Raw genomic sequence first — 54,302 nt, 5'->3', positions numbered from 1 at the left:
CCTGGCAGATGGTCCTGCTCTGGGGCCTCGTCGTCGGATCCGGCTCCGGCATGGTGGCCAACGTGCTCGGCGCCACCGTGGCCGGGCGCTGGTTCGCCAAGCGCCGGGGTCTCGTGCTCGGCCTGCTGACCGCGAGCAGCGCCACGGGCCAGCTCGTCTTCCTGCCGATGCTGGCCTCGATCGCGGTGGGGCAGGGCTGGCGCTCCGTCTCCCTGGTGGTCGCCGCTGCGACCCTGGCGCTGATCCCGCTGGCGGCCCTGCTCCTGCGCGACCGGCCTGCGGATCTCGGCCTGCCCCGCTACGGTGAGGACGCGGTGACGCCGACGCCGGTGCTGACCGAGAACCCGGCCGTGCGGGCGCTCCGCGGCCTGCGCATCGGCCTGCGCTCCCGGGATTTCTGGCTGCTCGCCGGCACGTTCTTCATCTGCGGCGCCTCGACCAACGGCCTGATCGGCACCCACCTGATCCCGGCCTGCATCGATCACGGCATCGCCGAGGTCACGGCCGCCAGCCTGCTGGCGCTGATGGGGATCTGCGACCTGATTGGCACTACGGCGTCGGGTTGGCTCACCGACCGGTTCGACTCGCGCAAGCTCCTGGCCTGGTACTACGGGCTGCGCGGACTCTCGCTGATCTTCCTGCCCTATTCCTTCGACTACAGCTTCTACGGCCTGTCGCTGTTCGCGGTCTTCTACGGCCTCGACTGGATCGCCACCGTGCCGCCCACCGTTCAGCTCGCGGGCAAATCCTTTGGGGAGGAGAACGCCGCGCTGATGTTCGGCTGGATCGCGGCCGCGCACCAGATCGGCGCGGCGTCCGCGGCGTGGCTCGCCGGCATGGTCCGGACCGAGAGCGGCACCTATCTCGGCGCCTTCGTGGCGGCCGGCCTGCTCTGCCTCGTCGCCGCCCTGATGGCCGCCTTCGTGGGCCGCAAGCCCGAGGCGCCGGCCCTGCGCCCGCTGCCGGCCTGAACTGCGCGGCGCGGGCAGGGTTGTCACAACTGTGCCGTGAAGGACGAGCCCTGATCGGCCCGTTCCCGCGCACCCCGAGAGCCCGCCGTGACCATCGCGATTCGGCCCGTGCCGCCGGTCCAGGACGTCCGCGCCCCGCGGCCCTGGTCGGGGCCGGGCTTCGCCGAGTTCGTCGCCATCATCGCCCTGATGATGGCGGTGACGGCGATCTCCATCGACAACCTGCTGCCCGCCTTCCCGGCCATCGAGGCGCGGTTCGCGGTGGCCGACCCCAACCGGCTGCAGCTCCTCGTCTACGTCTACATGATCGGCTTCGGCTTTGCGCAGATCGTCTACGGGCCGGTCTCCGACGCCCTCGGGCGACGGCCGGTGCTGCTGGCGAGCCTCGCCGTCTACGTGATCGGCTGCTTCCTCGCCATGGTGGCGCCGAGCTTCGGCTGGTTGCTCGCCGCCCGGATCATCCAGGGCATCGGCGCCGCCGGCGGGCGGGTGCTGTCGGTGGCGATCGTGCGCGACCGGTTCGCGGGCCGCGAGATGGCGAGCGTCATGTCGCTCACCATGATGGTGTTCCTGATCGTCCCGATGATCGCACCGGCGATCGGCGGCATGATGCTGGCGCTGGGCTCCTGGGTCTACGTCTTCGTCTCGATGCTGGTCCTCGCCTTCTGGCTGACGATCTGGTTCTCGCTGCGGATGCCCGAGACGCTGCACCCGGAATACCGCCGGCCGCTCTCGCCGGCCGCGACCTGGGAGGCGATCCGCCTGACGCTGAAGACCCGCGTCGCCGTCGGTTACGCCACCGCGCTCGGACTGATGACCGGCTGCATCATGGGCTACGTCGGCTCGGCCCAGCAGGTTTTCGATACCGGCCTGTACCACCTCGGCCCGCTCTTCCCGCTGGCCTTCGGGCTCGTGGCGGGCGCCATGGGCGCGGCGACCCTGATCAACGCCCGCGTGGTCCGGCGGCTCGGGATGCGGGCGATGTCGCACGGCGGCGTCATCGCCTTCACGCTCGTCGGCCTCGCGCAGGTCGGCGTCGGGCTGGCCTATCACGGCCACCCGCCGCTGGCCCTGTTCCTGTCGGTCCTCGCGGTGAACCAGTTCCTGATCAGCTTCGCGATGCCGAACTTCAACGCCCTCGCTCTGGAGCCCCTTGGCGCCATCGCCGGCACGGCCTCGTCGTTCCTGGGCTTCTACACCACGATCCTGGGCGCGTTCTGCGGCTTCCTGATCGGCCAGTCCTTCGACGGCACGGTGCTCCCCGTGGCGATCGGCTACGCGAGTCTCGGCGCCCTGTCGCTCCTCGTGGTCGCCTGGACCGAGCGCGGCCGGCTGTTCCGCGGCGGCGTCGGCGGTTGAGGCGTCGGTTGAGGCGGCGTCCTTAACGGGGTCTTCAGCGGAAAGTTGCAAAACTGCCGTCCTGATCCACCCGACCGGACACGCCGATGCTCGCCCGCGCCCAGGACGGAACCCTCCTCGTCGCGCGCCTGCTGCTGGCCGCCGCGCTCCTGCCGACCGGGATCGCCCGGACGCTCAACGTGTCGGGGTTCGCGCTGGCGCTCGCGGGGGCCGGGATGCCGTTTCCCAACGGCGTCGCCACCGCCGCCGTGGTGGTGCAGGTGTTCGGACCGCTCGCCCTGATCCTCGGCGTCCTGCCGGGGCTCACCGGGCTGGCGCTCGCGCTCTTCGCCGTCGTGACGGCCTGCGTGCTCCACCCGTTCTGGTACTATGTGGGACCCGCCGCGGTCGCCGAGCGCACGCTGATGCTGGCCGATCTCGGCCTCGCGGGCGGGTTCCTCATGTACGCCCTGAACGGTCCGGGCGCGCTCAGCTGGCAGGGCTGGCGCGCGGGAACCCGCGCCGCGGCGCCGAGCGCGAAGGCCGCCCCCGCGAAGGGTTCCGGCAAGGGTAGCGTGCCGCGGAACGCCGGCAAACGCGCTGCCGGCCGGCCGCCGGCCGGCGCCGCGGCCTGATCAGCCGTGCCGCGGCCTCATCTCGGTCGTCGGGGCGGGCGGCGCGGCAGCCATCTTCCGCCCGGAGATCTCCGCGCCGGCATCCGGCGACAGGTTGCGGAAGGCCAGTGCCGAGGCCGCCGAGATCACGGCGACGGCGAAGAAGGCCGGCCCGAAATCCGAGGCCTGGATCTCCGTTCGGCCGTGAAACCCGGCATTCCCCTCGAGCGCCAGCGCGCCCAGCGTGACGCCGAGGCTGAGCGACAGCTGCTGGAAGACGCTGGCGAAGCTCGTGGCCGCGCTCATCTCCTTCGATTCGAGGTCGGCGTACGCGATGGCGTTGACGCAGGTGAACTGGATAGAGCGCGAGCAGCCGCCGACGAACAGCAGGATCACCATGATCCAGTGGGGCGTCTGCGCGGTGTAGAACCCGTTGACCGCCAGGAAGGCCGAGGCCAGGAGGGCGTTCCAGACCATCAGGGCGCGGAAGCCGGTGCGGCGCAGGATCCGCGGCCCCAGGGTCTTCACGAACATCGCCCCGGCCGCCGCCGCGAAGGTGATCAGGCCCGACTGCAGGGCGTCGAGCCCGAAGCCGACCTGCAGCATCAGCGGCAGCAGGAACGGGATCGCCCCGGTGCCGATCCGGAACAGGCTGCCGCCGAGCACCGCGACCCGGAAGGTCGGCCGCCGCATCAGGTCGAGGCGGACGATCGGGTAGGGCACCCGCCGGGCATGTGCCCAGTAGAGCGGCAGGAGCACCGCGCCCGCGGCGAGGCAGCCCCAGGAGATTTCCGCCGGCAGCAGGTGGCGGCCGAGGGAGGCGAGGCCGAGCATCAGGGCGGCGAGGCCGGTCCCGAGCAGCGCGAAGCCGAGCAGGTCGAGGGGCGGCCGCTCCGGCTCCCGCACGTCCTCGAAGTACAGGCTCGCCAGCACGATCCCGGCGCAGCCGATCGGCAGGTTGATGAAGAAGATCCAGCGCCAGTCGAACCACGTGGTGATCAGGCCGCCGACCGGCGGACCGAGCACCGGGCCGACCAGCGCCGGGAAGGTCAGGTAGGCGAGGGCCGTCACGAGCTGCGATTTCGGCACGCTGCGCAGCACCACGAGGCGCCCGACCGGCACCATCATGGCGCCCCCCATGCCCTGGAGGAACCGCGCGGCGACGAACCACGCGAGGCCGTTCGCGGCCGCGCAGGCGAGCGAGCCGGCCATGAACACCACGAGGGCCGCGCGGAACACCGTCCGCGACCCGTACCGGTCCGCCATCCAGCCGCTCACCGGGATGAAGATCGCGAGGCTGACCAAGTAAGAGGTCAGCGCGAGCTTGAGGGCGATCGGGTCCTCGTGGAGGCTCGCGGCGATGCTGGGGAGCGCCGTGGCGATCACCGTGGAATCGGTGTTCTCCATGAACAGCGCGGTGGCGACCGTCAGGGGGACGATCCAGAGCGGTCTTTGGGTGGTTGCGGGCATCATACAGCAGACGCATGTCGCGCCGCCGCGGTTGCACGGCAGCGCGGCCACCTCGCACCTTCGTGTTTCGCGAATGTATCCATCGTGCAACAGAGGTTGAGCCGCGGCGCGGAGCCACCTTTTTTGCGGGTGCGCCAATGGCTAAGTTTCCATCACGCGTCCGTGAGGCCGCTCCAGCCGGCCCGGGGCCGGCGCGCGAGGATTTCGATGCAGCCCAGCCCCAGCAAGGTCCGCTCCGTGGCGCGGATCGCCGCCGGCGTCGCCCTTCTCTCGATGGTCGCCGCCTGCGGCACTGTCCTGCTCAACGATCGCGGCTCGCTGACGCGCTACGACCGGCTCAAGTCCAGCGATCAGGTCGCCTCGGCCTCGCGGATCTACGTCGACCGGCCGGCCCTAGCGAGGGCCCGCACCGTCCGCATCATCCCGACGGCGTTCCACGCCGACGTGTCCGGCGCCGCCCCGCTGACGGCCGCCGAGCGGCGGCTCATCGCCAACGCCGCCGACCGGGCGCTGTGCTACGACCTGTCGCTGAAGTACGACATCGTCACCAGCCGCGACGCCGACCTGACCGTGCGGGCGCAGGTCACCCGCGTCGATCCGACGGACCTTCTCGGTGCCGGCGCGACCATCGCGGGCTCGGCGGGCGTGACGGTCGCCTCGCAGCTCGGCCTGAGCTTCGCCGAGGGTGTCGGGCGCGTGCCGATCCCGCGCGTGCCGATCGGGCTCGGGAGCCTGACGGTCGAGGCCGAGGCTCTGGACCGGCGCCGCGAGCAGCGGGCCGCCATGGTCTGGGGCGGAGCGGCCAACTCCTTCACCAGCCAGCCGCGCTTCTCCCGCGCCAGCGACGCCTACGACCTCGCAGGCGAGTTCGGCCAGGATTTCGGCTACCTGCTGGCGACCGGCGACGACCCGTTCACCGCGCCTAACACGATCCCGACCTGGGACCGGATCCGCATCACCACCCTGGGCGAGGCGCCCCTCGACCCGGACTGCGAGGCCTTCGGCCGCGCGCCGGGCATCGACGGCATGCTCGGCGACTATATCGGCCTGCCGCCCGAATACACCGACAAGGGCCCGGCCACGCCGGCGATGCGCTGAGGCGCCCGCGCCGACTCCGCGTCTGACCGCGGACGTCCGTTCATGGCACTGACGCGCCCGTCGAGCGGGCGTGGATAAGCCTCGAGCCATGCGCGTTTTCGCGCTGCGACGCATCAACCGCGCATTGGCGCCTTCGCGGAGCCCGTGATACTGGCACTTGCCAACCCGATCCCGCAGCGCGGCCTCCACGCGCGCTGCCGTCCGAGGAAAGTTGGCACATGGCCCGAGTAGAAACCGCATCGATCATCGAGGGACTCACCTTCGACGACGTGCTCCTGCGGCCCGCCGCCTCCTCGGTGATGCCGACCGAGGTCAGCGTCGCCTCGCGGCTGACCCGCACGATTCCGCTGAACCTGCCGATCCTCGCCTCGGCGATGGACACGGTCACCGAGGCGCCGATGGCCATCGCCATGGCGGCCAACGGCGGCATGGGCGTCATCCACCGCAACCTCGAGCCGCCGGAGCAGGCCGAGCAGGTCCGCCTCGTCAAGAAGTACGAGTCCGGCATGGTGATGAACCCCATCACCATCCACCCCGACGAGACGCTCGCCGACGCCTTCGAGGTGATGAAGCTCAACCGGATCTCCGGCATCCCGGTGGTCGAGCGCGGCCCCAACGGCTCGCGGGGCAAGCTAGTCGGCATCCTGACCAACCGCGACGTCCGCTTCGCGACGAACTCCAACCAGCCGGTCGCCGAGCTGATGACCCGCGACCGCCTGATCACGGTCCGCGAGGGCGTGACCCAGGACGAGGCCAAGCGACTGCTCCACCAGTTCCGGATCGAGAAGCTGCTGGTCGTCGACGACCATTACCGCTGCATCGGCCTGATCACCGTCAAGGACATCGAGAAGCGCGTCGCCTACCCGAACGCCGTCAAGGACGAGCAGGGCCGCCTGCGCGTCGCCGCCGCCACGACGACGGGCGACAGCGGCTTCGAGCGGGCCGAGCGCCTGATCGACGCCGGCTGCGACGTGATCGTGGTCGACACCGCCCACGGCCACTCGATCAAGGTGCTCGATGCCGTGGCCCGCGTGAAGCAGCTCTCGAACGCCGTTCAGGTCATCGCCGGCAACGTCGCGACGCGGGACGGCGCCAAGGCGCTGATCGATGCCGGCGCCGACGCCATCAAGGTCGGCATCGGCCCGGGCTCGATCTGCACGACCCGCATCGTGGCGGGCGTGGGCGTGCCGCAGCTCACCGCGCTGATGGAGGCGGTCGAGGCGGCCGGCGAGGCCGACGTCCCGGTCATCGCCGACGGCGGCATCAAGTATTCGGGCGACCTCGCCAAGGCGATCGCGGCCGGCGCCTCCGTGGCGATGCTCGGCTCGCTGCTCGCCGGCACCGACGAGGCGCCCGGCGAGGTGTTCCTCTACCAGGGCCGCTCCTACAAGTCGTACCGCGGCATGGGCTCGGTGGGCGCCATGGCCCGCGGCTCGGCCGACCGCTACTTCCAGGCCGAGGTGAACGACACGCACAAGCTCGTGCCGGAGGGCATCGAGGGGCAGGTCCCCTACAAGGGCCCGGTCGGCAACGTCCTGCACCAGCTCGCCGGCGGCCTGCGCGCCGCCATGGGCTACGTCGGCGGCGCCACGATCCCCGAGTTCCAGGAGCGGGCGCAGTTCATCCGCATCACCAATGCCGGCCTGCGCGAGAGCCACGTCCACGACGTGACGATCACCCGCGAGAGCCCGAACTACCCGTCGCGGACCTGAGGCATCGATGCGCACGCTGATCGTCGGGGCCGGCGCGACCGGCGGCTATTACGGGGCGCGCCTCGCCGAGGCGGGCGCCGACGTCACCTTCCTGGTCCGGCCGGCCCGGGCGGCGAAGCTGGCGGCGGACGGCCTGAACGTCCGCTCGCCGCTCGGCGACCTGCACCTGCCCGCTCCGCCCACCGTCACGGCCGATAGGCTGGCCGGGGCCGGGCGGTTCGACCTGATCCTGCTGTCGTGCAAGGCCTATGACCTCGACAGCGCCGTCGCTGACCTCGCGCCGGCCGTGGGCCCCGACACCGCGATCCTGCCCGTGCTCAACGGCGTGTCGCATCTCGACGTGCTCGACGCCCGGTTCGGTACGGACCGCGTTCTCGGCGGTTCGTGCGCGATCGCCGCGACGCTCGCGCCGGACGGCGCGATCCGCCACATGAGCGAGCTGTGCAGCATCACCTACGGCGAGCGGGACGGGTCGCGCTCGGCGCGGATCGAGGCGGTCGACGCGCTGATGCGCGGCCTCAAGTTCCAGCCGCGCCTGAGCGACGTGATCCTGCAGGAGATGTGGGAGAAGTGGGTGTTCCTGGCGACGCTCGCCGGGGCGACCACGCTGATGCGCGCCGCGGTCGGCGACATCGTGGCGGCACCCGAGGGCGCCGCGCTGATCGCGGCGCTGCACGCGGAGTGCACGACCGTTGCCGCGGCCAGCGGCTTCGAGCCGCGGGCCGTGGTGGCGGAGCGGGCGCGGGCGCAGCTGACGGCGGCCGGGTCCACCTTCACGGCCTCGATGCTGCGCGACATCGAGAACCGGGGTCGCATCGAGGCGGACCACGTGATCGGCGACCTGATCGCCCGCGGCCAGCGGCTGGCGCCGGAGGTGCCGTTCCCGCTCCTGGCCGCGGTCTATACCGGCCTCAAGGCCTACGAGGCCCGCCGGGCGCGGGAGGCGGCCTGAGCCGCGCCCCGCGCGGACGCTTCAGTAGCGGCCGGGCGGCGGCGGGGGCGGGTTGCCGTATTCGAGCTGCGTCTTGGCATCGACCCGCGGACGCGGCACCGGCGTCAGCTCCGGCTGGGCGGCGGGCGCGCTCGCGCAGGCGGCGAGTGAGGCGGTGACCAGGGCCGCGAGGGCGACGCGAACGGTGGACGTCATGGGCTGGGGTACTCCCGGGATGCGCCCGGCGACGGACCGGTCTGGTCCGGGGCGGGCGGATGCCATACGACACGCGGCGGCCCGCACGGCGGACCGACCGCAGCACGGTCTGCGCCGCGAAGGTGCAGGAAGCTCGGCCGTAACGTGGCGGCATCGTGGGCCAAGCGTGGCCGTTTCACGTCGTCATTGACGCACTCCTAAGGATCCGAACTCTGACCCCCGCCGCTCGCTGCTCCGCCGCCATCGAAGTCCTCACCGATATCGCCGAGCGGCGTCGGCCGGCCGCCGACGCCCTGAAGGACTGGGGTCTCGCCCATCGCTTCGCCGGCTCGGGCGACCGCGCGGGCATCGCCAGCCTCGTCTACGACGCCCTGCGGCGGCGGGCGTCGGCGGCCTGGATCATGGGCGCGGACACGCCGCGCGCCGTCCTCATCGGCACACTGCGCCTGCAGCAGGGGCTCGCGGCGGCTTCGGTCGCGGCCCTGTTCACCGGCGAGCGCTTCGCGCCGGCCCCGCTCAGCGACGACGAGCGCGCGCGCCTCGACGGCGGGACGCTGCAGGATGCGCCGCCGGAGGTGGCGGGCGACGCGCCGGCCTTCGTGCTCCCGGACCTCGCGGCCACGCTCGGCGACGACCTCGTTCCGGAGCTGAAGGCGCTGGCGCGGCGCGCGCCCCTCGATATCCGCGTGAACGCCCTGCGCGGCGACCGCGACGCGATCCTGCCGGCGCTCGCGGCCTACGACGCCGCGCCGACACCGCACGCGCCGGCGGGCCTGCGCGTCCCGATCGGCGCCGACGGGCGCGGTCCGGCGCTCCACGTCGAGGCCGAGTTCCTGGAGGGCTGGTACGAGATCCAGGACGAGGGCTCGCAGCTCGCCGCGCTCCTCGCCGCGCCGCGCGCCGGCGAGACCATCGTCGACCTCTGTGCGGGCGGCGGCGGCAAGACCCTGGCCCTCGCGGCGGAGACCGGCAACGGCGCCCGCCTGATCGCCACCGACGGCGATCCGCGCCGGCTCGCGCCGATCCACGAGCGCCTGCGCCGGTCCGGTGCGCTGGCCGAGGTGCGAACCCCGCGCAGCGGCAAGGCGCGCGCCGACGTCCTGGAGGATCTCGACGGCAAGGTCGACCGGGTGGTGGTCGACGCGCCCTGCACCGGGTCCGGCACGTGGCGCCGGAATCCGGATGCCAAATGGCGGCTGCGGCCCGGAAGCCTCGCGCTGCGGACCGCCGAGCAGGCCCAGGTGCTCGATCGGGCGGCGCGGCTCGTCAGGCCCGGCGGCCGGATCGTCTACATCACCTGCTCGCTGCTCTCGGCGGAGAACGACGCCGCCGTCTCCGGCCTCCTGTCGGGCTGGCGCGGCCGCTTCGACGTCGTCCCCGCGGACGAGGTGCTGGCAATAGGGCCGGATTCGCTCCGGTCAGCCGTGCGGAAGACGGCCCACGGGATCCAGATGAGCCCGCTGCGGACCGTGACCGACGGCTTCTACGTCGCCGTCATCGCGCGAAAGAGCTGAGGCGCGCCGCCGCGACGGAACCCGTCTCGCGTCCTTGGGCGTTGCCCCCGCGCTCCCGCGGGAGCCGGGCTCGCCGGGGGGCGGTCCCGCGCGCGGCCTCACCCGGGAGATGCCTTTGCGCCTCGACCGCCGTCTCCTGCTCGCCGGTCTCGGAAGCGTCCTCGGGCTGCGCAACGCCCGGGCGGAAGGGCCGGCGGAGACGGCACCGCAGCCCGCGCCGCACGAGTCGATCCGGGCTCTGCCGCGCTTGCTGCCCGGCGCGGATCTGCAGGTGATCGAGCTGTGGCCCGGCGCGCCGCCGGGCGGCGGTGACGGGCCGAACCCGGACGGCTACCGCTACGTCGAGGGGACCTTCGGCGACATCACCCGGGTCGCGCGGCCCTGTCTGCTGGTCATGCGTCCGGCCAACCCGAACGGCGCCGCGATGATCGTCGCGGCGGGCGGCGGCTACGAGTTCATCGCCCTCGGCAACGAGGGCGTCCCGGTCGGCCGCGTCCTGAACGCCGCCGGCATCACGGTCTTCCTCCTCGTCTACCGCCTGCCCGCGGAGGGTTGGGGCTCGGGGCCGGACGCGCCGCGGCAGGACGCGCAGCGCGCCCTCCGGCTGGTCCGGGCGCGCGGCGCTGAGTTCGGCATCGATCCCGCGCGGGTCGGCGTCCTCGGCTTCTCGGCGGGCGGCCACCTGATGGGCGAGACCGCCGTCGGGAGCGCCCGGGACCTGTACGCGGGCGTCGACACCGCCGACGCCCAGCCGACCCGGCCGGTGCTGGCCGGTCTGATCTACCCCGTCATCACCATGCGCAAGCCGTTCGACCGGACCGCGACCCGCCGCATCCTGGTCGGCGACGAGGTCACCCCCGACGAGATGAAGACCTACTCGGTGGATCTGCAGGTCGGGCCGGAGACGCCGCCGACCTTCCTGGTCCAGGCGATCGACGACCCCGTCGCCGTGGCCGATCATCCGCTGCTGATGTTCTCGGCGCTGCGCAAGGCGCGGGTGCCGGCCGAGCTGCACCTGTTCGAGCGCGGCGGCCACGGCTTCGGGCTCGGCGCGCCCGGGACACCCGTGGCGGCCTGGCCGGGCCTGTTTCTGGCCTGGATCCGCCTGCACGGTTTCCTGCGCGCCTGACCGCTCACTCGCGCCGCGTCTGCATGCGATGCAGCTTGGCGACCTTCGGCCGGCTGGTCCGGAACTGGCCGCGCTCCACCGCGACGAAGACCACGATCGCGATGGCGACCGTCGTGAGCCACCAGACGGCAGTCAGCCCGACGCTCAGGCAGGCCACCGTGAAGGCGGCGGCGAAGCAGCCCATCGCGCCGGGAACGAGGGCCGGGCCGTCCCGGCCGGCCCGCCGGATCGAGGCGTAGAGGGCGAAGGCGGCTGCCAGCGCGCCGACGATGCCGAGCTCGTACCAGAACTCGAAGAGCGCCGTGGTCGGTGCGTTGGCCGGCAGGAGGCCGACCAGGCGTCCGCGCAGGGCCGTCTCGAAGCCGTGCCCGGTGATCAGCCGCACCGGATCGGAGGTGACGACCTTCTGCCAGCTCTTCAGTGACAGCACCGCGGGGGCGACCGGGCCCAGGAGCGCAGCTCCGACCGGCCGCGCCAGGAAGGGCAGCAGCGGTGCCGCCGCCAGCAGGGCGGCCGAGAGGAGAGCGGTGAGCGTCACCCCGAGCCGCGGCCGGTAGCTCGTCACCGCGAAGGCGACGGCGCCGACCGACAGGGCGGCGATCTGTGTCCCGTCAGGCTGGACCGTGAGCGCCAGGGCGACGAGCAGCGCGAGGCCCAGCGCCTCCCGGTCGCGGCGGCGGGATCGCAGCCACGCCAGCGCCGGCCAGAGCAGCAGGATGAGCAGGACGAGACCGCGATCGAGGGCCCCGTCATCCTCGACGCCGGGCGGCGCGATGTGGGCGCCGAACAGCCCGAGCATGATCGCCACGATCGCGCCCGCCACGACGCCGAGCGGCAGGAGGTAGAGGTTCGCCGAGCGCATCCTGTCGGGGAGGGCGAGGTAACCCAGGAGGGCGAGTCCGATGGTCGCGCCGAGATTGGCCAGCCGCTCCAGCGCCGGCCCGAGGAAGGGGGTCCAGGTCAGCGACAGGGCCGACCACAGCACGACCAGCATGCCGGCCAGGAAGGCCGGAGCCGTTAGGAGGCGGTAGGTCGCCGGGCGGACCGGACGCTGGCGCCGGTCGATGACGCTGGCGATGATCAGGAGGATCACGGCGATCGGCGCGAGGATCACCGAGGCGCGGCGGGCGACCTGCGCGAGGACGGGGAGAACCACGAAGAGGCCGAAGAAGCCGATACGCCGCAGCAGCGCGGCGGCGTCGAGCGCCGGATCGATGGTGGTGGAGTTCGACGCGCGCGGCATCTTGCGCCTTCTCCCGGACCGGGACGGCCGGATCCCTGCTCGATACGCAAGGCTCGCGCAAGCTGCTGTAGACGTTGCGCCACAGTCTGGCCCGCGCGAACGGCGCTCAGGCGACGGTCGCGGTCTCCCGCGGGCGCCGGCGTGCGGCCCGCCGGCCGACATCCGACGCGACGCGCCAGCCGCCCCACGCGACGAAGAATCCGATCAGACCCGCGGCCAAGCCGTCGGCGTTCGTGGGCACAGCCGGCCTGAAGTCGTGATAGGCGGCCTCGGCCACCGGCACGTCGGGATCGCGGAGCATCGCCACCACGCGCCCGAGTGGGCTCGTCGCCGCACTCAGGGCCTGCTGCTGGGCGCTGAGGCGGGCGAGACGGGCGATGTCGGCCCGCGCGGCCTCGCCGCGGCGGGCGACGAGCTGGTCCGGGTTGGCGCGCAGCCGGTCGACGGCGCCCTCGCGCGTCGTCCCGGACGCCTGCGCGTCGGATTCGAGGACCGCCACCTGCCGACGCAGCTCGTCCGCGGCCCCCCCAAGGCGCTGCGCGTATTGCTGCGCGAATTCCGGGGCCTGCGCGGCGACCACGCCTCCGAGCAGGCCGAGGGCGAGGCCGAAGGTGCGGAACACGCGAAACATGCCTGGCCTCCGACGGGGGAATCGACCCCCGACAAAGAGCATGCGCGGGGCGGTGGTTCCAGCCGCGGGTGCGACGACCCCTGACCCGGCGTCTCAGCCCGGCAGCGTGAGGAGGCCGGCCTTGCCGTCGGCGCAGCCGAACAGCAGGCGGCCGCCGCGCGCGTCCCAGCCGAGCGCCGTGACGCCGCTCCCCTGGACGGCCGGTCGCACCAGCAACTCGGCCGCGTCGGTGAAGCGGACGAGCAGGATGCAGCCGTCCTCGTAGCCCATGGCCAGGACCGGCGCCTTCGGGTGGAACGCCACGCGGGAGACACGGGCCGGGCGGACGCCGCATTCCCGCGGGGCCTTGCCGGTCGGACCTTCCTTGGAATCGAAGGGCCACACGATCGCCGCCTCGGCCCCGCTGGTGGCGAGCCAGTTCCCGTCGAACGACCACGACATCGAGCGGACCTTGCCGGGATAGCCCGACATCCGCATGTGCCCGCGATCCGGCTGGAGGCGCCAGCCGTGCAGGCTGTTCTCCTGCATGGTCGACACCACGAAGCGCCCGTCCGGCGACCACGTAACGTCGATATGCGAGCCCTTCCAGGTGATCACCTCGGCCGGCGTCTCCAGATTGGGATACCAGAGGCTCACGCCGTTGTAGTGGGCGACGCCGAGCCGGTAGCCCTTGGGCGCGAAGACGAGGCCGCGGGCGGAGGACGGCGCCTCGAAGGTCTTCTCGCGGCCCTTCGCGTCGCGGGCCACGACGGTCCGGCCGGCCGACCACGCCACCGCGCCGTCGGGATGGGCGGCGAGCGCGTCGGTCCAGGCGCCGCCCTTGGCGAGGCCGAGCTGCTCCATCGCGCCGTCGGCGCGGATCGCCACCACGCGGCCGTCGTCGCCCCCGGTGAGCAGCCGGTCGACTCCGCCGGCCGCGACGAGGATCCCGCTGTCGGGATGGGCGGTGACGCGGGTGATCCCGTCCTCCCGCACCAGCGCGACCGTGCCGTCGCTGAGCGCCAGGGCCGGCACGTCCTTCAGGAAATGCGCGGCGAGCACGTGCTCGCCGGGCTCCAGCGCGGCGACGTGACTGGTGAGGGACGGGTTGCTGACGGGGCTGCTCATGTCGGGGGGACATTTGCGGCCGGCGGCGCGGTGCGCAAGACCAGGATCGCGGTAATCAACGCCAGGCCACCCGAGATCGCCGCCGGGGCGATCAGCGCGTAGAGACCGAATTGCTCGTAGGCCCGCGCGCCCAGGTAGGCGCCGAACAGCAGCGAGATCCAGACGGAGGCGTCGCCGAGCCAGCCGAGCGGATCTCCGGTGCGGGTCAGGGCCTGCGCGATCTTCTGGCCCAGGCTGAACAGCGCGCCGGTGACGAAGGTGGTGCCGGCCCGGAAGCCCTTCACCTGCGCCAGGACCGCGTTCTGGGATCCCATCGCCAAGGCGACGAAGAAGGCCGCGACGCCGAGTTCGGGCGACTGGAGTCCGAGCCCCAGACCGGCGAGGATCAGGAGCGACTCGTAGGCGAGGACCGCCGGCGTCGCCCAGCGCGGCGGCACCAGGATCGCCAGCCCGCTCCCGAGGACCGATCCCGTCAGGAACGCCAGGATCAGGATCGCCGGGAGTATCATGTGGTGCAGCTCGACCTGGGCGCCGAGAACGGCGAGCTGCGTGGTGTTGCCGCTCATGAAGGATGTGTAGAGGCCGCCGAGCCGTACGAAGCCGAGGGCGTCGACGTAGCCGGCCATACCGGTAAGGAGCAGGCCGACACCCAACTGAGCCGGGCGGTTCACGGTTCGGCCCCGCGGTCGCAGATCGGTAACGCTCTGTTAACCATTCGGACGCCTTCGTTCAGGGGTGACGGGCCGCGGTTAACGCGCCGCTCACCAAACCCGAGCAATTCGATGCAAACACGGTGAACGCCGCGTCGGAAGGGGTCGTTGCCCCAGCGATCCGGCTCGGGAACACCGTGCCCCCGCCGGGTGAGTGGGAGTTGCGTCATGGTTCCGTTCGCCGCCGCGTTCGTCTGCCCGACCCTGCCCGTTCCGGACCGGGGCGCCGCCACGATCCTGGTCGTCGAGGATGAGCCGACCGTGTGCGAGCTGGCCGCCGAGGCGCTCCTCGAAGAGGGCTACCGGGTGCTCACCGCCGCGGATGCCTGGGAAGCCGAGGCGATCCTGGCCCGGGAGAGCGTCGACCTGCTCTTCACCGATATCGATCTGGCCCGCAACACGGACGGCCTTTCGCTGGCCCGTTGCGCCCGCCAGATCTCGCCCGACCTCCCGGTCGTCTACACCTCCGGGGGGCGGGCTTCCCTGGCAGGCTGCGAGGCCGTTCCGGGCTCGGTATTCGTGCCGAAGCCGTACCGCCCGAGCCAGCTCGTGGCGCTGACGCAGGACGTCCTGCGCACCGCGCCCGTTCACACGTTCTGAACTGGATCTTCGAGGATACCCGCCATGTGGCGCTCTCTTCCCGCAATCGGCCTCGCCCTCGCCGCCGCGGTCGCCGCATCGCCGGCCCGGGCCGCCTGCGACGTGAAGGGTGCGCAGATCGAGGAGGCGATCGCCAAGAAGAGCGAGCTGCGTGAGGACGCCAACGCCCAGCTGGTGCGCGATCTGCGGACCCTGCGCGACGCCGCGATCGTCCTCGAGAGCTACAAGTTCCCCGGCGAGTGCGAGGTCCTGCTGGGGATCGTGCGCTCCCTGCTGGCTAATCCAGGCAAGACCATCGAGCAGAGCGGCGACACCGACGAGGAGAAGGCCGAGGACCTGATCGAGGCGCGCGAGCCCAAGGCCGCGGCGGGCGAGCCCAAGAACGCGCCGGGCGGGCCGAAGGCGAAATAGCGCCTCGCCGTCCGGGCCGCCGCGCCGCCTCAGCGCTCCTCGCCGGCACTGGCTCCGATCTTGGCGCGTGCCAGGGCGCGGCTGAGCTTGGCGGCGATCTGCGCGCGCAGCATCTCCGCCATCTCGATATCCACCAGGCGCCAGCTCAGGCCGCGCAGCCGCAGCCGGATCCGCGTGCGCTCGGCGCGTGACCCTTCCGGCGGGATCGGGATCACGACCGCGCGGAAGCCGCGCATCTCCAGGGCCGCGTAGTACGGCATGAGCCGCCCGAGGCCGCGGATGACCAGCCCCTCCGGCCGTGTGCCGGCCGGGCGCTCGAGGTCGAGCTTGTCGGGCCAGCCGTTGGCCAGCAGGTCCATCACCGTCTCCGGCGTCACCATCGTCTCGGCGAGCGCCAGGGCGAGGCCGTAGGCGGCGTCGTTGAGACGCTGGCGGTCGCGGGGCTCGAGGTCGGGATCGGTCTCGGACGCCGCGCGCATCGCGGCGGTGATCTGCCGGACGAGTGACAGGCGCAGCGTCCGGAAGTTCACGTGGCTCTCGACATAGGCGGCATCGTGCCGGCGCACCGCCTGCGCCAGGTCGTAGAGCGACCAGAGCGGGCTCATCGTGAAGGCGAGCCACGCCAGGGCGAGGGCGACCGGGACCGCGAGCCAGCGCACGGCCTCAGCGCCCCGTCCGCGCGGTCATGACCGCGCCGCCCATCGATCGAGGCCGGCGAAGGCGGCCACGACGCGCTCGTAGACCGGCCGCTTGAAGGGAACGATCAGGTCCGGAAGCTCGGAAAATCGCGCCCACCGCCAGGCGTCGAACTCCGCCTTGTGGGCGCCGCCGCCGGGCCGGAGCACGTCGATCAGATCCTCGCTGCCGACGAAGCCGTAGGCGAACCATTTCTGCGTCTGTCCGCGGTAGCGGCCCTTCCAAGCCTGCTTCATCACCGCCGGCGGCAGATCGTAGGGGAGCCAGCCCGGAATTTCGGCCAGGAGCTTCACGGCCTCGGGCGGAACGTTGGTTTCCTCGTAGAGCTCGCGGCGGGCGGCGGCCTCCGCGTCCTCGCCGGGATCGATGCCGCCCTGCGGCATCTGCCACATGTGCGGACCGTCGACGTGCTCGGGACCGGCATCCTTTCTGCGACGCCCGACGAAGACGCCGCCGGACGGCGCGATCAGGGCGATGCCCACGCAGGGGCGGTAGGGCAGGGCGATGCCCGGGTCGGAATCCGTTACCATCGCGGCGACCATAGGTCAGGGGGAGGCGAGGCGGCAACGTCGACCAAGTCTTCACCGGCCCGGAAGGCGCCGGATCTACTTGCGCTGACTTTGGACACGGACACGCTCAATCGGCAGTCGAGACCCGCTTGTCGCGGGCGCCCCGCAGCGCCACGCTCGCCGGCACGAGGCGCAGCCCGCGCGAGTCGATCTCCTTCGCCCAGCGGGCGATCCGATCGATGCTCAGCGGTGTCCCGGTCGCCGAGACCAGGGCGAAGCCGTTGGCGCGGGCCCGGGCCTCGGCCTGGGCGAGCGCGGCGTCGATCGCGTCGGCGCGCGGCGTGGCGTCCAATACGATCTCGGCACGGGCCACCGGCGTCTTGCCCTTGTTGGCGGGCGCCGCCGCGGGTTTCGGGGCCGTGCCGTCATCGAGGAACCCGAGACCGCGGGCGCCGATCTCGCGCAGGACCGGCTCGAAAGCCGCGTCGGCCATCAGCTTGGAGCCCATGAAGTTCACCGCGCCGACGTAGCCCGGGAAGCGGCTCATCGCCCAGGCGAGGCGGTCCGCGTTCTCCGGTCCCCGCAGCGCGGTCAGCAGCGTCTGCGGACCCGGATCGCTGTCGGGATAGTCGAAGGGTTCCATCGGGAGTTGCAGGAAGATCTCGTGGCCGGCATCCCGCGCGCGCGCCGCGGCGCGCTCGGCCTCGCCCCCGTAGGGCAGGAAGGCGAGGCTCACGGCGGCGGGCAGGCGCGCGGTGGCGCCCGCGGTCGCGGTCTGACCGACGCCGAGACCGGTCACCACGATCGCGATGCGCGGCCCGCTGCCGGCCTCCTCGGTCCGGGCGTAGACGTCGAGGGCGCGGATGCGGCCTTCGCCGAGCTTCGGCATGAGACCGTGGCGGCCCGCCTCGCTGATCCGCGGGTCGGGAGCCTGGGCGAGACGGGGGGCGCTCGGCGGCGGCACGCGGATCACCACCGCCTCGCTCGGCCCGCTGCCGGCCGGGCGCACGACCGTCACGCCGGACGCGGTCTCGACCTCCTCGGCGCTGCGCTGGAGGGGCGCCGTTCCCGGCGCCGTGGTGATGACCTGGGGCTGCTGGGCGACTGGGGCCTGTGCGGCCGGACGGGCCGCGGGTTCGCGCATCGCGATCGCCACCTGCACGCGGGGCTCACCGCCGTGGGGGTCGCCCAGCGCGAGCACGAGGCCGGCCGCCACCGCGAAGCCGGCCGCGAGCGCCGCGGCCGCGACCCGGGGCCTGCGGGCAGCCGCGATCAGCCGTCCGATCCGGCCTGCGGGCTGCTCCGGCGCCGCCTCCGGCACCCCGAGGGGGCGCGTGAGGATATCGTCGGTGGACTCGGTCAAGCGGCTCTCGATACGGGATCGCGGTTCCTGCGCCGGTCGGCGCGGTCCCAACCCTCGCATCCATTGCGGCCGGGTATGGTTAAGGTTCCGCTAATGCCCGGTCCCAGAACGGGAAATCCCGCCCGGCGGGAGGCCGGACGGGATCGGGTCAGAGCGGCGCGGCCTTAGCGCGCGATCAGTTCGGCAGGCTCGGCTTCTGCTGCTGCGCGGGCGTGCCGTTGGCGGCGCCCTTCTGGATGCCGTGGAGGAAGTCGACGGCCGAGATCAGCTGCTTGTCCTTGGCCGGATCCGGCGGGACGTAGGCGGAGGATCCGCCGCGCTCGTCGGTGTCCTTCTGCTTCAGGTGGCCCTTCAGCCCGGCCTCACCCTTGGTCTCGTCCTTGCCCTTGAGCTCGTCCGGCACGTCCTGCGTGACCTCGACGTCCGGCTCGATGCCCTTGGCCTGGATCGAGCGGCCCGACGGCGTGTAGTAGCGCGCCGTGGTGAGCCGGAGGGCGCCGGAGCCGCCGAGGGGGATGATCGACTGGACCGAGCCCTTGCCGAAGGAGCGCGTGCCCATGATGGTCGCGCGCTTGTGATCCTGAAGGGCGCCGGCCACGATCTCGGAGGCCGAGGCGGAACCGCCGTTGACCAGCACCACTATGGGCTTGCCCTTGGTCAGATCGCCGGCCTTGGCCGAGAACCGCTGCGTCTCGTCTGGGTTGCGGCCGCGGGTCGAGACGATCTCGCCGCGATCGAGGAAGGCGTCGGAGACCATCACGGCCTGATCGAGCAGCCCGCCCGGGTTGTTGCGCAGGTCGACGATGTAGCCCTTGATCTTGTCGGCACCGATCTCGCCCGTGAGCTTGTCGATGGCGGCCCGCATCCCGTCGAAGGTTTGCTCGTTGAACTGGGTCAGGCGGATGTAGGCAACGTCGCCGCCCTCGATCTTCGAGCGCACCGGCTTGATCTTGATCACGTCGCGGGTGAGCGTGACGTCGATCGGGTCCTTCGACTCCTTGCGGCTGATCTTGAGCTTGACGCTCGAGTTGACCGGGCCGCGCATCTTGTCGACCGCCTGGTTCAGAGTGAGGCCCTGGACCTGGTCGTCATCGATCTGCGTGATGATGTCGTTCGCAAGCAGGCCCGCCTTCGCCGCCGGGGTGTCGTCGATCGGCGTGACGACCTTGATCAGGCCGTCCTCCATCGTGACCTCGATGCCGAGGCCGCCGAACTCGCCGCGGGTGGTGGTCTGCATGTCGCGGAACGCCTTGGCGTCCATGTAGCTCGAGTGCGGGTCGAGCGACGTCAGCATGCCGTTGACGGCCGCCTCGATCATCTTCGACTCGTCCGGCTTCTCGACGTAGTCGGTGCGGACCTTCTCGAAGACGTCGCCGAACAGGCTGAGCTGGCGGTAGGTCTCGGCCGAGGCGGCCACGGCCCGCGGACCCGACAGGAAGTCGGTCTGGGTCGCCACCATGGACGTTCCGGCACCGAGGAAGGCGCCGAGCATGATCAGGGAAGTCTTGCGCATCAGCCGCGAACCTTCTCGCCAAGTACCGTATTATTCGGGCTCTTCGCCCACCACGGCTCCGGATCGATGGAGCCGCCGTCCTTCTTGAACTCGACGTAGAGCGTGGGATCACCCTCGGACCCGCCGGGACCCGCACCCCTGTCGCCCATGCTGCCGACCGGTTCGCCCGCGAGCACGAACTGACCGACCTCGACGCTGATCTGGTCCATCCCCGCGAGCAGAAGATAGTAGCCGTCGCCCGCGTTGATGATCAAGAGTTGGCCATAGGACCGAAACGGCCCGGCGAACTGCACCCAGCCGTCGGCCGGGGACGAGACCGACGCCTTCGGGCGGGTCGTGAACGACACGCCGCGGGTCGTCCCGCCGTTGCCGTCGGGCTGGTTGAAGCCTCGTGCGACGCGTCCGCTCACCGGCCGCGGCACTTCGCCCCGCGCCTCGGCGAAATGCACCTTGGGGGCGAGCCGCGCCGGATCGCGGAAGCCGGCCGCGGCGAACCGCTCTTGCGTGATGCGCACCTCGCGCTCCGCGGCGGCCTTGGCCTCCTCGGCGGAGCGCTTCGCCGCGGCGACCTCGGCTTCCGTGCGGTCGAGCAGGTCCTTCAGGTTCTTGGCCTGCGCGCCGAGCTCGGTGGCGCGGCGCCGCTCGGCCGTGAGGCCGCTCTCCACCTCCGCCTGCCGCGCGCGCCGGGCGGCGACCAGGGCCTGCAGGCGCTGCTGCTCGCGCGCCCAGCCGGCAAGGTCGTTCGAGAGGCCTTCCTTGTCCTGCGCGATCAAACCGCGCAGCCTGATCATTTCCGCGAGATCGGCCGCGAGCGTGTCCACCTCGCCGCGCAGTTCCGGCACCACGGCACCGAGCAGCATCGAGGTCCGGATCGCGGCCAGCACGTCCTCGGGGCTCACCAGCACCGCCGGCGGCGGGCGGCGGCCCATCCGCTGGAGCGCCGCCAGGATCTCGGCGACGATGCCGCGCCGACCCTGCAGCGAGTGCCGGATCGCGGCCTCGCTCTCGCTCATCGCCTTCAGGCGCTCCTCCAGGCGGCTGAGGCGGTCTTCTGTCGCCTGCGCCTGTCGATTCGCGTCGAGGAGGGCGGTGTCGAGCTTCGCGCGGTCGGACCCGATCGCCGCGATCTCCGCCTCGAACTGCGCGCGCTGTCCGGCGCTGGCGGCGAGGGCGTCCTGCACGCGCTTCAGGTTCTCGGCCCGGCGCTCCCGCTCCTCGTTGGCCCGCTGGATCGCCTCGGGATCCGTGGGCTTCGGGGTCTCGGCGCGCGCGGCGACAGTGATCGACAGCGCGGCCAGCAGGGCGAGTGCCGCGCGCGCGCGCCGCGACACAGGCTTCGACTCGGGCTCGGACATCCTCACGGCCGCTCAGCCCGCCTCACCGCGATGGTACGGGTGACCGGCCAGGATGGTGAGGCTGCGATAGAGTTGTTCGACGGCGAGCACGCGAACGAGTCCGTGGGGCAGGGTGGCGGCCCCGAACGACAGGATCAGCTCCGCGCGCGTCCGAATTGAGGCGTCCAGCCCGTCCGGGCCGCCGATCACCACGACCAGGGCCGGCCGTGCCGCGTCGCGCCAGGCGGCGACGCGCTCGGCCATGGCCTCGCTGGCGAGATCGGCCCGACCGCGCTCGTCATAGGCGACGAGGACACCGCCCGCGGGCAGATGGGTCGCGAGCGCCGCCGCCTCCTCGACGCACCGGTCCGGGGCGCGACGGGCGCGGGATTCCGGGATCTCGACGCTGTCGCAGGACGGGAAGCCGAGGCCGCGTCCGAGCTGCGCGGCGCGGTCGCGATATCGTGACGCGAGTTCGCGCTCCGGCCCGGCTTTCAGCCGTCCGACCGCGGCCAGGACCAGGCGCACGGATTCGGATCCGGCCTAGCCGGCCGCGATCCCGACGGGGCGGTCGGCGCCCCACATCTTCTCGAGGTTGTAGAAGCCGCGGACCTCGGGGCGGAAGATGTGCACCAGCACGTCGCCGGCGTCGATCAGCACCCAGTCGCAGGCCGGCATGCCCTCGACCCGGGCGTTGCCGTAGCCACGATTCTTCATCTCCTGGATGATCTTGTCGGCGATCGAGCCGACGTGACGCTGCGAGCGACCCGACGTGATGATCATCGTGTCGGCGAGCGAGGTCTTGCCGGCCAGATCGATCGCGATCGTCTCCTCGGCCTTCATGTCGTCGAGGCATTCGAGGGCGAGCGCCTTTAGGTCGTCCGAGCGCGCCTGACCGGCTTCGACCGGGGCCTGGACGGGGGTTCGGATCGTCTCCGTGTGACTGGTTTCGGGCAGAGTCCTGGTTCCTCGTTCTGCCGCACGGCGACGTCGGGCCTTGCGGGATCAGGTGAAATTGGCGGTATCGGGCCGCGATTGCAACCGCGCAGGCTTCGGCGGCGCCGTCCCCCGACCCGTGCGCGCGCGGATCTGCGTGGACGACAGGGTCGAGCGCGGCCCGTGCAGGAACATCCAGGCCGGCGGCGACCGCAGCGCGAGCGTCGACGCCGCCGCCTCGGGGACCCGGGCACCGGCGAGGCGCCGTGCCGCGCGGGCATTCAGCGGCGTCATGGTGAAGCCGGGCCGGTCGATGACGGCGATCGGCACGAGGCGGGCGATCTCGGCGAAGCCCTTCCAGCGATGGAAGGTCCCGAGGGAATCGGCTCCCATGACCCAGACGAAGTGAACGCCCGGGCACCGGCGCGTGAGGAAGCGCAGCGTCTGCACGGTGAAGCGGACGCCGAGCGCGGCCTCGATCCCGGTCACGGCGATCCGCGGGTGCCGGGCGACCCCGCGCGCCTGGGCGCACCGCGCCGCGACGGTGGGCAGGGCGCTCCGGCTCTTGAGCGGGTTTCCCGGGCTCACCAGCCACCAGACCCGGTCGAGCCCGAGCCGACGCAGGGCCGCGAGCGTCACGTGCCGGTGGCCCAGATGGGCGGGATTGAAGGATCCGCCGTAGAGGCCGATCCGCATGCCGGGAGCGCTCGGCGGCAGGGTCAGCCGCACGCCGAACCGTCAGTGCGCGTCACGGACGGATCTGGCCGCTGCCGTGGACCCGGTACTTGAACGTGGTCAGCTGCTCGACGCCCACCGGCCCGCGCGCGTGCATCCGCCCCGTGGCGATGCCGATCTCGGCCCCGAAGCCGAACTCGCCGCCGTCGGCGAACTGCGTGGAGGCGTTGTGGGTGACGATCGCCGAGTCGACCTCGGCCAGGAAACGGGTCGCCTCGGCGTCGTTGTCGGTGATGATCGCGTCGGTGTGATGCGAGCCGTAGGTCTCAATGTGCTCGATGGCGGCCTCGATCCCGTCCACCACCCGCACCGCGATGATCGCGTCGAGGTACTCGGTGTGCCAGTCCTGCTCGGAAGCGTCCGTCACCCGGGGATCGACCGCGCGGGTCGCGGCATCGCCCCGGACGGCGCAGCCGGCGTCGAGCAGGGCCTGGACCAGCGGCGCGAGATGCGTCGCCGCGCAGGCGCGGTCGACCAGCAGGGTCTCGGCGGCGCCGCAGACGCTGGTGCGGCGCATCTTGCTGTTGAGCAGCACGGTGCGGGCCATGTCGAGGTCCGCCGCCGCGGCGACGTAGACGTGGTTGATACCGTCGAGATGGGCGAAGACCGGCACGCGCGCCTCGGCCTGGACGCGCTCCACGAGGCCGCGGCCGCCGCGCGGGACGATCACGTCGACGCAGCCGTCGAGGCCCGCGAGCATCAGCCCGACCGCGGCGCGGTCGCGGGTGGGCACCAGCTGGATCGCGTCCTCCGGCAGGCCCGCATCGGCGAGCCCGCGGCTCATCGCCTTCGCGATCGCCATTGCGCTGCGATGGCTGTCCGAGCCGGCCCGGAGGATCGCCGCGTTGCCGGCCTTGAGGCAGAGCGCGCCGGCATCCGCCGTCACGTTGGGGCGCGCCTCGAAGATGACGCCGACGACGCCGAGCGGCACCGCGATGCGCTCGATCAGCAGGCCGTTCGGCCGCTCGATCGCGGCGAGCTGGCGCCCGACCGGGTCGGCGAGCGACCCGACCTTCTCGACCGCGTCCGCGATGGCCGCGAGGCGCCCGGGGTCGAGCGTGAGACGGTCGATCAGCGCGGCGGTCTGGCCCGCGCTCCGGGCGGCGGCCACGTCCCGGGCGTTCTCGCCCAGGATCTCGTCGCGGCTCGCGCGGATCCGCTCGGCGATCAGCTTGAGCGCGACGTCCTTCGTCCGCGCCGAGGCCAGCGCCATGCGCCGCGCCGCCGCCCGGGCGCGGCGGCCGATCGCCGCCATCTGCTCCGGAAGGGCGCCGGCCTCGGCGAAGTCCGATCTCAGGTTCAGGACGGGCACGCTGGCGTCCTCGGTTGTCGACGGCCGCGCGCGCGGCCCGGACGGGGGGAGAGCGCCGTATTTGCACATCGAACGCCGTCTCGACAAGAGTGCCGGGCCGGGAACGGTGGCGATCATCGAGACAAAAATTGTAAATAGATTAGCTTGTGTCGACGATTTCTAGAATAGTGCCAAGTCATCGCGGTGCACCATCCAGGCGCGACCGGGATAATTGAGCAGTTCCGGAATGCGCGCGCTCGGATGACCGATGATCAGCGCGGCCTCGGCGCTGTCATAGGCCACCAGACCGCGGCCGAGGATCCGGCCCTCAGGATCGCGGATCATCACGGCGTCGCCGCGGGAGAAGCTGCCCTCGATCGCCCGCACGCCCACGGGAAGCAGGCTGGCCCCGCTCCGGAGCGCCTGCTCGGCGCCCGCGTCGATCGTCAGGGTGCCGCGCGGCTCCAGCGAGCCGGCGATCCAGGTCTTCCGGGCGGCCGTGGGCGTGGACCCCGAGAGGAACCACGTGCAGCGCGCGCCGTCCCGCACGGCCTTCAGCGGGTTCTTCCCGCGCCCGTCCGCGATGACCAGGTGCGTGCCGCCCGAGGCCGCGATCTTGGCGGCCTCGACCTTGGTGCGCATGCCGCCCCGCGACAGCTCGGAGGCCGGGCCGCCGGCCATCGCCTCGATCTCGGGAGTGATCCGGTCGACCACGGCGAGGTGGCGGGCCTCCGGATCGCTCTGGGGCGGCGCCGTGTAGAGGCCGTCGATGTCCGAGAACAGCACCAGCACGTCGGCGTCGATCATGGTGGCGACCCGGGCGGCGAGCCGGTCGTTGTCGCCGTAGCGGATCTCCGAGGTCGCCACCGTGTCGTTCTCGTTCACGACCGGCACCGCGCGCATCTCCAGGAGTTTCAGCACGGTGGCGCGGGCGTTGAGGTAGCGGCGGCGCTCCTCGGTATCCTGCGGCGTCACGAGGATCTGGCCGGCGACGATGCCGTGATGGCCCAGCGCCTCGGCCCAGTGGCGCGCCAGCGTGATCTGCCCCACCGAGGCCGCGCCCTGGCTCTCCTCCAGGCGCAGGACGCCGGGCGGCAGGCCCAGCACCGTCCGGCCGAGGGCGATGCTGCCCGAGGACACGACCAGAACGTCGACGCCGCGCCCGTGCAGCTCCGCGATGTCCTCGGCCAGCGCGGCGAGCCAAGCGTGGCGGAGGCGGCCGGCACTGCGGTCGACCAGCAGGGCTGAGCCGACCTTGATGACCACGCGGCGGAATTCTTCGAGGGCAGGGATCATGATTCTTGCGGGACGGCGCGTTCGGGGCGGGTGTGAACCAAGACCCGCCCTTTGAACAGTCGGTCGAGGGCTACGGCTGCCAGGCGGCCGCCGGCTTCCGCTCTGCCTCGGCGCTGGCATCGATCTCGGCCTGCAGCGCGCGCAGCGCCTCGGGGACGCCCTTGCGGCTCGCCGAGGACAGGACAAGTGGCGCGCGCCCGGCGGCGCGCTTCAGCTTGGCCACCTGGCTCTTGAGCGTGTCGGCGTCGAGCGCGTCGGCCTTCGAGAGCGCCACGACCTCGGGCTTCTCCGCGAGGCCGTTGCCGTAGGCCTCGATCTCGCCGCGAACCAGCTTGTAGGTCTTGCCCGCATGCTCGCTCGTGCCGTCCACGAGGTGCAGCAGCACCCGGCAGCGCTCGACATGGGCGAGGAACTTGTCGCCGAGGCCGACGCCTTCGTGGGCGCCCTCGATCAGGCCCGGGATGTCGGCGAGCACGAACTCGCGCCCGTCCGAGCGAACCACGCCGAGGCCGGGATGCAGGGTCGTGAACGGGTAGTCGGCGATCTTCGGCTTCGCCGCGGTGACGCTCGCCAGGAAGGTCGACTTGCCGGCATTCGGGAGCCCGACGAGTCCGGCATCAGCGATCAGCTTGAGCCGCAGCCAGATCCACATCTCCTGGCCTTCCAGGCCGGGATTGGCGTGTTTCGGGGCCCGGTTCGTGGAGGTCGTGAAGTAGGCGTTGCCGAAGCCGCCGTTGCCGCCCTTGGCGAGGCGGATCTTCTGGCCGACCTCGGTCAGGTCGGCGAGCAACGTCTCGCCGTCCTCGGAGAAGATCTGCGTGCCGGCCGGGACCTTCAGGACTGTGTCGGCGCCGTTGGCGCCGTGGCAGTTCGAGCCCATGCCGTGCTCGCCCTTCTTGGCCTTGAAGTGCTGCTGGTAGCGGTAGTCGATCAGGGTGTTGAGACCCTCGACACACTCGACCCAGACGTCGCCGCCGCGGCCGCCGTCACCGCCGTTCGGTCCACCGAACTCGATGAACTTCTCGCGCCGGAACGAGACGCAGCCGGGACCGCCATCACCGGAGCGGACATAGACCTTGGCTTCGTCGAGGAACTTCACGACCTGAATCCTTTGTCGGGTGCGGATTCGCGACCCGCACCATCACCCTGTCGGCGGCCGCCGGCCAGTCCGGCGCCGCGGGGCCGCCTCAGGCGGCCCGCGTCATCGCCGGCTCCGACGGCGGAGTCTGCCAGCGCTGCCGGTCGAGGCTGAAGAGATCGACCGGAAGGTCCGCGCCGCGCGCCGGGAAGGGCCGGATCGCGCTGCCGGCCTGCGCGAAGCCGCAGGTCTCCAGCACGCGCCGGGACGCCGGGTTGACCGTGCGGGCCGAGGCGGCGAGTTCCGTCCCGCCCGTATAGGCGAAGAACGCGTGGCACAGGGCCGTCACGGCCTCGGCCATCAGGCCGCTGCCCCAGTAGGGCTGCCCGAGCCAGTAGCCGAGTTCCGGCGGTCCGTCGGTCCGCCCCTCGATGCTGACGACACCGATGAGGCTGCCCGGCGCCGCCCGGGGCGCGAGGGCGAGCGTGAGCGCCGAACCGGCGGCGTTCCGCGAGCGCGCCTGCAGTAGGAACGCGTCCACCTCCGGGGCCGGGAGCGGGTGCGGCACCCGCGCCAGCATCGCGGCGACCGACGGGTCGCCAGCCAGCTTCAGGATCGCGTCCCTGTCCTTGGCGGTCGGCCAGCGCAGCCACAGCCGCCGCGTCTCGATCCGGAAAACGTCATCACGGGTCAGATCGGGGAACATCGTGCCCTCGCAGGGCGGCGTTCCCGGCTCCGGGGCACCGCCTCAAGACGACGAAGGGGAGGATGGCGTCCCATCCTCCCCGGTGTTCCGTCCGACCTGGCCCGTCAGGGGCTCGGCAACGACGTCTCCGGTCCGGTGTGGGACACCGGGCGGGACGCCAGCTTCGCCACTCAGGGCGCCCGCCTCTTATTCCGCGGCCTCGGCCAGCGGGGTAACACCTACGAAGGCGCGCCCGCGGCGCGTCTCGAAGCGGACATGGCCCGGTACCAGCGCGAAGATCGTGTGGTCCTTACCCATGCCGACATTGGCGCCGGGATGCCATTTGGTGCCGCGCTGACGCACGATGATGTTGCCCGGAATAACGGCCTCCGAGCCGAACTTCTTGACGCCGAGGCGCCGGCCTTCCGAGTCGCGACCGTTGCGGGACGAGCCGCCAGCCTTCTTGTGTGCCATGGGATGAGCTCCGAATTCTGAGTGGCGTGGATGCGGTCGCGGATCGGTCCCTCAGGACCGTACGCGCCCAGCGTCTGGCGTGCGTCAGGCCGAAATGCCGGTGATGCGCACGACCGTGTGGTCCTGGCGATGGCCGCGCTTGCGGCGGGAGTTCTGCCGGCGGCGCTTCTTGAAGGCGATGACCTTCTTGTCGCGGCCGTGGCGCACGATCTCGCCCGTGACGCTGATGCCCGACAGGGTCGGGGCGCCGACCTGGGTCGCGCCCGCGCCGTCGGCGAACAGGAGGACCTCGCCGAAGGTCACGGCCTCGCCGGCCTCGCCCGCCAGGGAGGCGATGGTGATGGTGTCGTTGGCGGCGACGCGGTACTGCTTACCGCCCGTCTTGATGACTGCGAACATCGTTCTCTCGTGTTCTCGAACGGCCTCCGGGGCGGCTGCCCCTGGACCGGCTTCTTGTTTGAAGTCATTGAACGGGCGTTCGGCCCGGACAACGCGAAACGCGCGGACCCCAGCTGAGGCCGCGCGCCATGCGGGGTCAGTACGGGCGCGGCGGCGCCGTGTCAATCCGCGGCGGCCTGCCGGGCGGTGTCACCGGATCGGCGCGCCGGTCGCCAGGATGCCCTTCGCGACGCTGCCCGCCGGGCCGAAGGCGGCGAGGGCCTGCGCGCACCACGTCTCCCGGCCGTCGGCGGCGAGCTGCTGGCGCACCTGCGTGGCGCGGGTGCGCAGCTTCTCCTCCAGGATCGCCTCCTGCCCGGCATTGACGCGTGCCGCGAGGCGGAGCGTCGTCAGCTGGCCGGCCCGGACCTGCACGCCCGGGCAGGCCTGCTCGGCGATGATGGTCGTGGCCGCCGCCGAGGCGTAATTGTCGAGGGCCGAGGCCGGCGCGGCCGGATTGGCCGGCGCGGCGGGCACCTGCGCGGCGGCCGTCCCCGCGAGATTCAGCGTCAGGGCTAGCGTCAGGGCAAGGGTGGGGACACCGACACGCCACACGGCTGAGACCTCCAGGGTAAGCATCGATCGGCGCGGTGGCGCGCCCGCACCTTCGCGACGATGCGGGGCGCCGACCGGGAGACGCGCGTTCCCTTGGGTGCGCCCCTCGCCGCGACGCCGCGACGGCGGCTGACTACACGTCCGGCGACGGGGCGTCACCCGCCGCGTCGGCGCGCGGTCGGCGCGCGGTTGGCAGACGGACCGGCCGTCAGGGCGCGGCCTTGAACTCGCCCTCGATGCGCAGGCTCACCTCGTCGCCGAGCTGCGGCAGGTAGGCGTTGATGCCGAAATCAGAGCGCTTGACGATCGCGCGCCCGTCGAAGCCCACGGTGTAGCGCTGGTCCACAGGGTGGATGCCGGCCTGGTTGAAGGTGGCGTCGATCGCGAACGGCCGGACCGTCCCCCGCAGGTTGAGGTCGCCGGTGATCCGCGCGGTGGTCGGGCTGGTGGGCTCGACCTTGGTGGCGGTGAAGGTGGCGGACGGGAACTTGGCCGTGTCGAAGAAATCCGGGGCCGCGAGGTGCTCGTTCAGACGGGTGCTGCCGGTGATGACGCCGCCGAGCGGCACGGTCACCTCGAGGCGGCTCTTCTCGGGCGCCTTCGGGTCGAGCTGGAGCGTGCCGCTCAGGCCGGTGAACTGGCCGTAATAGGTCGAGTAGCCGAGATGCGAGACCGACCACGTGACCTTGCCGTGATCCGGATCGAGGACGTAGCTGCCGGGCCGGACCTGCGTCGGATCCGCGCTCGGCGCGACCGGTGCGGGCGGGGCCGCCGGGTTGTCCGCCGCCCGGGCCGGGCCGGCGCAGAGCAGGCCGATCAGGACAAGAAGTGGCGCGCGCATGTCATCCCCCCGTGACCGGCCAAGCTCGGCCGGCGCGGGCCCGTGATTTCATGATCTCCCTGCGCGCTCAAGCACGTCTGGCGAAGGCCGCCGCGGTTCTGTAGGCAAGCCGAGGTAGCGGCAGGCGTGGCATGATCGGCAAGCTCAAGGGCGTCGTGGACTCGTTCGGCGAGGATTTCGTGATCCTCGACGTGTCGGGGGTCGGCTACATCGTTCACTGCTCGGCGCGGACTTTGCAGCGCATGCCCAAGGTCGGCGAGCCCGCGGCGCTGTCGATCGAGACCCACGTCCGCGAGGACATGATCCGCCTCTACGGCTTCCGCTCGGACGCCGAGCGCGAGTGGTTCCGCCTGCTCCAGACCGTCCAGGGCGTCGGCGCGCGGGTGGCGCTCGGCGTTCTGTCGGTGCTGGAGCCCGAGGCGCTGGCGAGCGCCATCGCCACCGGCGACAAGGGCTCGATCAGCCGAGCCCCGGGCGTCGGGCCGCGCCTCGCCGCCCGGCTCGCCGCCGAGCTCAAGGACAAGGCCCCGGCCTTCGCGCCCGTCGATCCCGCGCTGGTCGCCCTCGCGGGCGCCGTTGAGGAGGGCGCCGCCCCGCAGCCGGTGGCGGACGCCGTCTCGGCCCTGGTCAATCTCGGCTACCCGCAGGTCCAGGCCGCCGCCGCCATCGCGGCCGCGCTCAAGGGTGCGGGGGAGGGCGCCGAGGCCAAAGTGCTCATCCGGCTCGGCCTGCGCGAACTCGCCCGCTGACGGCCCGACCTGACAGTTGGGGCGCAGTCAGATCGCGCGCCCTTGACCTGCGCGACCCGCGGTGCCATGTCGACCGCAACCAGTAAGACATTGAAAAGCCTGCTACTTTTCAACTCTTCTAAACTGGAGCGGGTGCTCGGGACGGTCGTCGACGACCGCGGCGGGCACGGGGATGACGGGATTTGCGGCGCGCATGATCGTCTGTTCTTGTAACGTCTTATCGGACGGCGCCGTGCGCGGCTGCCTGGCCCCCGGACCCGGCTGCCCGCGCACGCCCGCGCAGGTCTACGCCTGCCTCGGCTGCAGCCCGAAATGCGGGCGCTGTGCCCGCACGATCCGCGCGATCATGCAGACCGCGCTGGGCGAGGCCGCGGCGGCGGAGAGCAGCCATGCTTGCACGACGGCTTGCGCGAGCGCCTGTAGTTTGGTGAAATTCCAAACTGCGGATGAGGGAGTCGCGGCCTGATGCTTCTACCCCCCGCCTGAGAGCACGGTAAGGAGTACGGGGGCATGAAGGGCGACACCAAGGTCATCGAGTATCTGAATCGCGGCCTGCGCAGCGAGCTGACGGCCGTCAGCCAGTACTGGCTGCATTTCCGCATGCTCAATGACTGGGGCTACGTCGAGCTGGCGAAGTTCTGGCGCAAGGAATCGATCGAGGAGATGAACCACGCCGACCGGTTCATCGACCGGATCCTGTTCCTCGACGGGTTCCCGAACCTGCAGGAGCTCGACCCGCTGCGGATCGGCCAGAACGTCCAGGAGATCCTGGAATCCGATCTCGCCGCCGAGAACGAGGCCCGCAGCCTCTACCTCGAGGCCGCGAAGTACTGCGATTCGATCAACGACCGCGTGTCGAAGCGCCTCTTCGAGGATCTGGCCGAGGACGAGGAGGGGCACATCGACTTCCTCGAGACCCAGCTGGAGCTGATCAAGCAGATCGGCCTGCCGCTCTACGCGCAGAAGCATATCGGCGGCCTCGAGCAGATCGCCCCCGAGAAGGAGTGAGAGCGCCCGGGCTCCCGCCGCCCGCGCGGCGGAGCGGGGACCCGGACAGCGATGCGGGCAGGGGCGGGGCCGGCGCGGCCGCGTTCCTGCCCGCCTGAGACGGCAAGCTGGGGAACGGGATGCGGCTCGTGGTGGTCGGCGCCGACGGGCGCATGGGGCGGATGCTGATCCGCGCGGTGGCGCAGGCCGAGGGCTGCACGCTCTCAGCGGCGATCGAGCGCGACGGCTCGCCGGCGCTCGGCCAGGACGCCGGCGTCCTCGCCGGGCTGCCGCCCCTCGACGTTCCCGTCACCGACGACGCCCTCACGGCCTTCGCGGGCGCCGACGGCGTCCTCGACTTCACCGCGCCGGCCGCCACGGTCGCCTTCGCCGAGCTCGCCGCCCAGGCGCGCATCGTCCACGTCGTCGGCACGACCGGCCTCTCGGAGGACGATTTCGCCAAGCTGAAGGCGGCCTCGTACCACGCCCGCATCGTGCAGTCGGGCAACATGTCGCTCGGCATCAACCTGATGGCCGCCCTGGTCCGGCGGGTCGCCAAGGCCCTGGGCGACGAGTTCGACATCGAGATCGCCGAGATGCACCACCGCATGAAGGTGGACGCCCCCTCCGGTACCGCGCTGATGCTCGGCGAGGCCGCCGCGGACGGCCGCGGCGTCGACCTGAAGGCGGTCCGGGTCTCGACCCGGGACGGGCATACCGGCGCCCGCCGGCCCGGCGATATCGGCTTCGCCACCCTGCGGGGCGGCAGCGTCGTCGGCGACCACAGCGTGATCTTCGCCGGCACCGGCGAGAGCCTGACGATCAGTCACCACGCGGCCGACCGGGGCCTGTTCGCCACGGGCGCCGTCAAGGCCGCGCTCTGGGCGCATCCCAAGCCGCCGGGGCTCTACACCATGACCGACGTGCTCGGCCTGTGACCGGCGGCGCGACGGCGATGGAGCGGCTCCTCGTCCTCGTCCGGCACGGCCAGAGCGAGTGGAACCTGCAGAACCTGTTCACCGGCTGGCGCGACCCGGACCTCACCGAGCGCGGCGTCGCCGAGGCCCGGGCCGCCGGGCGCGGCCTCAAGAGGGACGGCTACAGGTTCGACGTGGCCTTCACCTCCGAGCTGGTCCGCGCGCAGCGGACCTGCGCGCTGATCCTCGAGGAGATGGGCCTGTCCGAGATCCCGGTCCTGCGCGCGCGCGCCCTCAACGAGCGCGATTACGGCGACCTCTCCGGCCTCAACAAGGACGAGGCCCGCGCCCGCTGGGGCGACGCGCAGGTCCACGCCTGGCGCCGGGGCTACGACGTGCGGCCGCCCGGCGGCGAGAGCCTGAAGGACACGGCCGCGCGGGTTCTGCCCTGCTACGTCGCGACGATCCTGCCGCGCGTGATGGCCGGCCAGCGGGTCCTGGTGGCGGCCCACGGGAACTCGCTCCGCGCCCTGGTGATGGTCCTCGACGGATTGACCGAGGCGCAGGTGCCCGATCTCCAGATCCGGACCGGCGTGCCGCTGGTCTACCGCCTGAACACCGACACCACGGTCGCCTCCAAGACCGTGCTGGAGCAGGTCGTCGACGCGGACCGCTGAGTGGCGACGGAACTCGCACCGGGCCTGATCCACCATCCGGGCTTCCTCGACGCGGCGGCCCGCGCGCGGCTCGCCGCGGAGATCGCCGCGGTTCTCGCCGAGGCGCCGCCCGTGACGCCGCGCATGCCCCGCACCGGCAAGCCGTTCTCGGTGCGGATGTCGAATGCCGGACCCCTCGGCTGGGTCTCCGACGGCGCGGGCTACCGCTACCAGCCGCACCATCCCGAGACCGGTCGACCCTGGCCGGCCCTGCCGCCGACCGCCCGCGCGGCCTGGGAGACGCTGGCGGCCTATCCGGCTCCGCCGGAAGCCTGCCTCATCAACATCTACGCGCCGGGGACCCGCATGGGCCTCCACCAGGACCGCGACGAGGCGGATCTCGCCGCGCCGGTCGTGTCGCTGTCCCTCGGCGCGGCCGCCCTGTTCCGCTACGGCGGCCCGAGCCGGTCCGACCCGACCCGCTCGGTCCGGCTGCAGGCCGGCGACGCACTGGTGATGGGTGGCGCCTCGCGGCTCGTCTTCCACGGCATCGACCGGCTCTACCCGGACGGCGACCTGCTGGAAGCGGCCGACGGGCCCGGGTTCCTGCCGCCGGGCGGCCGCTGCAATCTCACCCTGCGACGCGTCACGGTGCCGGCCACGCCATGATGCGCGACACGCCATGACGCGCGAGCGGGACCTAGAGCCGGTGCCGACCGCGATGCCGCCGGCGATCCCCGGCGGGCGCGTCAGCGCGGCGGCGCAGTGGCCGGCGCTCGCCGGCTTCGTCGCGGCCGAGGCCCGCCTCCAGGAGGCGGCCCTGGCGCGCGGGCGCGTCACGGCCGGGCTCTACGAGTTCGTCCGGTTCGGGCTCAAGCAGGGCTGGGCCTGCCTGTTCGGCGGCCTGCTCCTGGCGCTCATGCTCGGCACGCGCCTCGTCTGGCCGGCCCACGCGCCCGTCGCCCGGTACGACGCGCTGTTCCTCGCCGCCCTCGTGCTCCAGGTCGCGATGCTGCGGCTGCGGATGGAGACGTGGTCGGAGGCCCGGGTGATCCTGGTCTTCCACGTCATCGGCACGGCCATGGAGATCCACAAGACCGCGATCGGCAGCTGGGTCTACCCGGAGGCGAACCTGTTCCGGCTCGGCGGCGTCCCGCTGTTCACGGGCTTCATGTACGCGGCGGTCGGCAGCTACCTCGCCCGCGTCTGGCGCCTGTTCGATTTCCGGTTCACGCGGCACCCGAGCCTGCGCCTTCTCGCGGTCTTGTCGGTGGCGATCTACGTCAATTTCCTCATCGATCATCGCGGCATCGACCTGCGTTTCGGACTCATCGCGGTCGCGGTCGCGGCCTTCGCCCCCGCGACCGTGTACTTCAAGGTCTGGCGGGAGCACCGCACCATGCCGCTCCTGCTTGGCCTGCTGCTCGTCGCGCTGTTCATCTGGTTCGCCGAGAATCTCGGCACGCTGTCCGGCACGTGGCTCTACCCGAACCAGCGGCAGCACTGGTCCATCGTCCCGGTTGCCAAGCTCTCGTCCTGGTTCCTGCTGATGATCGTGTCCTACACGCTGGTCGCGCGGGTGAACGGCATCGCGACCTGGCCGGCCGTGCCGGCCGCGCCCGCGCGTCGGGAGCTGCCGATGGCCCGCGCGACCCATCTCGGCCTCGTGGCCGCGGTGATCGCCCTCGGCCTGCTGCTGCGCGTGCCGCCCTGGGGCCTGCCGCTCGCGATCCACCATTACGGCGGCGGGATCCTGTGGGGGGCGATGCTGTTCCTTCTGGTCGCGGGCCTGCGACCCGGCAGCTGGGGCCTGCGTGCCTGCCTGATCGCCGCCTTCGCGGCCGCCGCGCTCATCGAGAGCAGCCGGCTCGTCCACACGCCGGCCCTCGACGCCTTCCGGACGACCCTGCCGGGTCAGCTCCTCCTCGGCTCCATCTTCTCGCCGTGGAATCTCCTCGCCTACGGCGTCGGGATCGGCGCCGCCGCCGCGCTCGCGCTTTCCCTTCATCGTGAACGCAGGCGCGCCGCGTTGCCGGCTTGACAGAACAGGTCGCCCGGCAGACCCATCGGGTGCGGACTAACCCAAAGTTGGGTCCACCAGGAGAACCGGTTTTCGATGCGGATGCGCAACCTGACGCTGCGTCTCGGACGGGTTCTGTGCGCAGCCGCGCTGGCGGCCAGCCTCGGCTCGGCCGCCCGGGCCGGCGATCCCGTCTATCCCGCGGGCTCGCGCTTCGGCTTCGACCCGCCCGCCGACATGTCGCTGTCGCGGCGCTTCTCGGGCTTCGAGCGGAAGGAAGGTGGCGCGACCGTGTCAGTCGTCGAATTGCCCGCGAACGCCTTCGCGGAGCTCGTCAGCGGCTTCACCGACGCCAACCTGCTCAGCCAGGGCTTCGCGGTCGAGAAGCGCGAGGAGGTCAAGATCGGCGACAACGAGGGCATGCTCTACACCGGTGAGCAGCCCGCCGATCCCGGCTCGTCCGCGCCGGCGATCCGGAAGTGGATCCTCGTGGTCGGAACGCCGACCGTGACCGGGCTGATCATCGCCCAGGCGCTGCCCGACGCCGAGACCGAGGCCTCGATGCGCAAGATGGTGACCGGCGTCACCCTGCGGCCGGCCCTGTCGCTGACCCAGCAGGTCGATGCGCTGCCCTTCCGCATCGCCGACATGGCGGGCTTCCGGCCCGTGCGGGTGATGGCCGGCAACTCGGTCCTCCTCACCAGCGGCCCGAAGGACCAGATGCAGAATCTGGAACAGCCGATCCTCGTCCTCGCGCAGGCCGTGCAGCAGCCGCCCGGGGCCGAGCAGCGGGACGGCTTCGCCCGCGCCGCCCTGGCGTCCAATCAGACCCTCAAGGACTTCGTCATCGAGCGGGCGCAGAGCTACCGCTCGAACGGCGTCGACTGGCACGAGATCGTGGCCCGCGCCCTCGATCAGCCGACCAACCAGCCCGTTGTGGTCATGCAGACCATCCGGTTCGCACCGGACGGCTACGTCCGCGCCCTCGGCGTCGTGCGGCAGGATCAGCGCGACGGCGTCCTCGCCAAATTCCGCCAGGTGGTGGACAGCGTTCAGGTCAAGTAGCGCGTCACCAGACGACGGCCTGCCCATCGCGGCGCGGGTCGCTCGCGGCCACGTAGCCCTCGACGGCGGGATCGCCCATCCGCCAGATGAACTGGCCGGCGCCGAAATCCTGGTAGCTGTCCTCGATCACCTCGAGTTCGTGGCCGAGGGCCTTCAGGCGCTCCAGGGTCGCGCGCGGCATCGCCGCCTCGACGTTGATGTCGAGGCCCTCGTTCACCCGCCACCGCGGCGCGTCGCAGGCCGCCTGTGGGTTCTGGCCGTGGTCGATCATCCGCACCAGGGTCTGGACGTGCCCCTGCGGCTGCATGTTGCCGCCCATCACGCCGAAGCTCATCACCGGGGCTCCGTCCTTCGTGAGGAAGCCCGGGATGATGGTGTGGAACGGGCGCTTGCCGGGCGCCACCACGTTGGGGCTCTCCGGATCGAGCACGAAGCCGTAGCCGCGATTCTGCAGGGAGATGCCCCAGCCCGGGACGACCACGCCGGAGCCGAAGCCCATGAAGTTCGACTGGATGAAGCTCACCATCATGCCGGACTCGTCGGCCGCGGTGAGGTAGATCGTGCCGCCCGCGGGCGGCTTGCCCGGCCCGAAGACCTGGGCGCGGTTCCGGTCGATCAGCTTGGCGCGCTCCGCGAGGTAGGCGCGGTCGAGCATGGCCTCCGGCGTCACCTCCATCCCGCGGGGGTCGGCGACGTACCGGTAGGTGTCGCTGAAGGCGAGCTTCATCGCCTCGATCTGCAGGTGCTGCGACTCCGGCCCATCGACCGGCAGGCCGCCGAGGTCGAACTGCTCGAGGAGGCCCAGCGCGATCTGCGCCGCAATACCCTGGCCGTTCGGCGGGATCTCGTGCAGCGTGTAGCCGTGATAGTCCTTCGCGGTCGGCGTGACCCATTCGGGGCGGAACGCCGCGAGGTCGGCGGCGGTCATCGCGCCGCCGTTGGCCCGCGCGTGCGCGGCGATCGCCTCGGCGATCTCGCCCCGGTAGAAGGCCTCGCCCTTGGTCTCGCCGATCAGCCGAAGGGTCTTCTCGGCGCCCGGGAAGGTCACCAGCTCGCCGACATCCGGCGCCCGGCCCCGCGGCAGGAAGAACTCCGAGAAGCCCGGCTGGCGGGTGATCGCCTCGATCCGGGCCGCGGCCGCCCATTTCTGCTGGACCACCACCGGCGCGAGGTAGCCCCGCTCGGCGATGCGGATCGCGGGCTGCATCAGGTCGGCGAAGGGGAGGCGGCCGAAGCGCTCGCTCAGCGCCGCCCAGGCGGCGACCGCGCCCGGCACGGTGACCGAGTCCCAGCCGCGCATCGGCGGCCGCTCGCCGGCGCCGTACTTCTTCAGGAAGTAGTCCCGGCTCCAGGCGGCCGGCGCCCCGCCGGAAGCGTTGAGGCCGTGCAGCGCCTTCCCGTCCCACAGGATGCAGAAGGCGTCGGAGCCGAGACCGTTGCTGCACGGCTCGGTGACGGTCTTGGCGGCCGCCGTGGCGATCGCGGCGTCGACCGCGTTGCCGCCGGCCTGGAGCATCTGGATGCCGGCCTGCGCCGCCAGCGCGTGCGAGGTCGCCACGCAGTTGCGCCCGAACATCGGCATCCGCAGCGACGGATACCCGGTCACCCAGTCGAACGGCTTCATCGCTCAGTTCCCGGTCTCGGCAGCCCACGCGCTCCCGCGGCACTTGGCATACAGGATATCCAGCCCCGGTGAAGGCGTGGCCGGGCATGCCCGCCAACGAAAAACGCGGGCCCGAGGACCCGCGCTTCGTGAACGTGATGCTGCCTTGTCGGGCCGCTCAGTAGGGGCGGCCGTAGAGCGGCGAGGTCGGGTCCAGCCGGTCGACGAAGGAGAGGTCGACGTTGCGGATCGCCGAGGAGCGGGCGCCGATGAACGGCCCGTTGGTGATCGGATCCGGCAGGATGCCGCGGCCGAAGCGGTCCGTCGGGCCGTAGGGCGGGGTCAGCTGGTTGGACGCCGCGATCAGGTAGGGGTTCAGGGCCGGGTTGCGCGAGCCGCCGGCGCCCGGAACGTTCGAGGTCAGCGGCACGTTGCCGGCATCGAGCCAGCTGCGCGGGCGCACGCGGATCGGGAGCGGCCGGCTGACCCGGTAGATCGGGCCGGGGACGTAGCCATCCTGAGCCTGGGCGGGCGCGGAGGCCAGAGCGCCGAGGCCGGTGGCGGCGACGACGCCGAGAAGGGCGATCTTGAGCGAGCGCATGGCCAACCTTGTCCTTGAGTGCCATCAGTATGGCGACCGAAGCTTAACAGTTCGCCGCCTTTGACGATAAGACGCTTGGGCGAGGCTGTTGTTCCGCCCTTATGGCTGAGCTTGTGCGTTTTGCCACACTCCGGCCTCATTTTTTATTTTGCGGCCGCCGGATTAACGATCCGACCCTCCCGGGAGGCTCTGTCACGGCCGATGCCGGGCACGCGCCCGCCGGATCGGGCGCGACCGAGAAGGCCGCCGTCGTGGCGGCATCGGCGAGGTCGACGAGGCTCAGCGCGTCGAGCAAGCAGCCGAGGGCCTGCGGCTCCGGCGGGCGCGCGAGGGGCGCGCAGAGCCATCCGTCGAGCTGGAAAGCCGTGTCGCGCGTGACGAAGCCGGTGCAGGTCCGCTGCGCGGGGCCGGCGAAGGTCACCTCCAGGGTCTCGACCGCACCGAACTTCGTGCGGATCTGATCGCGGGCGCCGGTCCGGGCCACCGCCAGGGCCGGCCGGTCGAGGGCCGGACCGTTCGCGGCGCGCCGGGCCATGAGCACGAAGAGCGTCGGCGGTGCGCCCGAGCGGGGCCCGCGGGTGAGCTGGACCCGCAGGGCCGGCGCCTCGATCGCCGCGACGTCGCCCCGGATGAGGGTGTCCTCGCGCAGCCCGGTCCGCGGATCGACGCGGGCGGACACGCGCACCGGATCGAGCCCGGGTTCCGCGAGCCCGAACTGGGCGACCGAGGCCGCGGGCGGCGCCGGCGAGGCCTGGACCGACGGGACGAAGGCGGTCTCCGCGGCCGGCGGCGGCGCGGGCGCGGAGGTCGAGGTCTCGCCGGGCCAGCGGGGGAGGGCCCACAGGAGGGCAATCGCCGCCGCGGCGAGGGCAATGCGCAGGCCGAGAGATCCCGGGGAGACCGGGGCGTCCGGCGCGCGCGCGGCCCGGCCGCCCGGCACGCCGAGCCCGATCCGATCGACGAGGGGCGCTGTTCCGGTCAGGGGCGTGCTCCGTGGCGGCGGGAGGCCGCGGGGTGGACGCCAGCGTCGCGCCGAAGGATTGAATTCCCTCTGCCGGCCCGAGACCGTCACCGGGCTTCCGGAGACAGGGTGAATCGAGTGTTGCGCCGTCGGCGGCCTTGACAGCGCGCGCCCTTGCGCGCCTTGCTCGACCCGGCCGTCGCCCCCACCTCCGCGGAGGACGGGGTCTGCGGCCGCGCCCGTTTGGCGGGCGTGTCCGGCACGAACGATCCTTCGGCCGATTGTACTGGCACAGGCGCGGCACCCGGATCGGTCGGGGTTTTCCGCGCGGAGACGAGAGATGGGTTACAAGGTCGCCGTCGTCGGCGCCACGGGCAACGTGGGCCGCGAGATGCTCGATATCCTGGCCGAGCGGGCTTTCCCCGCCGACGAGGTCGTGGCGCTGGCCTCGCGCCGCAGCCAGGGTCAGGAAGTCTCCTACGGCGACAAGACGCTCAAGGTCAAAACGCTGGACACGTACGACTTCTCCGACACCGACATCTGCCTGATGTCGGCCGGCGGCGAGGCGTCGAAGGAGTGGTCGCCCCGCATCGGCCAGCTGGGCTGCGTGGTCATCGATAACTCGTCGGCGTTCCGCTACGACGCCGACGTGCCGCTGATCGTGCCCGAGGTGAACGCCGACGCGGTGGTGGGCTTCACCAAGCGCAACATCATCGCCAACCCGAACTGCTCGACCGCGCAGCTGGTCGTCGCGCTGAAGCCCCTCCACGAGGCGGCCACGATCAAGCGCGTCGTCGTGTCGACCTACCAGTCGGTCTCCGGCGCGGGCAAGGAGGCGATGGACGAGCTGTTCAATCAGACCCGCGCCGTGTTCACCGCCGGCGAGATCAAGCAGGGCGGCAAGTTCACGAAGCGCATCGCCTTCAACGTCATCCCCCACATCGACGTGTTCATGGAGGATGGCTACACGAAGGAAGAGTGGAAGATGGTCGCCGAGACCAAGAAGATGCTCGACCCGAAGATCAAGCTGACGGCGACCGCCGTCCGCGTGCCGGTCTTCATCGGTCACGCGGAATCGGTGAACGTCGAGTTCGAGCAGCCGATCACGGCCGAGAAGGCGACCGAGATCCTGCGCGCCGCCCCCGGCGTGCTGGTGATCGATAAGCGCGAGAACGGCGGCTACATGACCCCCCACGAGGCGGCCGGCGAGGACGCGACCTACATCTCGCGCATCCGCGAGGACGCGACGGTGGAGAACGGCCTGAACTTCTGGTGCGTCTCGGACAACCTGCGCAAGGGCGCGGCCCTCAACGCGATCCAGATCGCCGAGGTGCTGGTCAATCGCAAGCTGCTGAACCGCGCCAAGCGCGCCGCCTGAGACTGTTTCCTCTCCCGCTGGCGGAGGGGGCTCTGTCCGGCGGATCCTCGGGACACGGTCCCGAGGATCCGTCACGCGTCCGTCACGGCTCCGGATCGTGACGCGGATCGGTGGCGCGGACCTCCCGTCCGCGGCGTGTCCGCACTGCGTGCTCGGTCCGGCTCTTCATCGCCGAGAGGCTTCGCGGCAGCCCCTTGAGCGCCGCGACCATCCCGGTCATCGACGGCCCGAAGCGGGCCGGGGGACGGTTCACCGACGCCCGATCGCTGTTACCGACCGTCGCCTCGTCGAACACCGCTGTGCGGCTCCGTCGGATGCGGCAGGCGCGGACCGGGCGGACTTCTCGCCGCCCGTTCCGGCTACGCCATGCCGAGGGCTTGCATGTAGAGCTCGAGGATCGCCTCCTGCTCCTGGCGCTCGCTGTGGTCCTGCTTGCGGATGCGCAGGATCGTCCGGACGGCCTTCGCGTCGAAGCCCCGGCCCTTCAGTTCGGCGAACACCTCCTTGATGTCGCCCATGATGCCGGCCTTCTCCTCCTCGAGGCGCTCCAGGCGCTCGATGAACTGCTTCAGCTCGTCCGCGGCCACGCCCTCGGCCGACGAGACGTCGCCGCCGGGCCGCTGCGCGGCGGTGGGCATCGAATGGGCGTTCATGGGGCTCTCCCGAATGCACGGCGCGGTTGCGCCCTGGACCCGTGGTTAACGGGCCCGCCTTACCGGAAGCTTAGCCGATTCGTCGCCGTCCGGCCGCCGCATCAATGGTCCTTGATCAATGGTCCTTGGCCTGCGCGGCCGAGAAGCCCGCCTGCTGCTCCGCACTCGCCTCCGTCTGGAAGCGCGCCTTCCACTCGGCGTAGGGCATCCCGTAGACCGCCTCGCGGCTCGCGTCCTTGGTCAGCGCGACGCCCGTCTCGTCGGCGGCGTCCTTCAGCCAGTTCGACAGACAGTTCCGGCAGAAGCCCGCCAGGTTCATCAGGTCGATGTTCTGCACATCCGTCCGGTTGCGCAGATGCGCGACGAGGCGGCGGAAGACCGCGGCCTCGAGTTCCGTCTGGGTCCTGGGATCGATCTCGCTCATCGGTCGCAACTCTCTTCGGGTCGGGCGGGCCACACCCGATTTCGGGGTCGGCCCGGCGGAGATCAAGCCGCGAGCAGCGGGCGCAGCACGCGGGCGAAGCGCGCCGCCCACTCCGCCTGGCCGTCCGCGCCGGCGATCAGGTCCTGGCGGATCTCCACCAGCGCGTTCGCGAGGCCGCGCGCGGTGGCGTGGCGGTCGATCGTGTCGCCCGGCAGGCCGCCGCCGTAGGGCGCGTTGTCGCCGACGGTGAGCCCGGCCGGATCGGACTCCAGCGCGCGGATCAGCGGGCGGGCGAAGCGGTCGTCCCGGTCGTACAGGATCCCGACCTGCCAGGGCCGCGCGATTCCGCGCCAGTAGGGCGTGAAGCTGTGCATGGTCAGGAGCACGGGCGGCCGGCCCGCAGCCTGGGCGGCGGCGATCGCCTCGTCGATGGCCGCGTCGAACGGCGCGTAGAACCGCGCGATCCGGGCCTGTTTCCCGGCCTCGTCGATCCGGGCATTGCCCGGCACGACGGCGCCGTCGGACAGGCGCATCACCAGGGTCGGATCGGCGCGCCCGCGATTCGGGTCGATGATGAGGCGGGAGAAGTTCGTCAGGATCGCCGGGGCGCCGAGCTGCGCCGCGAGGCTCCGCGTCACCGCCGCCGCGCCGATGTCGTAGGCGATGTGCCGGGCGTATTCCGACGCGGGCACGCCGAGCGCGATGTCCGGCGGCACGAAGTTCGAGGCGTGGTCGCAGGCGATGACGAGGCCGCAGGCGGGGTCGCCGGGAATGATCTCGCAGGGATGCGCGGGCGGGACGGCCGATTCTGTCTCCGGACGGGTCACGGGGCTCCGAGGTCTTCAGAGAGGTCTTCAGATCTGTGCGAGGGCACCGATGGCGCTTGCCGTCGCGCGGCCGCTCGGGCAGATCACCTATCAAGGATCGTGCGCTCACGGCAAGAAACGGGCCCGCCGCCCAGGGAAGAAACGGGCGGGGATCGCGCGACACAATGGAGAGAGGAGCCCGTTCGACGTCATGACCGACACCGTTCCGCCCGTCACCGACGCGGCCACCCGGGACCAGCGCGCGCTCCTCGATTCGATCCTCACGGCCGCGATCCGCGCCGCCCATCCGGATCTCTGCCTGCCGCCGCACCTGCCGGAGCCGAGCCCGGGCCGCCTGATCATCCTGGCCGCCGGCAAGGCCGCGGGCAGCATGAGCGCCGTGGCGAGCCGCTTCTACCGGCAGAAGCACGGGCTCGGTGACGACCGGATCGTCGGCCTCGCGGTGGCGCGGCACGGCTACGGGCAGGAGGCGCCGGGGATCCACATGGTCGAGGCGGGCCACCCGGTCCCCGATGAGGCCGGCATCTCGGCGACCCGCGAAGCGCTGCGGCTCGCCACCGAGGCCGGGCCCGACGACGAGGTCCTGGTGCTGCTCTCGGGCGGCGGCTCGGCCAACTGGATCGCCCCCGCCGGCGACCTCACGCTGATCGAGAAGCAGGCGATCACCCGGGCGATGCTCCGGTCCGGCGCGCCGATCGGCGAGATCAACACGGTGCGCAAGCACATCTCGCGGATCAAGGGCGGCCGCCTGGCCCTCGCGGCCCGCAATGCCCGGCGCGTCCTGACGCTGGCGATCTCCGACGTGCCCTTCGACGATCCGGCGGTCATCGCCTCCGGGCCGACCGTGCCCGATCCGTCGACCCTGGCCGATGCCCGGGCCATCTGCGAGAAGCGCGGCATCCCGCTGCCCGAGGAGGCGGTGCGCCTCCTGAACGACCCCAACAACGAGACGCCGAAGGCCGGCGATCCCGCCTTCGCCCGCGCCGAGTACCGCATCATCGCCCGGCCGATCGACGCCCTGAACGCCGCCGCCGAGGCGGCCCACGCGGCCGGCTACGAGCCGATCCTCCTGGGCGCCGACCTGGAGGGCGAGGCCCGCGAGGTCGCGGCCGAGCACGCGGCCGAGGCCAAGCGCCACAAGGCGGCCGGCAAGCGCGTCGCGCTGATCTCCGGCGGCGAGCTCACCGTCACCATCCGCGGCGAGGGCCATGGCGGCCCGAACCAGGAATACGCCCTGGCGCTGGCGGTCGCGCTCGACGGCGAGCCCGGCATCTTCGGCATCAGCGCCGACACCGACGGGACCGACGGCGGGCGGGGCCTCGCCACCGACCCGGCGGGCGGCCTCGTCGACCCCACGACCCTCGAACGGGCCCGGGCCGCCGGCCTCGACCCGGCCGCGATGCTGGAGCAGAACGACTCCACCGCCTTCTTCGCGGCCCTCGGCGACCTCGTGAACCCCGGTCCGACCTGTACCAATGTCAACGACTGCCGCATCATCCTCGTCAATTAGCTCTCGCGTCTCGGCGGCTCAGCTCCTCCCGGCAGTCACGGTCCTCGGCCTCGCGCTCCTCGGCGCGAGCCCCGCCCGGGCGGACCTGCGCCTGTGCAACCAGACCGCTAGCAAGGTCGGGATCTCGCTGGGCTACCGCGATCCCCAGGGCTGGGTGACGGAGGGCTGGTGGGATCTGGCGCCGAAGGCCTGCGAGACGCTGCTCAAGGGCGCGCTGGCGGCGCGGTTCTACTACGTCTTCGCGGTCGACTACACGCGCGGCGGCGAGTGGAGCGGCCGTTCGCTGATGTGCACCCGCGATTCGGAGTTCACGATTCGCGGCATCGAGGATTGTCTCGCCCGCGGCTACGACCGCAACGGCTTCTTCGAAGTCGACACCGGCGAGCAGAAGAGCTGGACCATCCAGCTCACGGATCCGAACCGGCCGGACGCGCCGGCGAAACCGTAATGTGAAGGCGGCGGCCGAGACTGCGGTCTTGACGCTGTCCGGCCCGAGATGCTCACAGCCGATCTGCGCTCCCTGAGCCAGATCTTTCAACCGCCGGCGCTCGACGCCGCGCGGCAACGAGAACACGGAGGAAATACGCTTGAAACGGTCCCGCCGCACGAAGATCGTCGCCACCCTCGGTCCGGCCTCCGATTCGCCGGAGATGATCGAGCGGCTGTTCCGCGCGGGCGTCGACGTATTCCGGCTCAACATGAGCCACCTTCCGCGCGAGAAGCTGCCCGAGAAGGTGGAGGCGATCCGCACCATCGAGCGCGAGGCCAAGCGGCCGATCGGCATCCTGGTCGACCTGCAGGGACCCAAGCTGCGGCTCGGCACCTTCGCGGAGGGCGCCGCGATGATCGAGGCCGGTGCCACCTTCGTGCTCGACGGCGACCCGACGCCCGGCGACGTCGCGCGCTGCCACCTGCCGCATCCGGAGATCCTCGAGGCGCTGGAGCCGGGCCACGCCATCCTGGTCGACGACGGCAAGCTGCGGCTGACCGTGCTCGAGACGGCGCACAACCGGGCCGTGACCCGCGTCGAGGTCGGCGGCCGGATCTCGAACCGGAAGGGCGTGTCCCTGCCGCACACCGTGATCCCGGTGCCGGCGATGACCGACAAGGACCGGGCCGACCTCGATGCCGGCCTGAACGCCGGCGCCGACTGGATCGCCGTCTCGTTCGTCCAGCGGCCCGAGGACGTGGCCGAGGTGAAGAAGGTCTGCGCCGGCCGCGCCCTGGTGATGGCCAAGATCGAGAAGCCGCAGGCGCTGGCGCGCCTCGACGAGATCATCGAGATCTCCGACGGGCTGATGGTCGCCCGCGGCGACCTCGGCGTGGAGATGCCCCTGGAGCAGGTGCCGGGCGTGCAGAAGCGCATCACCCGCGGCGCCCGGCGCTACGGCAAGCCGGTGGTCGTCGCCACCCAGATGCTCGAATCGATGATCACCGCGCCGGTGCCGACCCGGGCCGAGGTCTCCGACGTCGCCACGGCGGTCTACGAAGGGGCGGACGCCGTGATGCTCTCCGCGGAGAGCGCCTCGGGCGCCCACCCGATCGGGGCCGTGGAGACCATGAACCGCATCGCCGAGCAGGTGGAGCGGGACGCGATCTACTGGTCGATCATCCGGGCGCAGAGCGCGACCCCCGACGAGACGGCCGCCGACGCCATCGCGGCGGCGGCGCACCAGATGGTCGACGCACTGAGCCTCGACGCGATCATGGCCTGGACCAATTCCGGCTCGACGGCCCTGCGCCTGTCGCGCGAGCGCCCGAATGCCACCGTGATCGCGCTGACGCCGCGGCGCGAGACCGCCCGCCGCCTCGCCCTGGCCTGGGGCACGCACCCGATCGTCACCAAGGACGCGAGCGACGTGGACGACATGTCGTTCCGCGCCGCCAAGTTCGCGGTGCGCGAGAAGTTCGCTGCCGTGGGGGACCGGGTGATCGTCGTGGCCGGCCTGCCGTTCGGCACGCCGGGCGCCACCAACCTCGTGCGGCTGACCTTCATCACCCGCGAGCACGCCGAGAAGGCGTGACCGCACCCGGCTAGGAGAGCGGGACCGGCCGGCGCGTCAGTGCGCGACGGCCGGCTCCGGACCGGCCGCGCCCGTCGCGCCGGCCAGCCGGGCGACCTCCTCGGCGACCCGATCGGCGGCGACGTACTGGAGCATGTGGCCGATGCCCGGCAGCAGTACCAGCCGCGCGCCGGGGATCGCGCGGGCCAGCGGCACCGCCTGCGTGTCGGCGCGGACGATCGGGTCCGCCTCGCCGGAGATCACCAGGGTGGGCACGCGGATCGCGCCGTAGCGCGGGCTCTGCGCCGCGAGGGCGCGCGGCAGGCCGAGCAGGTCCTGGACGTTGGCGAGGAGCGTTCCGGGCCGCAGGACCAGGTCCGACCGCGCCAAGTCCGGGTAATCCGCCCGCGGCGGTTGCGGCTGGAAGACCCGGCGCGCCGCCTCGGGCAGGAAGTGTCGCGCGATGGGCGGCCCGACCGTCCGGCTGAGCAGCCACGCCACCGGCGGGGTCACGGCGAGCCGCCAGTACCAGGGCAGATCGGGCATCTGGTTCGGCATGGGCATCGCTACCGGCGCCGCGAGGGCGAGGGCCGAGACCCTGTCCGGGTGGTCCAGGGCCAGGGCCAGGGCGAGGGCGCCGGCCCAGGAATGGCCGAAGACGAGCGCCGGGCCGACACCCATCCGCTCCAGCGCTTCGGCGATCAGGGCGGCCTGCGCCGCGGGGGACGCGGTGTCGCCGCCGCCGATCCGGTCGCTCCAGCCGAAGCCCGGCCGGTCGAACGCGATGACCCGGAAACCCCGCGCCGCGAGCCGGCGGCCGATCCCCTCCATGGGATCCGACGCGTTGGCCGAAGCGCCGTGCAGGAGCACGACGGGCGGCCCGTCGGCCGGTCCGTCCTGCAGGGTCGCGAGGCGGCCGCCGGTCACCGCCACGAACGGGCCGGCCGGCGGGTTGGCTGCGCCGACCCGCAGGGTGATGATTAGCGTCGCGAGCGCGCCGGCCGCGAGGACGAGCCCTGCGAGGGCGAGGGGCAGGGCCAGGAGGGTGAGGAGGACGGCGGTCACCCGGCTCACAGGTCGCGGCCGTCGACCTCCGGAGTGAGGCGGTTGATCGCCTCGCCGATCTTCTCCATCTGCGGGTAGAGCGACCGCGCCCGCCGGAAGGCGGCGAGCGCCCGCGCCTTGTCGTCGAGCGATTCGTAGATCCGGCCCATCGCGGCCCAGGCCTCGAAATGGCGCGGCTCCAGCACCAGGGCCCGCTGCAGGTCCGCCAGGGCGTCGTCCTTGTCGGACAGGAGCCAGAACACCGTCGCGCGCCGGTTCCAGCCCTCCGACCAGTTCGGTTCGAGGGCGGTGACGCGGTCCATCAGCTCGGCCGCCAGGGGGAAGTCGTGTGCGGTGACCGCCTGACGGGCGCGGTCGGTGAGGAGGTCGGCGGTCGGGCTGCCCGACCCGGCCATGCGCCGCTCGATCAGCCGGGCGATGCCCTTGGCCTCGGCCGGGTCCTCGCTGGCGCGCAGGCGGGCGAACAGGTCGTCCAGGCTCGGCGGCTTGGGCGCCGGCTTCCCCTCGGGCGCGGCGCGGCCGGAACGCCCGGCCTCCGGGGCCGCCCGCGCCGCCGGGATGTCCAGGGCGAGGGCCGACAGGCAGACCAGGGCGGCGAGGAGGCGGGTCGGCGTCATGCGGCCAGACTGTGCGCCGGCCCGGGATCCGTCAACGTGCCGCGGTGCCGCGCGCATGCGGAAACGGCCGCGCCCCTTCGGGTACGGCCGTCCCAACGTCGATCGTCGTCCGACCCGGCCTGACCGGGCGGAGCGGCCTCAGCCCTGGCGGGCCTTGAAGCGCTTCTGGGTCTTGTTGATCACGTAGACCCGGCCCTTGCGGCGCACGAGCTGGTTGTCGCGGTGGCGGCCACGCAGGGACTTGAGGGAGTTGCGGATCTTCATGGGTCTCTCGAGCCCGGAGGGCCGTCCGTTGTGTAGGGTGTCGGGAACGTGGTCACGAGGCTGGACGCGGGGTCGCGTCCGGCGATCACGGCTCACGCATCGCGGGATGGCGCGGCCATATCAGGATTCGCCCCCGGAAGGCAAGGCGCGCCGGGCATCGAGCGGAGGGGGCGGCTCAGTGAACCCTGTCGAGATCCGGCACCGCCGGTGCCAGCACGAGCTGCCGGCCGATCTCGTGCAGCAGCACGTCGAGCAGCGGCTTCAGGCGCTCGAACCCCGGCTGGGGCAGGCCGTCCTCGGCGGCGTTGTAGAGGGCCAGGGCCATCTCGGCGACCCGGTCGATGCCGCCGGCCGCCACGTCGGTCGCGCAGAAGGCGGATTCGTCGAGGAAGCCGTCGCGGCCGCACTCGGTCACGTCGATGACGATCCCGTGGGCCTCGCTGACGCCGCCCTGCGCGTCGAGGATGAAGCGGCCGCGCGCGAGGATCCACCGGACCTCGCCCGGCTCCGGGACGGTCCGGTACTGCGCGATGTACAGGCCGCCCTGCCGGCGGAGTTCATCGAGGGTCGACGCGATCCGACGCTGATCCTCCGGGTGGATGCGGTCCAGGAAGCTTCCGAAGGTCGTGCCGCTGCCGCTTCTCGTCCTGGGCAAGCCCAGCATGGTCGCGGCGACGGGGTCACACCGCAGAACATCGTCGGCGATGTGCCAGGTCCAAGTCCCGACATCCGACACAGCGAGCGCGCGCGCCACACTGCTGCCGCCCCGCCGCTTCGTGCGCACGCCGACGCCCACAGGCTCGATCTCCAGCCATTTTCAGGCGGTCTGCCCAGACCGCTTCGTTGGTCGACACAATACTGAGATCACGAATGCGGCACAACGCGCGAGTTCTGCAGGGCTGAGCTGTATCGCACCGGTATAGGTCGGATCAGGGACGATGGTAAACGCCGGTCAATATCCCCTTCGCGAGGACCTGACCGCGCATGGCCTCGATCAGCGCGCCGCGGCCCGGCGCCTCGGCGAGGGCGAGGGGCTGACGCAGCGCGTAGATCTGGAAGAGGTACGGGTGAGGCCCGTGGCCGGTGGGCGGGTCCGGCGGCAGCCACTCCGCGCGCAGGAAGCTGTTCCGGCCCACGGCCTCCAAGGTGCCCGCGTGGCCGGGCCCCGGCAGCGCGCCCTCCGGCAGACCGGCGGGCTCCGGCGGGACCGACCAGGCGATGAGATGGACCAGCGGCTGGGGCGTCGGGCTGCCCGCATCCTCCACGAGGAGGACGAGGGCGGCGGTACCCGCCGGCAGCCCGCTCCAGGCGAGGGGCGGCGACACGCCCGCGCCGTCGGCCGTGAAGCGCGCGGGCAGCTCCGCCCCGTCGGCGAAGGCCGGGCTCGACAGCGTCACGGTCTCGGGCACGTCGGGGAAGTCCGCGCGGGTCGTCGTCTTCTCCAGGCCCGCCTTCAGCCCCGACAGCGCCTCGCCGAGCACACCGGGAATCTTCTCGAGCATCGCCGCCTCCTCCGCCGCGATGGCAACGGCGGAGGACGCGACCCGTTCACGCCGACCGCTCGGCCGCGACCATGTAGTTCACCGCCTTGTCGCGGCTGGTGCGCCACCCGTCCGTCAGCGGGTTGTAGACGACGCCGACCGTGTCGGTGACGTCGAGACCGCCGGCCCGGATCGCGCGGGCGAGCTCGTCCGGCGTCACGAACTTCTCCCAGTCGTGCGTGCCGCGCGGCAGCCAGCCGAGCACGTACTCGGCACCGACGATGGCGAGCGCGAAGGAGCGCAGCGTGCGGTTGAGGGTGGCTCCGAACAGCAGTCCGCCGGGCTTCACCGCCGCGCAGGCGGTCCGCACGAAGGCCGGCATGTCGGAGACGTGCTCGACGACCTCCATGATCAGCACCGCGTCGAAGCTCTCGCCGCCGGCGACCACCGCCTCGATGGTCTGCCCGCGGTAATCCACCGGCACCCCGGCCGACTCGGCGTGGGCCCGGGCCACCGCGACGTTCTGCTCGGCCGGGTCGAGGCCGGTGACCCGGGCGCCGAGCCGGGCCAGCGGCTCCGAGAGGACGCCGCCGCCGCAGCCGACGTCGCAGATCGTCAGCCCGTCGAGGGGGAAGGGCGCCTTCGGGTCGCGGCCGAACCTGCGGCAGAGGGCGTCGCGGATGTAGGTGAGCCGCACCGGATTGAACCGGTGCAGGACGCGCATCGGGCCGGTCTCGTCCCACCACGTGGCGGCGAGCGCGTCGAAGCGCGCGACCTCGCCGCGGTCGACGAACCCTTCCGTGACCCGGTCCGTGGCTGACCTGTCCATGCGTGTTCCGTCCTCATGCCGGCGGGTGGGATCCGCCGCGCGGCGTCTTGGCCGCGTCGTGCCCGCGCTCTAGCACGGCGATCGCCCGGAAGTCGCCGCGGCGCGCGGGCGCCATGCTTGGCCGGTTGTTGACACTCCTACGAGCCGCTTGTACCCGCCGGGCACCGTCCGGACGGGGCTGCAGCGGCCCGTCCAATCGCCACCGGGAACCCGCGACCGAGAGACCATGCCCCGTCTGGTGATGAAATTCGGCGGCACCTCCGTCGCCAACGTCGACCGCATCCGCAACGTGGCGCGCCACGTCGCCCGCGAGGTGGCGGCCGGCTACGACGTCGCCGTGATCGTGTCCGCCATGTCGGGCAAGACCAACGAACTGGTCGACTGGGTCAAGGACGCGAACCCGATCTACGATCCGCGCGAGTACGACGCCGTCGTGGCGTCCGGCGAGCTCGTCACCGCCGGCCTCCTGGCGATCGCCCTCCAGAAGGACGGGCTCAAGGCCCGCTCCTGGCAGGGCTGGCAGATCCCGGTCGTGACGTCGGACGCGCACGGCTCGGCCCGCATCGCCGACATCGACCCGAAGAATCTCGAGGCGGGCTTCGCCAAGGGCGAGGTCGCGGTCATCGCCGGCTTCCAGGGTGTCCACGACGAGACCGGCCGCGTCACGACGCTCGGCCGCGGCGGCTCCGACACCTCCGCGGTGGCCGTGGCGGCCGCGATCGGGGCCGAGCGCTGCGACATCTACACGGACGTCGACGGCGTCTACACCACCGATCCGCGCATCGTCCCGAAGGCCCGTCGCATGGAGCGGGTCACCTTCGAGGAGATGCTGGAGATGGCCTCACTGGGCGCCAAGGTGCTGCAGGTCCGCTCGGTGGAGCTCGCCATGGTCCACCGGGTGCCGACCACGGTCCGGTCCTCCTTCGATCCGCCGGACGCCGCGCGCCCGGGCACCCTCATCTGCGACGAGGACGACATCGTGGAACAGCAGATCATCACCGGGATCGCCTTCTCCCGGGACGAGGCGCAGATCACCCTGCGCAAGGTCAAGGACAGCCCGGGCGTCGCCGCCGCGATCTTCGGGCCGCTGGCGGATGCCAACATCAACGTGGACATGATCATCCAGACCGTGTCGGGCGACCAGTCGACCACCGACATGACCTTCACGGTGCCGTCCGCCGAGTACGAGCGGGCCCGGAAGATCCTCGACGAGGCCCGCGCGCAGATCGGCTACGCGCAGATCGAGGGCGCCACCGACGTGGTGAAGGTGTCGGCGATCGGCGTCGGGATGCGCAGCCACGCGGGCGTCGCCGCCAAGGCGTTCCGGGCGCTCGCCGAGAAGGGCATCAACATCCGCGCGATCACCACCTCGGAGATCAAGTTCTCCGTGCTGATCGACGCCGCCTATACGGAGCTTGCCGTGCGCACGCTTCACTCGCTATACGGCCTGGATCAGGCCTGAGCCTGGGACGCGGGTTCGAGCGGGGCGCGTGGTGTGAACTGAACAGTCACGGGCCGATCCGCCGATCCCAGAACGCCTCTGGGACCAGCGACCCGGTCCATCCGGCGCCGGCCGTCCCGGGTCTGGCGCCAAGGTTGCAGGGTGGTCGACGCCAAGGCCGCTCACCGACGCTGGAACGACGAACCGATGCCCGCTGCGCCCGGAGGCCCGCGCCTGCTGCTGCGCCGCCTCCGCGAAGCGATGGCGGAGCCGGTCAGCCCCCAGGCGCGCCTCGACCGCATCGTCGTCCTGATCGCCGCCAACGTGGTGGCCGAGGTCTGCTCGGTCTACGTGCTGCGCGACGACAACACCCTCGAGCTGTTCGCCACGGAAGGTCTGAACCGCGAGGCGGTGCACCAGACCCGCATGCGCACCGACGAGGGCCTCGTCGGCCTCATCGCGCGCACGGCGGAGCCGCTCTCCCTCTCGGACGCCCAGAACCACCCGGCCTTCTCGTACCGGCCTGAGACGGGCGAGGAGGCCTACCACGCCTTCCTGGGCGTGCCGCTGCTGCGCGCCGGCAACACGCTCGGCGTCCTGACGGTCCAGAACAAGACCTACCGCGTCTACTCCGAGGAGGAGATCGAGGCGCTCCAGACCACCGCCATGGTGCTCTCGGAGATGATCGCGTCGGGCGAGCTGGAGGGGCTCGCGCCGGACGCCGGCACCGCGGCCCGCCGCCCGGTCCTGGCCCGGGGCATCGCCCTCGCGGACGGCATCGGCCTCGGCTACGTGGTGCTGCACGAGCCCCGCGTCGTGGTGAAGACGCTGATCGCCGAGAACGTCGAGCGCGAGGTCGCGCGCCTCGACGCGGCGATCGAGGAGGTCCGCTCGGCGATCGACGCCCTGGTGGAGCGCGGCGACCGGATCGGCACGGCGGAGTCCCGCGAAGTCCTCGAGACCGTCCGGATGTTCGCCCACGACAAGGGCTGGCTCCGCCGGATGCGCGAGGCCGTGGGCTCGGGCCTGACCGCGGAGGCCGCGGTCGAGCGGGTCCAGTCGGACAACCGCGCCCGGATGATGCGGCAATCGGATCCGTACCTGCGCGAGCGGCTGCACGATCTCGACGACCTCGCCAACCGCGTCCTGCGCACGCTGATCGGCCCCGAGGCGGCCGGCGCCCTGGTGCTGCCCGAGAACGCCATCCTGGTGGCGCGCACCATGGGGCCGGCGGCGCTCCTCGACTACGAGGCCTCGACCCTGCGCGGCATCGTCCTGGAGGAGGGCGGTCCGACCAGCCACGTCGCCATCGTCGCCCGGGCGCTCGGCATCCCGGCTGTGGGCGAGGTCGAGAACGCCACCGCCCTGTGCGACGCCGGCGACGCGATCATCGTCGACGGCGTGGCCGGCGAGATCCATGTCCGGCCCGGTCCCGAGGTCGAGGCCGCCTACGCCGAGATGGTGCGCCTGCGCGCCCGCCGGCAGGAGCAGTACCGGGCGCTGCGCGACGTCCCGGCCCAGACCCGCGACGGCGTGCGCGTCGGCCTGCACCTCAACGCCGGCCTGCTGGTGGATTTCAGCCACCTGCAGGAGACGGGGGCCGAGGGCGTCGGCCTGTTCCGCACCGAGCTGCAGTTCATGGTGGCGCAGCGCATGCCGTCGGCGGCCGAGCAGGAGGAGCTGTACCGCAAGGTCTTCGCGGCCTCGGCCGGCAAGTCCGTCACGGTCCGCACCCTCGACATCGGCGGCGACAAGATCCTGCCCTACATGGCCAAGCTCGAGGAGGAGAACCCGGCGCTGGGCTGGCGGGCGATCCGCATCGGCCTCGACCGGCCGGCGCTGCTGCGCATGCAGCTGCGCGCCCTCCTGAAGGCCGCCGACGGCGACCCGCTCAAGATCATGTTCCCGATGGTCGCCACGGTGGACGAGTTCGTGCGCGCCCGCGGCATCGTCGAGCGCGAGAAGGCCTACCTCAAGCGCCACGGCTACCGGCTCCCGACCGATTGCCGCCTCGGCGCGATGATCGAGGTGCCCTCGCTCCTGTTCCAGATCGACGAGATCGCCAAGGAGGCCGACTTCCTCTCGGTCGGCTCGAACGACCTGATGCAGTTCCTGTTCGCGGTGGACCGCGAGAACCGGCGGGTCGCCGACCGGTTCGATCCGCTGAGCGTCGCGGCGCTGCGCGCGTTCCGTCTGATCGCCGAGCGGGCCAACGCGGCCTCCTGCCCGGTGACGGTGTGCGGCGAGATCGGCGGCCGGCCCCTCGACGCCATGGCGCTGATCGGCCTCGGCTACCGACAGCTGTCGATGTCGCCGGCCGCCATAGGCCCGGTCAAGGCGATGGTGCTGAGCCTCGACGCGGCCGCGATCGCCGCGCTGATCGACGCCGAGATGGCGCGGATGCACGACGGCGATTCCCTGCGCCCGGCGCTGACGGCCTTCGCGCACGCGCACGGCATCCCTATCTAAGCGCGAACGCGACCCTTGCCGAACATTCGGCCGGGGTTGTACGGCAACGCCACGACGATTTCGGTCGACGCGCCGCGGCTTCCGCTCTCGGACGGACGAGGCGTGGATTTGGGGGACGTCCTGCCGGGTCCTAAACCCTCCAAGCCACGCAGCTCCGTCCCGCAGGACGAGACGCGCGCCCGGCCCGGAACCGCACGCGCAGACCTGCAGAAACACGGGCGATGATCCCCTTTCCCACCGAGCGCCTCGACGCCATCCTGGCGCGGCACGACATCGTCACCGCGCAGCTCGCCTCCGGCGAGATCGATCCCGAGACGGTGGTCCAGCTCTCCCGCGAGCTGTC

At 72.0% G+C, this 54,302-nt stretch carries 60 protein-coding genes and 1 pseudogene (2 of these 61 running past the window's edge); 26 read left to right on the top strand and 35 right to left on the bottom strand.

The annotated features are described in order from the left end of the window. The 3 genes from ACLBX8_RS03570 to ACLBX8_RS03560 form a co-directional block, all read left to right on the top strand. Window positions 1–971: the 3' portion of an MFS transporter gene (locus ACLBX8_RS03570; protein WP_447697939.1), read on the top strand. It extends 316 nt beyond the left edge of the window; the window shows 971 of its 1,287 coding nt (coding positions 317–1,287); its start codon lies off the left edge, out of view; the stop codon is at window positions 969–971. A gap of 192 nt (window positions 972–1,163) precedes the next feature. Beyond that, window positions 1,164–2,330, top strand: coding sequence for a multidrug effflux MFS transporter (locus ACLBX8_RS03565; protein ID WP_447698144.1), 1,167 nt, complete (start codon window positions 1,164–1,166; stop codon window positions 2,328–2,330). 86 nt (window positions 2,331–2,416) lie between these two features. Beyond that, window positions 2,417–2,944 carry a DoxX family protein gene (locus ACLBX8_RS03560; RefSeq protein ID WP_447697938.1) on the top strand — a complete coding sequence of 176 codons (528 nt, stop codon included), beginning with the start codon at window positions 2,417–2,419 and terminating at the stop codon, window positions 2,942–2,944. Here ACLBX8_RS03560 and ACLBX8_RS03555 read toward each other — a convergent pair whose 3' ends face one another. Further along, window positions 2,945–4,393 (bottom strand): MFS transporter, encoded by a 1,449-nt coding sequence (locus tag ACLBX8_RS03555; RefSeq protein ID WP_447714751.1) that lies wholly within the window; start codon window positions 4,391–4,393, stop codon window positions 2,945–2,947. Window positions 4,394–4,600: 207 nt separating this feature from the next. On the opposite strand from ACLBX8_RS03555, the gene ACLBX8_RS03550 reads away from it, so the two are divergent. The 3 genes from ACLBX8_RS03550 (at window position 4,601) to panE (ending at window position 8,155) form a co-directional block, all read left to right on the top strand. Beyond that, window positions 4,601–5,491 (top strand): DUF3313 domain-containing protein, encoded by an 891-nt coding sequence (locus ACLBX8_RS03550; RefSeq protein WP_447697937.1) that lies wholly within the window; start codon window positions 4,601–4,603, stop codon window positions 5,489–5,491. 218 nt (window positions 5,492–5,709) lie between these two features. Then, on the top strand, window positions 5,710–7,203 hold the full coding sequence (guaB, locus tag ACLBX8_RS03545) for an IMP dehydrogenase (RefSeq protein WP_020091461.1): 1,494 nt from the start codon (window positions 5,710–5,712) through the stop codon (window positions 7,201–7,203). A 7-nt stretch (window positions 7,204–7,210) separates the two neighbouring features. Continuing rightward, entirely contained in the window at window positions 7,211–8,155 is a 945-nt protein-coding gene (gene panE, locus ACLBX8_RS03540) for a 2-dehydropantoate 2-reductase (protein WP_447714621.1), read from the top strand. A gap of 21 nt (window positions 8,156–8,176) precedes the next feature. On the opposite strand, the gene ACLBX8_RS03535 is transcribed toward panE, so the two are convergent. Beyond that, window positions 8,177–8,350 carry a hypothetical protein gene (locus ACLBX8_RS03535; RefSeq protein ID WP_165923052.1) on the bottom strand — a complete coding sequence of 58 codons (174 nt, stop codon included), beginning with the start codon at window positions 8,348–8,350 and terminating at the stop codon, window positions 8,177–8,179. 155 nt (window positions 8,351–8,505) lie between these two features. On the opposite strand from ACLBX8_RS03535, the gene ACLBX8_RS03530 reads away from it, so the two are divergent. Together ACLBX8_RS03530 and ACLBX8_RS03525 are read left to right on the top strand one after the other, a co-directional pair. Then, a complete protein-coding gene (locus tag ACLBX8_RS03530) occupies window positions 8,506–9,864 on the top strand; it encodes an RsmB/NOP family class I SAM-dependent RNA methyltransferase (protein WP_447714620.1) in 1,359 nt (452 codons plus the stop codon). Between the two features lie 115 nt (window positions 9,865–9,979). Then, complete coding sequence (locus tag ACLBX8_RS03525) at window positions 9,980–10,993, top strand: alpha/beta hydrolase (protein ID WP_447714619.1); 1,014 nt, start codon at window positions 9,980–9,982, stop codon at window positions 10,991–10,993. A 4-nt stretch (window positions 10,994–10,997) separates the two neighbouring features. Here the strand turns inward: ACLBX8_RS03525 and ACLBX8_RS03520 are convergent, their stop codons facing one another. From ACLBX8_RS03520 to ACLBX8_RS03505, 4 genes are all read right to left on the bottom strand, one after another. Next, window positions 10,998–12,236, bottom strand: a complete 1,239-nt coding sequence (locus tag ACLBX8_RS03520; protein ID WP_447697932.1) for a peptide ABC transporter permease — start codon at window positions 12,234–12,236, stop codon at window positions 10,998–11,000. Between the two features lie 106 nt (window positions 12,237–12,342). Continuing rightward, window positions 12,343–12,867, bottom strand: a complete 525-nt coding sequence (locus tag ACLBX8_RS03515; RefSeq protein ID WP_447714618.1) for a DUF2937 family protein — start codon at window positions 12,865–12,867, stop codon at window positions 12,343–12,345. Window positions 12,868–12,960: 93 nt separating this feature from the next. Next, a complete protein-coding gene (locus tag ACLBX8_RS03510) occupies window positions 12,961–13,974 on the bottom strand; it encodes a WD40 repeat domain-containing protein (RefSeq protein ID WP_447697930.1) in 1,014 nt (337 codons plus the stop codon). Next, window positions 13,971–14,645: a YoaK family protein gene (locus ACLBX8_RS03505; protein WP_447697929.1), complete on the bottom strand. Its 675-nt coding sequence runs from the start codon at window positions 14,643–14,645 to the stop codon at window positions 13,971–13,973. Before ACLBX8_RS03505 ends, ACLBX8_RS03510 begins: the two co-directional genes overlap by 4 nt. A 207-nt stretch (window positions 14,646–14,852) precedes the next feature. Between ACLBX8_RS03505 and ACLBX8_RS03500 the strand changes: the two genes are divergently transcribed. Together ACLBX8_RS03500 and ACLBX8_RS03495 are read left to right on the top strand one after the other, a co-directional pair. Continuing rightward, window positions 14,853–15,284: a response regulator gene (locus tag ACLBX8_RS03500; RefSeq protein WP_447697928.1), complete on the top strand. Its 432-nt coding sequence runs from the start codon at window positions 14,853–14,855 to the stop codon at window positions 15,282–15,284. A gap of 24 nt (window positions 15,285–15,308) precedes the next feature. Then, a complete protein-coding gene (locus ACLBX8_RS03495) occupies window positions 15,309–15,695 on the top strand; it encodes a photosystem reaction center subunit H (RefSeq protein WP_447697927.1) in 387 nt (128 codons plus the stop codon). A gap of 29 nt (window positions 15,696–15,724) precedes the next feature. Here ACLBX8_RS03495 and ACLBX8_RS03490 read toward each other — a convergent pair whose 3' ends face one another. From ACLBX8_RS03490 to ACLBX8_RS03415, 16 genes are all read right to left on the bottom strand, one after another. Continuing rightward, on the bottom strand, window positions 15,725–16,354 hold the full coding sequence (locus ACLBX8_RS03490; RefSeq protein WP_020091472.1) for a DUF2939 domain-containing protein: 630 nt from the start codon (window positions 16,352–16,354) through the stop codon (window positions 15,725–15,727). A gap of 24 nt (window positions 16,355–16,378) precedes the next feature. Then, window positions 16,379–16,933, bottom strand: a complete 555-nt coding sequence (locus ACLBX8_RS03485; protein ID WP_447697926.1) for an RNA pyrophosphohydrolase — start codon at window positions 16,931–16,933, stop codon at window positions 16,379–16,381. Window positions 16,934–17,027: 94 nt separating this feature from the next. Beyond that, complete coding sequence (locus tag ACLBX8_RS03480; protein ID WP_447714617.1) at window positions 17,028–18,263, bottom strand: divergent polysaccharide deacetylase family protein; 1,236 nt, start codon at window positions 18,261–18,263, stop codon at window positions 17,028–17,030. 175 nt (window positions 18,264–18,438) lie between these two features. Continuing rightward, complete coding sequence (locus ACLBX8_RS03475; RefSeq protein WP_020091475.1) at window positions 18,439–19,776, bottom strand: S41 family peptidase; 1,338 nt, start codon at window positions 19,774–19,776, stop codon at window positions 18,439–18,441. Then, window positions 19,776–21,131, bottom strand: a complete 1,356-nt coding sequence (locus ACLBX8_RS03470) for a murein hydrolase activator EnvC family protein (protein ID WP_447697924.1) — start codon at window positions 21,129–21,131, stop codon at window positions 19,776–19,778. Before ACLBX8_RS03470 ends, ACLBX8_RS03475 begins: the two co-directional genes overlap by 1 nt. A 12-nt stretch (window positions 21,132–21,143) precedes the next feature. After that, window positions 21,144–21,638 (bottom strand): 23S rRNA (pseudouridine(1915)-N(3))-methyltransferase RlmH, encoded by a 495-nt coding sequence (gene rlmH / locus ACLBX8_RS03465; protein ID WP_447714616.1) that lies wholly within the window; start codon window positions 21,636–21,638, stop codon window positions 21,144–21,146. A gap of 15 nt (window positions 21,639–21,653) precedes the next feature. Continuing rightward, a complete protein-coding gene (gene rsfS, locus ACLBX8_RS03460) occupies window positions 21,654–22,040 on the bottom strand; it encodes a ribosome silencing factor (protein WP_081636441.1) in 387 nt (128 codons plus the stop codon). Between the two features lie 75 nt (window positions 22,041–22,115). Further along, window positions 22,116–22,775 (bottom strand): nicotinate-nucleotide adenylyltransferase, encoded by a 660-nt coding sequence (locus tag ACLBX8_RS03455; protein ID WP_447697923.1) that lies wholly within the window; start codon window positions 22,773–22,775, stop codon window positions 22,116–22,118. Window positions 22,776–22,794: 19 nt separating this feature from the next. Further along, entirely contained in the window at window positions 22,795–24,093 is a 1,299-nt protein-coding gene (locus tag ACLBX8_RS03450) for a glutamate-5-semialdehyde dehydrogenase (RefSeq protein ID WP_447697922.1), read from the bottom strand. A 159-nt stretch (window positions 24,094–24,252) separates the two neighbouring features. Next, window positions 24,253–25,368: a glutamate 5-kinase gene (proB, locus tag ACLBX8_RS03445; RefSeq protein WP_100250928.1), complete on the bottom strand. Its 1,116-nt coding sequence runs from the start codon at window positions 25,366–25,368 to the stop codon at window positions 24,253–24,255. Window positions 25,369–25,438: 70 nt separating this feature from the next. Next, window positions 25,439–26,467, bottom strand: a complete 1,029-nt coding sequence (obgE, locus tag ACLBX8_RS03440; protein ID WP_447697921.1) for a GTPase ObgE — start codon at window positions 26,465–26,467, stop codon at window positions 25,439–25,441. Between the two features lie 88 nt (window positions 26,468–26,555). Further along, window positions 26,556–27,152, bottom strand: a complete 597-nt coding sequence (locus ACLBX8_RS03435; RefSeq protein WP_447697920.1) for a GNAT family N-acetyltransferase — start codon at window positions 27,150–27,152, stop codon at window positions 26,556–26,558. Window positions 27,153–27,338: 186 nt separating this feature from the next. Next, window positions 27,339–27,605, bottom strand: a complete 267-nt coding sequence (gene rpmA / locus ACLBX8_RS03430) for a 50S ribosomal protein L27 (protein ID WP_012317134.1) — start codon at window positions 27,603–27,605, stop codon at window positions 27,339–27,341. 84 nt (window positions 27,606–27,689) lie between these two features. Then, entirely contained in the window at window positions 27,690–28,004 is a 315-nt protein-coding gene (rplU, locus tag ACLBX8_RS03425; RefSeq protein ID WP_010683509.1) for a 50S ribosomal protein L21, read from the bottom strand. A 189-nt stretch (window positions 28,005–28,193) separates the two neighbouring features. Continuing rightward, the gene (locus ACLBX8_RS03420) at window positions 28,194–28,598 is read right to left on the bottom strand and encodes a hypothetical protein (protein ID WP_447697919.1); all 405 of its coding nucleotides are present in this window, start codon (window positions 28,596–28,598) and stop codon (window positions 28,194–28,196) included. Window positions 28,599–28,806: 208 nt separating this feature from the next. Next, complete coding sequence (locus ACLBX8_RS03415) at window positions 28,807–29,439, bottom strand: YceI family protein (RefSeq protein ID WP_447697918.1); 633 nt, start codon at window positions 29,437–29,439, stop codon at window positions 28,807–28,809. 131 nt (window positions 29,440–29,570) lie between these two features. On the opposite strand from ACLBX8_RS03415, the gene ruvA reads away from it, so the two are divergent. The 9 genes and pseudogenes from ruvA to ACLBX8_RS03370 all read left to right on the top strand — a co-directional run bounded on the left by ruvA (window position 29,571) and on the right by ACLBX8_RS03370 (window position 35,833). Next, complete coding sequence (ruvA, locus tag ACLBX8_RS03410) at window positions 29,571–30,188, top strand: Holliday junction branch migration protein RuvA (protein ID WP_020091486.1); 618 nt, start codon at window positions 29,571–29,573, stop codon at window positions 30,186–30,188. A gap of 193 nt (window positions 30,189–30,381) precedes the next feature. Then, window positions 30,382–30,654, top strand: coding sequence for a (2Fe-2S)-binding protein (locus ACLBX8_RS03405; RefSeq protein ID WP_083916283.1), 273 nt, complete (start codon window positions 30,382–30,384; stop codon window positions 30,652–30,654). Window positions 30,655–30,698: 44 nt separating this feature from the next. Further along, window positions 30,699–31,196 (top strand): bacterioferritin, encoded by a 498-nt coding sequence (gene bfr, locus ACLBX8_RS03400; RefSeq protein ID WP_012317139.1) that lies wholly within the window; start codon window positions 30,699–30,701, stop codon window positions 31,194–31,196. 119 nt (window positions 31,197–31,315) lie between these two features. Further along, entirely contained in the window at window positions 31,316–32,113 is a 798-nt protein-coding gene (gene dapB, locus ACLBX8_RS03395) for a 4-hydroxy-tetrahydrodipicolinate reductase (protein WP_447697917.1), read from the top strand. A 17-nt stretch (window positions 32,114–32,130) separates the two neighbouring features. Then, the gene (locus ACLBX8_RS03390; protein WP_447698142.1) at window positions 32,131–32,769 is read left to right on the top strand and encodes a 2,3-bisphosphoglycerate-dependent phosphoglycerate mutase; all 639 of its coding nucleotides are present in this window, start codon (window positions 32,131–32,133) and stop codon (window positions 32,767–32,769) included. Further along, the gene (locus ACLBX8_RS03385; RefSeq protein ID WP_447697916.1) at window positions 32,770–33,417 is read left to right on the top strand and encodes an alpha-ketoglutarate-dependent dioxygenase AlkB; all 648 of its coding nucleotides are present in this window, start codon (window positions 32,770–32,772) and stop codon (window positions 33,415–33,417) included. It begins immediately after the preceding gene. A gap of 52 nt (window positions 33,418–33,469) precedes the next feature. Then, window positions 33,470–34,399, top strand: a pseudogene (locus ACLBX8_RS03380) (DUF817 domain-containing protein); the annotation flags it as partial. Continuing rightward, a complete protein-coding gene (locus tag ACLBX8_RS03375; RefSeq protein ID WP_447698141.1) occupies window positions 34,388–34,789 on the top strand; it encodes a ribosomal maturation YjgA family protein in 402 nt (133 codons plus the stop codon). The pseudogene ACLBX8_RS03380 and the gene ACLBX8_RS03375, both read left to right, overlap by 12 nt. Window positions 34,790–34,864: 75 nt before the next feature. Continuing rightward, window positions 34,865–35,833, top strand: coding sequence for a hypothetical protein (locus ACLBX8_RS03370; protein WP_020091491.1), 969 nt, complete (start codon window positions 34,865–34,867; stop codon window positions 35,831–35,833). Between the two features lie 4 nt (window positions 35,834–35,837). Here the strand turns inward: ACLBX8_RS03370 and ACLBX8_RS03365 are convergent, their stop codons facing one another. The 3 genes from ACLBX8_RS03365 to ACLBX8_RS03355 form a co-directional block, all read right to left on the bottom strand. Next, a complete protein-coding gene (locus ACLBX8_RS03365) occupies window positions 35,838–37,457 on the bottom strand; it encodes a gamma-glutamyltransferase family protein (RefSeq protein ID WP_447697915.1) in 1,620 nt (539 codons plus the stop codon). Between the two features lie 157 nt (window positions 37,458–37,614). Beyond that, window positions 37,615–38,037: a hypothetical protein gene (locus tag ACLBX8_RS03360; RefSeq protein ID WP_020091493.1), complete on the bottom strand. Its 423-nt coding sequence runs from the start codon at window positions 38,035–38,037 to the stop codon at window positions 37,615–37,617. A 136-nt stretch (window positions 38,038–38,173) separates the two neighbouring features. Further along, complete coding sequence (locus ACLBX8_RS03355) at window positions 38,174–38,977, bottom strand: hypothetical protein (RefSeq protein ID WP_447697914.1); 804 nt, start codon at window positions 38,975–38,977, stop codon at window positions 38,174–38,176. Between the two features lie 361 nt (window positions 38,978–39,338). On the opposite strand from ACLBX8_RS03355, the gene ACLBX8_RS03350 reads away from it, so the two are divergent. Continuing rightward, window positions 39,339–40,376 (top strand): aspartate-semialdehyde dehydrogenase, encoded by a 1,038-nt coding sequence (locus ACLBX8_RS03350; RefSeq protein WP_447714615.1) that lies wholly within the window; start codon window positions 39,339–39,341, stop codon window positions 40,374–40,376. Between the two features lie 82 nt (window positions 40,377–40,458). On the opposite strand, the gene ACLBX8_RS03345 is transcribed toward ACLBX8_RS03350, so the two are convergent. The 4 genes from ACLBX8_RS03345 to ACLBX8_RS03330 all read right to left on the bottom strand — a co-directional run bounded on the left by ACLBX8_RS03345 (window position 40,459) and on the right by ACLBX8_RS03330 (window position 42,280). After that, on the bottom strand, window positions 40,459–40,671 hold the full coding sequence (locus tag ACLBX8_RS03345) for a hypothetical protein (RefSeq protein WP_447697912.1): 213 nt from the start codon (window positions 40,669–40,671) through the stop codon (window positions 40,459–40,461). 64 nt (window positions 40,672–40,735) lie between these two features. Then, window positions 40,736–41,014, bottom strand: a complete 279-nt coding sequence (locus ACLBX8_RS03340; RefSeq protein ID WP_026604676.1) for a DUF2312 domain-containing protein — start codon at window positions 41,012–41,014, stop codon at window positions 40,736–40,738. 130 nt (window positions 41,015–41,144) lie between these two features. Then, window positions 41,145–41,453 carry a DUF1244 domain-containing protein gene (locus tag ACLBX8_RS03335; protein WP_091677964.1) on the bottom strand — a complete coding sequence of 103 codons (309 nt, stop codon included), beginning with the start codon at window positions 41,451–41,453 and terminating at the stop codon, window positions 41,145–41,147. Window positions 41,454–41,515: 62 nt separating this feature from the next. Further along, complete coding sequence (locus ACLBX8_RS03330) at window positions 41,516–42,280, bottom strand: N-formylglutamate amidohydrolase (protein ID WP_447697911.1); 765 nt, start codon at window positions 42,278–42,280, stop codon at window positions 41,516–41,518. Window positions 42,281–42,470: 190 nt separating this feature from the next. On the opposite strand from ACLBX8_RS03330, the gene ACLBX8_RS03325 reads away from it, so the two are divergent. The 3 genes from ACLBX8_RS03325 (at window position 42,471) to pyk (ending at window position 45,814) form a co-directional block, all read left to right on the top strand. Then, a complete protein-coding gene (locus tag ACLBX8_RS03325) occupies window positions 42,471–43,790 on the top strand; it encodes a glycerate kinase type-2 family protein (protein WP_447697910.1) in 1,320 nt (439 codons plus the stop codon). Next, the gene (locus ACLBX8_RS03320; RefSeq protein ID WP_026604677.1) at window positions 43,756–44,238 is read left to right on the top strand and encodes a DUF1036 domain-containing protein; all 483 of its coding nucleotides are present in this window, start codon (window positions 43,756–43,758) and stop codon (window positions 44,236–44,238) included. Before ACLBX8_RS03325 ends, ACLBX8_RS03320 begins: the two co-directional genes overlap by 35 nt. A 139-nt stretch (window positions 44,239–44,377) precedes the next feature. Next, a complete protein-coding gene (gene pyk, locus ACLBX8_RS03315; protein ID WP_447697909.1) occupies window positions 44,378–45,814 on the top strand; it encodes a pyruvate kinase in 1,437 nt (478 codons plus the stop codon). A gap of 36 nt (window positions 45,815–45,850) precedes the next feature. Here the strand turns inward: pyk and ACLBX8_RS03310 are convergent, their stop codons facing one another. From ACLBX8_RS03310 to ubiG, 6 genes are all read right to left on the bottom strand, one after another. Next, a complete protein-coding gene (locus ACLBX8_RS03310; RefSeq protein WP_447697908.1) occupies window positions 45,851–46,867 on the bottom strand; it encodes an alpha/beta fold hydrolase in 1,017 nt (338 codons plus the stop codon). Next, window positions 46,864–47,475, bottom strand: a complete 612-nt coding sequence (locus ACLBX8_RS03305; RefSeq protein ID WP_091924408.1) for a tetratricopeptide repeat protein — start codon at window positions 47,473–47,475, stop codon at window positions 46,864–46,866. Before ACLBX8_RS03305 ends, ACLBX8_RS03310 begins: the two co-directional genes overlap by 4 nt. Before the next feature lie 138 nt (window positions 47,476–47,613). Then, on the bottom strand, window positions 47,614–47,739 hold the full coding sequence (gene ykgO / locus ACLBX8_RS03300) for a type B 50S ribosomal protein L36 (RefSeq protein WP_003601867.1): 126 nt from the start codon (window positions 47,737–47,739) through the stop codon (window positions 47,614–47,616). 175 nt (window positions 47,740–47,914) lie between these two features. Continuing rightward, a complete protein-coding gene (locus ACLBX8_RS03295) occupies window positions 47,915–48,475 on the bottom strand; it encodes a PAS domain-containing protein (RefSeq protein WP_447714750.1) in 561 nt (186 codons plus the stop codon). Window positions 48,476–48,668: 193 nt separating this feature from the next. Then, a complete protein-coding gene (locus ACLBX8_RS03290) occupies window positions 48,669–49,241 on the bottom strand; it encodes a YbhB/YbcL family Raf kinase inhibitor-like protein (protein ID WP_447714614.1) in 573 nt (190 codons plus the stop codon). A 46-nt stretch (window positions 49,242–49,287) separates the two neighbouring features. Then, window positions 49,288–50,049 (bottom strand): bifunctional 2-polyprenyl-6-hydroxyphenol methylase/3-demethylubiquinol 3-O-methyltransferase UbiG, encoded by a 762-nt coding sequence (gene ubiG, locus ACLBX8_RS03285; RefSeq protein WP_447697906.1) that lies wholly within the window; start codon window positions 50,047–50,049, stop codon window positions 49,288–49,290. Window positions 50,050–50,275: 226 nt separating this feature from the next. Between ubiG and ACLBX8_RS03280 the strand changes: the two genes are divergently transcribed. The 3 genes from ACLBX8_RS03280 to prfA form a co-directional block, all read left to right on the top strand. Further along, the gene (locus tag ACLBX8_RS03280; RefSeq protein ID WP_056521840.1) at window positions 50,276–51,511 is read left to right on the top strand and encodes an aspartate kinase; all 1,236 of its coding nucleotides are present in this window, start codon (window positions 50,276–50,278) and stop codon (window positions 51,509–51,511) included. 186 nt (window positions 51,512–51,697) lie between these two features. Further along, entirely contained in the window at window positions 51,698–53,959 is a 2,262-nt protein-coding gene (gene ptsP / locus ACLBX8_RS03275) for a phosphoenolpyruvate--protein phosphotransferase (RefSeq protein WP_020091506.1), read from the top strand. A 221-nt stretch (window positions 53,960–54,180) separates the two neighbouring features. After that, window positions 54,181–54,302 carry the start of a peptide chain release factor 1 gene (gene prfA / locus ACLBX8_RS03270; protein WP_056521837.1) on the top strand. Its footprint extends 964 nt past the window's final position, so only the first 122 of its 1,086 coding nucleotides appear in the window; its start codon is at window positions 54,181–54,183; its stop codon lies off the right edge, out of view.

The organism is Methylobacterium sp. D48H (assembly GCF_053345715.1).
Note: the sequence above shows the minus strand (reverse complement) of the source record. Positions and strands in the feature narration are given on the sequence as shown.

What these genes read in the sequence shown, in the direction of transcription:
- ubiG (WP_447697906.1), bottom strand. Translation starts at nt 50,049, where the DNA reads ATGGACAGGTCAGCCACGGACCGGGTCACGGAAGGGTTCGTCGACCGC.
- bfr (WP_012317139.1), top strand. Translation starts at nt 30,699, where the DNA reads ATGAAGGGCGACACCAAGGTCATCGAGTATCTGAATCGCGGCCTGCGC.
- ruvA (WP_020091486.1), top strand. Translation starts at nt 29,571, where the DNA reads ATGATCGGCAAGCTCAAGGGCGTCGTGGACTCGTTCGGCGAGGATTTC.
- ptsP (WP_020091506.1), top strand. Translation starts at nt 51,698, where the DNA reads ATGCCCGCTGCGCCCGGAGGCCCGCGCCTGCTGCTGCGCCGCCTCCGC.
- ACLBX8_RS03370 (WP_020091491.1), top strand. Translation starts at nt 34,865, where the DNA reads ATGCGGATGCGCAACCTGACGCTGCGTCTCGGACGGGTTCTGTGCGCA.
- ACLBX8_RS03350 (WP_447714615.1), top strand. Translation starts at nt 39,339, where the DNA reads ATGGGTTACAAGGTCGCCGTCGTCGGCGCCACGGGCAACGTGGGCCGC.
- ACLBX8_RS03565 (WP_447698144.1), top strand. Translation starts at nt 1,164, where the DNA reads ATGGCGGTGACGGCGATCTCCATCGACAACCTGCTGCCCGCCTTCCCG.
- proB (WP_100250928.1), bottom strand. Translation starts at nt 25,368, where the DNA reads ATGATCCCTGCCCTCGAAGAATTCCGCCGCGTGGTCATCAAGGTCGGC.
- rplU (WP_010683509.1), bottom strand. Translation starts at nt 28,004, where the DNA reads ATGTTCGCAGTCATCAAGACGGGCGGTAAGCAGTACCGCGTCGCCGCC.
- ACLBX8_RS03475 (WP_020091475.1), bottom strand. Translation starts at nt 19,776, where the DNA reads ATGCGCAAGACTTCCCTGATCATGCTCGGCGCCTTCCTCGGTGCCGGA.
- ACLBX8_RS03555 (WP_447714751.1), bottom strand. Translation starts at nt 4,393, where the DNA reads ATGCCCGCAACCACCCAAAGACCGCTCTGGATCGTCCCCCTGACGGTC.
- ACLBX8_RS03485 (WP_447697926.1), bottom strand. Translation starts at nt 16,933, where the DNA reads ATGGTCGCCGCGATGGTAACGGATTCCGACCCGGGCATCGCCCTGCCC.
- ACLBX8_RS03520 (WP_447697932.1), bottom strand. Translation starts at nt 12,236, where the DNA reads ATGCCGCGCGCGTCGAACTCCACCACCATCGATCCGGCGCTCGACGCC.
- ACLBX8_RS03305 (WP_091924408.1), bottom strand. Translation starts at nt 47,475, where the DNA reads ATGACGCCGACCCGCCTCCTCGCCGCCCTGGTCTGCCTGTCGGCCCTC.
- ACLBX8_RS03365 (WP_447697915.1), bottom strand. Translation starts at nt 37,457, where the DNA reads ATGAAGCCGTTCGACTGGGTGACCGGGTATCCGTCGCTGCGGATGCCG.
- ACLBX8_RS03360 (WP_020091493.1), bottom strand. Translation starts at nt 38,037, where the DNA reads ATGCGCTCGCTCAAGATCGCCCTTCTCGGCGTCGTCGCCGCCACCGGC.
- ACLBX8_RS03325 (WP_447697910.1), top strand. Translation starts at nt 42,471, where the DNA reads ATGACCGACACCGTTCCGCCCGTCACCGACGCGGCCACCCGGGACCAG.
- ACLBX8_RS03340 (WP_026604676.1), bottom strand. Translation starts at nt 41,014, where the DNA reads ATGCCCACCGCCGCGCAGCGGCCCGGCGGCGACGTCTCGTCGGCCGAG.
- ACLBX8_RS03405 (WP_083916283.1), top strand. Translation starts at nt 30,382, where the DNA reads ATGATCGTCTGTTCTTGTAACGTCTTATCGGACGGCGCCGTGCGCGGC.
- ACLBX8_RS03335 (WP_091677964.1), bottom strand. Translation starts at nt 41,453, where the DNA reads ATGAGCGAGATCGATCCCAGGACCCAGACGGAACTCGAGGCCGCGGTC.
- ACLBX8_RS03515 (WP_447714618.1), bottom strand. Translation starts at nt 12,867, where the DNA reads ATGTTTCGCGTGTTCCGCACCTTCGGCCTCGCCCTCGGCCTGCTCGGA.
- ACLBX8_RS03375 (WP_447698141.1), top strand. Translation starts at nt 34,388, where the DNA reads ATGGCCCGCGCGACCCATCTCGGCCTCGTGGCCGCGGTGATCGCCCTC.
- ACLBX8_RS03495 (WP_447697927.1), top strand. Translation starts at nt 15,309, where the DNA reads ATGTGGCGCTCTCTTCCCGCAATCGGCCTCGCCCTCGCCGCCGCGGTC.
- ACLBX8_RS03415 (WP_447697918.1), bottom strand. Translation starts at nt 29,439, where the DNA reads ATGCGCGCGCCACTTCTTGTCCTGATCGGCCTGCTCTGCGCCGGCCCG.
- ACLBX8_RS03290 (WP_447714614.1), bottom strand. Translation starts at nt 49,241, where the DNA reads ATGCTCGAGAAGATTCCCGGTGTGCTCGGCGAGGCGCTGTCGGGGCTG.
- ACLBX8_RS03510 (WP_447697930.1), bottom strand. Translation starts at nt 13,974, where the DNA reads ATGAGCAGCCCCGTCAGCAACCCGTCCCTCACCAGTCACGTCGCCGCG.
- ACLBX8_RS03560 (WP_447697938.1), top strand. Translation starts at nt 2,417, where the DNA reads ATGCTCGCCCGCGCCCAGGACGGAACCCTCCTCGTCGCGCGCCTGCTG.
- ACLBX8_RS03435 (WP_447697920.1), bottom strand. Translation starts at nt 27,152, where the DNA reads ATGTTCCCCGATCTGACCCGTGATGACGTTTTCCGGATCGAGACGCGG.
- ACLBX8_RS03280 (WP_056521840.1), top strand. Translation starts at nt 50,276, where the DNA reads ATGCCCCGTCTGGTGATGAAATTCGGCGGCACCTCCGTCGCCAACGTC.
- ACLBX8_RS03320 (WP_026604677.1), top strand. Translation starts at nt 43,756, where the DNA reads ATGTCAACGACTGCCGCATCATCCTCGTCAATTAGCTCTCGCGTCTCG.
- panE (WP_447714621.1), top strand. Translation starts at nt 7,211, where the DNA reads ATGCGCACGCTGATCGTCGGGGCCGGCGCGACCGGCGGCTATTACGGG.
- ACLBX8_RS03500 (WP_447697928.1), top strand. Translation starts at nt 14,853, where the DNA reads ATGGTTCCGTTCGCCGCCGCGTTCGTCTGCCCGACCCTGCCCGTTCCG.
- rpmA (WP_012317134.1), bottom strand. Translation starts at nt 27,605, where the DNA reads ATGGCACACAAGAAGGCTGGCGGCTCGTCCCGCAACGGTCGCGACTCG.
- guaB (WP_020091461.1), top strand. Translation starts at nt 5,710, where the DNA reads ATGGCCCGAGTAGAAACCGCATCGATCATCGAGGGACTCACCTTCGAC.
- dapB (WP_447697917.1), top strand. Translation starts at nt 31,316, where the DNA reads ATGCGGCTCGTGGTGGTCGGCGCCGACGGGCGCATGGGGCGGATGCTG.
- ACLBX8_RS03550 (WP_447697937.1), top strand. Translation starts at nt 4,601, where the DNA reads ATGCAGCCCAGCCCCAGCAAGGTCCGCTCCGTGGCGCGGATCGCCGCC.
- ACLBX8_RS03390 (WP_447698142.1), top strand. Translation starts at nt 32,131, where the DNA reads ATGGAGCGGCTCCTCGTCCTCGTCCGGCACGGCCAGAGCGAGTGGAAC.
- ACLBX8_RS03535 (WP_165923052.1), bottom strand. Translation starts at nt 8,350, where the DNA reads ATGACGTCCACCGTTCGCGTCGCCCTCGCGGCCCTGGTCACCGCCTCA.
- ykgO (WP_003601867.1), bottom strand. Translation starts at nt 47,739, where the DNA reads ATGAAGATCCGCAACTCCCTCAAGTCCCTGCGTGGCCGCCACCGCGAC.
- ACLBX8_RS03470 (WP_447697924.1), bottom strand. Translation starts at nt 21,131, where the DNA reads ATGTCCGAGCCCGAGTCGAAGCCTGTGTCGCGGCGCGCGCGCGCGGCA.